The sequence below is a fragment of the Capnocytophaga granulosa ATCC 51502 genome (genome assembly GCF_000411115.1).
GTDB classification, from domain to species: Bacteria; Bacteroidota; Bacteroidia; order Flavobacteriales; family Flavobacteriaceae; genus Capnocytophaga; species Capnocytophaga granulosa.
The window spans coordinates 115,344-173,014 of record NZ_KE150256.1; the positions used below are offsets into that span (position 1 = coordinate 115,344).

At 42.2% G+C, this 57,671-nt stretch carries 51 protein-coding genes and 1 other RNA gene (2 of these 52 cut by a window edge); 32 read left to right on the forward strand and 20 right to left on the reverse strand.

The window, feature by feature from the left end; genetic code table 11:
* The 6 genes from HMPREF9331_RS09445 to HMPREF9331_RS09465 form a co-directional block, all read right to left on the reverse strand.
* On the reverse strand, positions 1 to 1,186 hold the start of the coding sequence (locus HMPREF9331_RS09445; RefSeq protein WP_016420735.1) for a SusC/RagA family TonB-linked outer membrane protein. Its footprint begins 1,898 nt before the window's first position; 1,186 of the gene's 3,084 nt are visible here — the first part of the coding sequence; its start codon is at positions 1,184 to 1,186; its stop codon lies beyond the left edge, outside the window.
* Between the two features lie 336 nt (positions 1,187 to 1,522).
* Entirely contained in the window at positions 1,523 to 2,953 is a 1,431-nt protein-coding gene (locus tag HMPREF9331_RS09450; RefSeq protein WP_016420736.1) for a RagB/SusD family nutrient uptake outer membrane protein, read from the reverse strand.
* A 12-nt stretch (positions 2,954 to 2,965) separates the two neighbouring features.
* Positions 2,966 to 3,622 (reverse strand): SusC/RagA family TonB-linked outer membrane protein, encoded by a 657-nt coding sequence (locus HMPREF9331_RS13365; RefSeq protein ID WP_244911724.1) that lies wholly within the window; start codon positions 3,620 to 3,622, stop codon positions 2,966 to 2,968.
* Positions 3,623 to 3,670: 48 nt separating this feature from the next.
* A complete protein-coding gene (locus HMPREF9331_RS09455) occupies positions 3,671 to 6,034 on the reverse strand; it encodes a SusC/RagA family TonB-linked outer membrane protein (RefSeq protein WP_016420738.1) in 2,364 nt (787 codons plus the stop codon).
* Positions 6,035 to 7,205: 1,171 nt separating this feature from the next.
* Positions 7,206 to 8,450, reverse strand: coding sequence for an ABC transporter permease (locus HMPREF9331_RS09460; RefSeq protein ID WP_016420739.1), 1,245 nt, complete (start codon positions 8,448 to 8,450; stop codon positions 7,206 to 7,208).
* An 83-nt stretch (positions 8,451 to 8,533) separates the two neighbouring features.
* Entirely contained in the window at positions 8,534 to 9,778 is a 1,245-nt protein-coding gene (locus HMPREF9331_RS09465; RefSeq protein ID WP_009642500.1) for an ABC transporter permease, read from the reverse strand.
* 307 nt (positions 9,779 to 10,085) lie between these two features.
* Between HMPREF9331_RS09465 and HMPREF9331_RS09470 the strand changes: the two genes are divergently transcribed.
* The 4 genes from HMPREF9331_RS09470 to HMPREF9331_RS09485 all read left to right on the forward strand — a co-directional run bounded on the left by HMPREF9331_RS09470 (position 10,086) and on the right by HMPREF9331_RS09485 (position 15,089).
* Positions 10,086 to 11,306 (forward strand): HD domain-containing protein, encoded by a 1,221-nt coding sequence (locus HMPREF9331_RS09470; protein WP_016420740.1) that lies wholly within the window; start codon positions 10,086 to 10,088, stop codon positions 11,304 to 11,306.
* A gap of 113 nt (positions 11,307 to 11,419) precedes the next feature.
* On the forward strand, positions 11,420 to 12,082 hold the full coding sequence (folE, locus tag HMPREF9331_RS09475; protein ID WP_009642501.1) for a GTP cyclohydrolase I FolE: 663 nt from the start codon (positions 11,420 to 11,422) through the stop codon (positions 12,080 to 12,082).
* Positions 12,083 to 12,168: 86 nt separating this feature from the next.
* Positions 12,169 to 14,487 (forward strand): ATP-dependent helicase, encoded by a 2,319-nt coding sequence (locus HMPREF9331_RS09480; RefSeq protein WP_016420741.1) that lies wholly within the window; start codon positions 12,169 to 12,171, stop codon positions 14,485 to 14,487.
* A 32-nt stretch (positions 14,488 to 14,519) separates the two neighbouring features.
* Positions 14,520 to 15,089, forward strand: coding sequence for a DUF4291 domain-containing protein (locus HMPREF9331_RS09485; RefSeq protein ID WP_016420742.1), 570 nt, complete (start codon positions 14,520 to 14,522; stop codon positions 15,087 to 15,089).
* A 70-nt stretch (positions 15,090 to 15,159) separates the two neighbouring features.
* On the opposite strand, the gene HMPREF9331_RS09490 is transcribed toward HMPREF9331_RS09485, so the two are convergent.
* The 3 genes from HMPREF9331_RS09490 to HMPREF9331_RS09500 form a co-directional block, all read right to left on the reverse strand.
* Positions 15,160 to 15,789 carry a murein L,D-transpeptidase catalytic domain-containing protein gene (locus HMPREF9331_RS09490; protein ID WP_040357430.1) on the reverse strand — a complete coding sequence of 210 codons (630 nt, stop codon included), beginning with the start codon at positions 15,787 to 15,789 and terminating at the stop codon, positions 15,160 to 15,162.
* 83 nt (positions 15,790 to 15,872) lie between these two features.
* The gene (locus HMPREF9331_RS09495; RefSeq protein ID WP_016420744.1) at positions 15,873 to 17,306 is read right to left on the reverse strand and encodes a TolC family protein; all 1,434 of its coding nucleotides are present in this window, start codon (positions 17,304 to 17,306) and stop codon (positions 15,873 to 15,875) included.
* Positions 17,307 to 17,419: 113 nt separating this feature from the next.
* On the reverse strand, positions 17,420 to 17,986 hold the full coding sequence (locus HMPREF9331_RS09500; RefSeq protein ID WP_016420745.1) for a Crp/Fnr family transcriptional regulator: 567 nt from the start codon (positions 17,984 to 17,986) through the stop codon (positions 17,420 to 17,422).
* A 93-nt stretch (positions 17,987 to 18,079) separates the two neighbouring features.
* On the opposite strand from HMPREF9331_RS09500, the gene HMPREF9331_RS09505 reads away from it, so the two are divergent.
* From HMPREF9331_RS09505 to msrB, 3 genes are all read left to right on the forward strand, one after another.
* Positions 18,080 to 18,901 (forward strand): 5'-nucleotidase, lipoprotein e(P4) family, encoded by an 822-nt coding sequence (locus HMPREF9331_RS09505; RefSeq protein ID WP_040357389.1) that lies wholly within the window; start codon positions 18,080 to 18,082, stop codon positions 18,899 to 18,901.
* Between the two features lie 223 nt (positions 18,902 to 19,124).
* Positions 19,125 to 20,015 (forward strand): 5'-nucleotidase, lipoprotein e(P4) family, encoded by an 891-nt coding sequence (locus HMPREF9331_RS09510; RefSeq protein ID WP_016420746.1) that lies wholly within the window; start codon positions 19,125 to 19,127, stop codon positions 20,013 to 20,015.
* 152 nt (positions 20,016 to 20,167) lie between these two features.
* Positions 20,168 to 21,223, forward strand: coding sequence for a peptide-methionine (R)-S-oxide reductase MsrB (gene msrB, locus HMPREF9331_RS09515; protein ID WP_016420747.1), 1,056 nt, complete (start codon positions 20,168 to 20,170; stop codon positions 21,221 to 21,223).
* Positions 21,224 to 21,258: 35 nt separating this feature from the next.
* Here the strand turns inward: msrB and HMPREF9331_RS09520 are convergent, their stop codons facing one another.
* The 3 genes from HMPREF9331_RS09520 to HMPREF9331_RS09530 form a co-directional block, all read right to left on the reverse strand.
* Positions 21,259 to 21,996, reverse strand: coding sequence for a shikimate dehydrogenase family protein (locus HMPREF9331_RS09520; protein WP_016420748.1), 738 nt, complete (start codon positions 21,994 to 21,996; stop codon positions 21,259 to 21,261).
* A gap of 44 nt (positions 21,997 to 22,040) precedes the next feature.
* Positions 22,041 to 22,973, reverse strand: a complete 933-nt coding sequence (rsgA, locus tag HMPREF9331_RS09525; protein ID WP_016420749.1) for a ribosome small subunit-dependent GTPase A — start codon at positions 22,971 to 22,973, stop codon at positions 22,041 to 22,043.
* A 134-nt stretch (positions 22,974 to 23,107) separates the two neighbouring features.
* On the reverse strand, positions 23,108 to 23,359 hold the full coding sequence (locus tag HMPREF9331_RS09530) for a hypothetical protein (protein ID WP_016420750.1): 252 nt from the start codon (positions 23,357 to 23,359) through the stop codon (positions 23,108 to 23,110).
* Between the two features lie 245 nt (positions 23,360 to 23,604).
* Here HMPREF9331_RS09530 and HMPREF9331_RS09535 point away from each other — a divergent pair, with 245 nt between their 5' ends.
* The 12 genes from HMPREF9331_RS09535 to HMPREF9331_RS09590 all read left to right on the forward strand — a co-directional run bounded on the left by HMPREF9331_RS09535 (position 23,605) and on the right by HMPREF9331_RS09590 (position 35,639).
* Positions 23,605 to 25,446, forward strand: coding sequence for a M1 family metallopeptidase (locus HMPREF9331_RS09535; RefSeq protein WP_016420751.1), 1,842 nt, complete (start codon positions 23,605 to 23,607; stop codon positions 25,444 to 25,446).
* A 107-nt stretch (positions 25,447 to 25,553) separates the two neighbouring features.
* A complete protein-coding gene (locus tag HMPREF9331_RS09540; RefSeq protein ID WP_016420752.1) occupies positions 25,554 to 25,976 on the forward strand; it encodes a SufE family protein in 423 nt (140 codons plus the stop codon).
* 3 nt (positions 25,977 to 25,979) lie between these two features.
* Entirely contained in the window at positions 25,980 to 26,312 is a 333-nt protein-coding gene (locus tag HMPREF9331_RS09545; RefSeq protein WP_009640708.1) for an iron-sulfur cluster assembly protein, read from the forward strand.
* Positions 26,313 to 26,322: 10 nt separating this feature from the next.
* Entirely contained in the window at positions 26,323 to 27,069 is a 747-nt protein-coding gene (gene kdsB / locus HMPREF9331_RS09550; RefSeq protein WP_016420753.1) for a 3-deoxy-manno-octulosonate cytidylyltransferase, read from the forward strand.
* A gap of 29 nt (positions 27,070 to 27,098) precedes the next feature.
* Positions 27,099 to 29,738 (forward strand): VPS10 domain-containing protein, encoded by a 2,640-nt coding sequence (locus tag HMPREF9331_RS09555; protein WP_016420754.1) that lies wholly within the window; start codon positions 27,099 to 27,101, stop codon positions 29,736 to 29,738.
* 113 nt (positions 29,739 to 29,851) lie between these two features.
* Positions 29,852 to 30,448: an NUDIX hydrolase gene (locus HMPREF9331_RS09560; RefSeq protein ID WP_009640693.1), complete on the forward strand. Its 597-nt coding sequence runs from the start codon at positions 29,852 to 29,854 to the stop codon at positions 30,446 to 30,448.
* 95 nt (positions 30,449 to 30,543) lie between these two features.
* The gene (locus HMPREF9331_RS09565; protein WP_002666276.1) at positions 30,544 to 30,765 is read left to right on the forward strand and encodes a DUF2795 domain-containing protein; all 222 of its coding nucleotides are present in this window, start codon (positions 30,544 to 30,546) and stop codon (positions 30,763 to 30,765) included.
* A gap of 12 nt (positions 30,766 to 30,777) precedes the next feature.
* Positions 30,778 to 31,332, forward strand: coding sequence for a CvpA family protein (locus HMPREF9331_RS09570; RefSeq protein ID WP_009640684.1), 555 nt, complete (start codon positions 30,778 to 30,780; stop codon positions 31,330 to 31,332).
* Positions 31,333 to 31,414: 82 nt separating this feature from the next.
* Positions 31,415 to 32,269 carry a hypothetical protein gene (locus HMPREF9331_RS09575; protein WP_016420755.1) on the forward strand — a complete coding sequence of 285 codons (855 nt, stop codon included), beginning with the start codon at positions 31,415 to 31,417 and terminating at the stop codon, positions 32,267 to 32,269.
* Complete coding sequence (locus HMPREF9331_RS09580) at positions 32,256 to 33,611, forward strand: peptidylprolyl isomerase (protein WP_040357391.1); 1,356 nt, start codon at positions 32,256 to 32,258, stop codon at positions 33,609 to 33,611. The genes HMPREF9331_RS09575 and HMPREF9331_RS09580 overlap by 14 nt, the downstream gene beginning before the upstream one ends.
* Positions 33,612 to 33,722: 111 nt before the next feature.
* Positions 33,723 to 34,655: a malate dehydrogenase gene (locus tag HMPREF9331_RS09585; protein ID WP_016420757.1), complete on the forward strand. Its 933-nt coding sequence runs from the start codon at positions 33,723 to 33,725 to the stop codon at positions 34,653 to 34,655.
* 249 nt (positions 34,656 to 34,904) lie between these two features.
* On the forward strand, positions 34,905 to 35,639 hold the full coding sequence (locus HMPREF9331_RS09590; RefSeq protein ID WP_016420758.1) for a hypothetical protein: 735 nt from the start codon (positions 34,905 to 34,907) through the stop codon (positions 35,637 to 35,639).
* A gap of 58 nt (positions 35,640 to 35,697) precedes the next feature.
* Here HMPREF9331_RS09590 and HMPREF9331_RS09595 read toward each other — a convergent pair whose 3' ends face one another.
* Together HMPREF9331_RS09595 and HMPREF9331_RS09600 are read right to left on the reverse strand one after the other, a co-directional pair.
* On the reverse strand, positions 35,698 to 37,239 hold the full coding sequence (locus tag HMPREF9331_RS09595; protein ID WP_009640722.1) for an Rne/Rng family ribonuclease: 1,542 nt from the start codon (positions 37,237 to 37,239) through the stop codon (positions 35,698 to 35,700).
* A gap of 211 nt (positions 37,240 to 37,450) precedes the next feature.
* On the reverse strand, positions 37,451 to 37,762 hold the full coding sequence (locus HMPREF9331_RS09600; RefSeq protein WP_009640668.1) for an HU family DNA-binding protein: 312 nt from the start codon (positions 37,760 to 37,762) through the stop codon (positions 37,451 to 37,453).
* A gap of 348 nt (positions 37,763 to 38,110) precedes the next feature.
* On the opposite strand from HMPREF9331_RS09600, the gene HMPREF9331_RS09605 reads away from it, so the two are divergent.
* The 8 genes from HMPREF9331_RS09605 to HMPREF9331_RS09640 all read left to right on the forward strand — a co-directional run bounded on the left by HMPREF9331_RS09605 (position 38,111) and on the right by HMPREF9331_RS09640 (position 46,138).
* Positions 38,111 to 38,605, forward strand: coding sequence for a lipocalin family protein (locus HMPREF9331_RS09605; RefSeq protein ID WP_009640667.1), 495 nt, complete (start codon positions 38,111 to 38,113; stop codon positions 38,603 to 38,605).
* Positions 38,606 to 38,615: 10 nt separating this feature from the next.
* Positions 38,616 to 39,311, forward strand: a complete 696-nt coding sequence (locus HMPREF9331_RS09610) for a YiaD family glycine zipper/OmpA-like lipoprotein (RefSeq protein ID WP_009640735.1) — start codon at positions 38,616 to 38,618, stop codon at positions 39,309 to 39,311.
* A 125-nt stretch (positions 39,312 to 39,436) separates the two neighbouring features.
* Entirely contained in the window at positions 39,437 to 40,390 is a 954-nt protein-coding gene (locus tag HMPREF9331_RS09615) for a phosphoribosylaminoimidazolesuccinocarboxamide synthase (protein WP_016420759.1), read from the forward strand.
* A gap of 25 nt (positions 40,391 to 40,415) precedes the next feature.
* Positions 40,416 to 41,687, forward strand: a complete 1,272-nt coding sequence (gene purD / locus HMPREF9331_RS09620; protein ID WP_016420760.1) for a phosphoribosylamine--glycine ligase — start codon at positions 40,416 to 40,418, stop codon at positions 41,685 to 41,687.
* Positions 41,688 to 41,854: 167 nt separating this feature from the next.
* Positions 41,855 to 44,251 (forward strand): TonB-dependent receptor, encoded by a 2,397-nt coding sequence (locus HMPREF9331_RS09625; RefSeq protein ID WP_016420761.1) that lies wholly within the window; start codon positions 41,855 to 41,857, stop codon positions 44,249 to 44,251.
* Positions 44,252 to 44,485: 234 nt separating this feature from the next.
* Positions 44,486 to 45,232: an RNA methyltransferase gene (locus HMPREF9331_RS09630; RefSeq protein ID WP_016420762.1), complete on the forward strand. Its 747-nt coding sequence runs from the start codon at positions 44,486 to 44,488 to the stop codon at positions 45,230 to 45,232.
* Positions 45,233 to 45,307: 75 nt separating this feature from the next.
* Positions 45,308 to 45,634 carry a hypothetical protein gene (locus HMPREF9331_RS09635; protein ID WP_016420763.1) on the forward strand — a complete coding sequence of 109 codons (327 nt, stop codon included), beginning with the start codon at positions 45,308 to 45,310 and terminating at the stop codon, positions 45,632 to 45,634.
* Between the two features lie 132 nt (positions 45,635 to 45,766).
* Complete coding sequence (locus HMPREF9331_RS09640; protein WP_234945875.1) at positions 45,767 to 46,138, forward strand: Imm1 family immunity protein; 372 nt, start codon at positions 45,767 to 45,769, stop codon at positions 46,136 to 46,138.
* A gap of 73 nt (positions 46,139 to 46,211) precedes the next feature.
* On the opposite strand, the gene rnpB is transcribed toward HMPREF9331_RS09640, so the two are convergent.
* Together rnpB and ypfJ are read right to left on the reverse strand one after the other, a co-directional pair.
* Positions 46,212 to 46,518, reverse strand: an RNA gene (gene rnpB / locus HMPREF9331_RS12635) — RNase P RNA component class A.
* Positions 46,519 to 46,575: 57 nt separating this feature from the next.
* A complete protein-coding gene (ypfJ, locus tag HMPREF9331_RS09645; RefSeq protein WP_016420765.1) occupies positions 46,576 to 47,436 on the reverse strand; it encodes a KPN_02809 family neutral zinc metallopeptidase in 861 nt (286 codons plus the stop codon).
* Positions 47,437 to 47,618: 182 nt separating this feature from the next.
* On the opposite strand from ypfJ, the gene gyrB reads away from it, so the two are divergent.
* Together gyrB and HMPREF9331_RS09655 are read left to right on the forward strand one after the other, a co-directional pair.
* Complete coding sequence (gene gyrB, locus HMPREF9331_RS09650; RefSeq protein WP_040357395.1) at positions 47,619 to 49,589, forward strand: DNA topoisomerase (ATP-hydrolyzing) subunit B; 1,971 nt, start codon at positions 47,619 to 47,621, stop codon at positions 49,587 to 49,589.
* The gene (locus tag HMPREF9331_RS09655) at positions 49,582 to 49,998 is read left to right on the forward strand and encodes a hotdog family protein (protein ID WP_016420767.1); all 417 of its coding nucleotides are present in this window, start codon (positions 49,582 to 49,584) and stop codon (positions 49,996 to 49,998) included. Before gyrB ends, HMPREF9331_RS09655 begins: the two co-directional genes overlap by 8 nt.
* Here the strand turns inward: HMPREF9331_RS09655 and HMPREF9331_RS09660 are convergent, their stop codons facing one another.
* From HMPREF9331_RS09660 to HMPREF9331_RS09670, 3 genes are all read right to left on the reverse strand, one after another.
* Positions 49,999 to 51,027, reverse strand: a complete 1,029-nt coding sequence (locus tag HMPREF9331_RS09660) for a cytochrome-c peroxidase (protein WP_016420768.1) — start codon at positions 51,025 to 51,027, stop codon at positions 49,999 to 50,001.
* A gap of 87 nt (positions 51,028 to 51,114) precedes the next feature.
* On the reverse strand, positions 51,115 to 52,131 hold the full coding sequence (locus HMPREF9331_RS09665; protein ID WP_016420769.1) for an MbnP family protein: 1,017 nt from the start codon (positions 52,129 to 52,131) through the stop codon (positions 51,115 to 51,117).
* Between the two features lie 363 nt (positions 52,132 to 52,494).
* Positions 52,495 to 52,857 (reverse strand): hypothetical protein, encoded by a 363-nt coding sequence (locus tag HMPREF9331_RS09670; RefSeq protein ID WP_009640674.1) that lies wholly within the window; start codon positions 52,855 to 52,857, stop codon positions 52,495 to 52,497.
* Between the two features lie 247 nt (positions 52,858 to 53,104).
* On the opposite strand from HMPREF9331_RS09670, the gene HMPREF9331_RS09675 reads away from it, so the two are divergent.
* From HMPREF9331_RS09675 to HMPREF9331_RS09685, 3 genes are all read left to right on the forward strand, one after another.
* On the forward strand, positions 53,105 to 53,515 hold the full coding sequence (locus HMPREF9331_RS09675; RefSeq protein WP_016420770.1) for a hypothetical protein: 411 nt from the start codon (positions 53,105 to 53,107) through the stop codon (positions 53,513 to 53,515).
* Between the two features lie 209 nt (positions 53,516 to 53,724).
* On the forward strand, positions 53,725 to 55,968 hold the full coding sequence (locus HMPREF9331_RS09680; protein WP_016420771.1) for a TonB-dependent receptor: 2,244 nt from the start codon (positions 53,725 to 53,727) through the stop codon (positions 55,966 to 55,968).
* 26 nt (positions 55,969 to 55,994) lie between these two features.
* Positions 55,995 to 56,363, forward strand: a complete 369-nt coding sequence (locus tag HMPREF9331_RS09685; RefSeq protein ID WP_016420772.1) for a heavy-metal-associated domain-containing protein — start codon at positions 55,995 to 55,997, stop codon at positions 56,361 to 56,363.
* Between the two features lie 72 nt (positions 56,364 to 56,435).
* On the opposite strand, the gene HMPREF9331_RS09690 is transcribed toward HMPREF9331_RS09685, so the two are convergent.
* Positions 56,436 to 57,671, reverse strand: the 3' portion of a protein-coding gene (locus HMPREF9331_RS09690; protein WP_016420773.1) for a suppressor of fused domain protein. 888 nt of this gene lie beyond the right edge of the window; the window shows 1,236 of its 2,124 coding nt (coding positions 889-2,124); the start codon falls outside the window, past its right edge — the gene reads right to left on this strand; the stop codon is at positions 56,436 to 56,438.

Below are 57,671 nucleotides of genomic sequence, written 5' to 3' on the forward strand. Positions count from 1 at the left end.
CGGTAGCCAACGTAAGGCGATCACTTGCTTTATAATTGATTCGGTTAGAGTTGGTTACACGGTGAAATCCTGTTGATTTCACGATACCATCTTGGTTATAATATCCTACAGAGGAGTAGTAGCTTAACTTTTCATTTCCTCCCGATACAGAAGCGTTGATCTTCTGCATAAGAGCAGCAGCATTTTCGGTGATTTTTCGCCAGTCAGTATTGATATGTCTGTTATTGTAAAGCTCTTGCAAGGACTCCCCTATATCTCCTGTCAGAGTACCTGCGTTAAGAGCAGCCAAGAGCGCTGTTTTGTCATTGTTGGGAAAAGCAGCCGCTCCTTCTTCAGAGTTAAGATAGGAATCATATAGGATACTAAGCCACTGGGTTGTGGTAAGGAGTTCTTCTCCTGCTGAAGCACGAGAGACCAGACCTACTTCACTGCTTAGATTGTACTTAGCATCACCTTTTTTACCTGATTTGGTAGTGATGATAATCACCCCTGTACCAGCATCCGCCCCATATACGGCTGTAGAAACGGCATCCTTGAGGACAGTTACACTCTCTATATCATCGTCGTTGAGGTTGGCTAGCACGTTGGTAGAGAAAGTATCTCCTTGGGTGTGATTTCCTTGGTTTACACGTACCCCGTCAATGATATAGATAGGGTTGTTACGCCCATTGACAGAGGCCTGCCCACGAATACGTAGGTTGGCATTACCCCCAGGTTGTCCAGAGGTAACCCCTCCTTGCACCCCTGCTACCTTACCCGAAAGGGCTTTATCTACAGAGGCTGCGGCACTGTTGGAGACATTATCCACTTTTCCTATGGAACCTGTGGCCTCCTTTACCGCTTGTTTCTGACCGAAACCGACGAAGACAAACTCGTCAATCTCTTCTACGTCCAAGAGTAAGGCCACATCCAATTTTCGGGTCTTAGCCGTTACCTTATGGTCTTGGGTCTTGTACCCGATGGAAGAGAACTCCAAAACTTCCCCCTCTTTTACCTTGAGGGAGTAAGTACCCTTCTCATCGGTAGAGACCCCTTTGGTAGTACCCTTAACGATAACAGAGGCACCGAATAGGGGTTCTTGATTTTCGTCCTTCACCACCCCAGAGACAGTACGCTCCTGAGCGAGGGACAACTGACATACTCCTAAGAATAAGAGCAGCAGATAAGCAACTTTTTTAATTCTCATATATCAACTATTTTAAAGACGCTGCAAAATTACAAAAAATATTCTAAACAGAATTATATTTTGCATTTATTTAAAAAAATAGATTTTTAATCTATCAATAATTACAAGGTAAAAAATAAAACACTACTCTCCTTTGCCTAACACTTAACTAACTGATTGTTAATCTCTTACACAAGAAAAAGCAGTTATTTTTAAATATAAAAACAATAATTTCTACAGGGTTAGTTATATGTAGAAAAAATATCTGATATTTAATACATATTAAAAAAACAAGAAAACTGTTCCATTGTATGGAACAGTTTCCCGAACTAAAGTATAAAGGGATTGCTTTTTCGTTTAGTATCCGTCATTTTGAGGGACATTGCTGTACTCACTATTGCGCTCTGCTTGAGGAATAGGGAAGGCAAAAGCCTTATTAGGTACCGTCCTATTCTTAGCAGGATTCACCGCTCCTGTGATTTCATATTGAGGTACAGCATCTCCCCAGCGGAGTAAGTCCCAATAGCGGAAGCCCTCGCCTAAGAGTTCTCTTAGTCTTTCTTTCTTGAGTTCCTCAAGGGTAAGAGAAGTAGCTGCTGCTGTAAATCCTCTTTGTGCTCTGAGCCTATTATAGTAGGTAAGCGCCTTAGTTTCATTACCTTTCTTTAGGTAGGCCTCGGCAGCATTGAGCAAAACTTCCTCATAACGTACCAACTTCACGTTGGCTTGGGATTGTAGGTCGGAGAACTTCCCATTCAAGAAATAACCAACTCTACTATTTCCTGCAAAGAGATTTCCTCTGGCATCTGCATCATCAAAAAGGCTTAGTGCATAATCGGTAGGTAAGAGCGTTCCATAGCCTCCACTATTGAATAAGTATCCATATCCTGAAGCACCGAGAGAGCCACTCACTCCAACAGCCAATTCAAAGATACTATTGCTGGTATTGGGTTTTACAAAGGAAGCTGATAGGTCAGCAGCTGGCATTACCTCATATTTGTGTGAGGCTATAATTTCCTTAGAAAGGGTAGCTACCTTATCCCAATCGCCTTTGTAGAGGTAAAAACGTGACTGGTAGGCCTTTACCGCCATAGGAGACAGTTTGGTCTTATCAGTGGTATTTACCAAGCCTGCAAGCGTTTTTCGCTGTGCGGTAGCAGCTTCTTGGAATAATTGTATAGCCATGTCAAAGTCTGCCTCTATTCGTTTTTCTGTATCCTCTATAGTAGGACGAGTGGTGTTAGCCAAAGCGTTGTACTGCAAGGGCAGTGGTACGCCGAGGGTACCCCCTGTATACTTCTGTCCATAGAGGCGAAGTAGGTCAAAGAACGCCATACCACGGATCGCATAAGCTTGTGCTTTTATAGCCTTAACTTCACTGGGATTAGCTGCCCCTCCTCCTGCTTTTTGAGAGGAGAGGTTGTCAGGTGCATTGATCACATTATTGATATTGGCAATCACTCCATAGATTGTTGTCCAAGTATCTCGTGCATTTCCGTTATTAGCATCCATGGTATAAAGGCTCTCTGCCCTAAAGCGGCCTACACTTGTATCATTATATATCTCATCGGAACGTACTTCGCCATAGGCCAAGTAATAAGCCCCTAAATACGACATTGCTCTCATCTGGGCATAGGTACCATTGACAAAGGAAGAGGCTTCCTCTACAGTTTTAAGGGGTTCTGCTTGTTTGGATTGGAAAAATTGGGTCTCTGTAAAGTCCTTACGGCATGAGGTAAGCAGCAAACCGCCTGTAAGAAAAAGAGAGGTATATATAATTTTTTTCATTTCTCTAGTATTTTATAGATTAACATTTACACCAAAGCTATAGGTTCTTAAGGTTGGAAGGGTAAAAGAGGTTTCTCCACCGATATTAAAATCTGGGTCTCCCTTATAGTTCTTGTCAAAATTATAAGTCCATACATTGTTACCTAACATATAGAATTCCAACCCTTTAAGATAAGTACCTTCCAAGAACTCTGGTTTCACTCTATAAGAGAATCTAACAGTCTGCAATCTTACGAAATCCCCCTTGTATTGGTAACGGGTAGAGAAGCTGGTACCATTCTTATTACCTTTACCCAATATAGGTTTAGGATCTCTTGCATTTTTGTTCTCAGGTGTCCAATAGTTACCTACTTGAGAAGCATTTCCTGGATAAGAACTCAATAAACCACCATCGCTATTAACATAGGAAGCAAAGCTATCTATGATTCTATTTCCTCCTGAATAGGTAAGATCAGCCGAAAGGGTAAAGTTCTTGTAAGAGAGCTTGGTATCCACCCCACCATAGTAGGTAGGCATAGCACTTCCCTGCAGGCCATATCCTGCCTTATTGTAATCATTGGTAGTTTCTCCGCCTTCACCATTGACATACCATAGCGGGTCTCCATTTTGAGGATCTACCCCAGCCCATTTCTTCAAATAGAAAGTTCTAGCGGCTTCTCCTTCACGCATGATACGGCTGCCTGAGATCACATCCTTACCGCCGTAAAGCTTGGTTACTTAGTTCTTTAGAGAAGTGAAGTTGGCACCTAAGTTCCATTTGAAGCCATCGCCTTCGTTATCTACAATTTTGGTATTGAAGGTTAGTTCCACCCCTTTGTTAACCATCTCTCCTATGTTCTTATACACACTGGTATTTCCTTGTGCTCTGGAGAGCGGCACGGCAAAGATCATATCGGAAGTTTTCTTATGGAAGTAAGCCACTGAGAAGGTGATACGATCCTTTAAGAAGCCCATATCCAAGCCTAAGTTAAAGGGAGAAAGGGTTTCCCAACGAAGATCCTTGTTATCTACTCCACTGATGTAGCCTCCTACTTGGTCATTGTAGTTTGAAAGATAAGCGTGGACTGCATAAGGGGATACGTCCACCATATTACCTACAGAACCATAGGAGGTAGAGAGTTTCAATTGAGATACTTTTTTCCACTTTTTAACCGCTTCCAAGCGAGCAAAGTCAAGCCCTACCCCTACAGAGCCAAAGTAGCCTGTCTTGTTGTCATCCCAAAAGTTAGAGATACGGTCTTGGCGCCCAGAGATATCAAAGAGGAAGAACTTATCATAGTCATAGTGGGCAGTTACTGCATATCCACCACGAGAGCTTACCACTCTAGACCCTGAAGTACTTACAGGCTTGATAAAGTTAGACAAGGTAGTCAGTCCACTAGGGCCTACATTATGTGCCTCAGCAGCAACTCTTCTATAATCTGACTTATAGGCTTCTTGGATTAGGTTTACATAGAAATTGTTCTTTTCCTTATACTTAAAGTCATAGGAGAGTATGTTCTGTACGTTAAAGTTAAAATAACGAGTAGCATACCATTCGCTAATTCCCCCATTACTATATCCATCTCCATGAAGTGGGTTATAGTATTTATCTTCCATGATATTGATAAACTCAGGAGCAAAGACAAATTTGTAAGTAAGGTTCTTTAGGATCTTATAATCTGCTTGAAAATTTCCAAATGCTCTAGCTGTCTGGGTTTCTATATAGTTCATCTGTTGGTTTGCCACACTATTCTGAAGCCCATTAGACATTTTTCTATTACTTCCTCCCAAATAAAGTGTCCCGTCAGGGTTGTAAGCACGGTCGGTAGGTTGTAGCAGATACTGTCCTAAGATAGAGTTACCAAATTTTCCCCCATCAGGCTGGGAAAGAGTTTGCCCATAGGAAAGCTGGAGATCAGTAGCCAAGGTAAGGCGATCATTGGCACGATAGGTGATCTTGTTACTATTGGTTACACGTTGGAACCCTGTTTGTTTTACGATCCCATCTTGTTTGTAATAGCCCAAAGATGAATAATAGTCGAACCTATCATTCCCTCCTGATACGGTACCATTTACTTTCTGAAGAAGCGCAAAGCTATTTTCTGTTTCCTTACGCCAGTCGGTACTTATATCTCTCTTATTGTACAATCCCTGAACAGTTTTACCCAATTTTGCAGTTGCCAATTGTCCAGCAGCAAGTTTAGCCAAGAGAGCTTCCTTATTATTATTAGGGAAGAGTGCAGCTCCTTCTTCTGAATTGAGATAGGCATCATAAATCATGTTAAGCCATTCGGCTGTAGTGAGGTTTTTCTCTCCTGTAAGAGCACGAGAGACCATACCCACTTCGCTATTGAAACTGTACTTGGCTTCTCCTTTTTTACCAGACTTGGTAGTGATGATAATCACCCCTGCTCCTGCATCGGCACCATAGGCGGCAGTAGAAACGGCATCCTTAAGAACAGTTACACTTTCTATATCCTCATCGTTGAGGTTGGCCAAGATGTTGGAAGAAGTAGCCGCAGAAGATAGTTGTCCTTGGCTGACACGTACCCCGTCTATGATATAGATAGGATTGGTACGTCCATTGATAGAGGCCAAACCACGGATACGAACATTGGCGGCACCTCCAGGTTGTCCTGTGGTCACCCCTCCTTGTACCCCTGCGATTTTCCCAGAAAGGGCTTTATCCACAGAGGCAGCCGCACTGTTGGAGACATTATCCACTTTTCCTATGGAACCTGTGGCCTCCTTTACGGCTTGTTTCTGTCCGAAACCAACGAATACGAACTCGTCAATTTCTTCTACATCCAAGAGCAAGGCCACATCTATCTTGCGGGTTTTCCCCGTTACTTTGTGGTCTTGCGTTTTGTACCCGACAGCCGTGAACTCCAACACATCCCCATCTTTTACTTTGAGGGAGTAGGCTCCGTTCTCATCGGTAGAAACCCCTTTGGTAGTACCTTTGACAATGACAGAGGCACCTAACATAGGTTCTAAGTTCTCGTCCTTCACCACTCCTGAGACTGTCTTCTCCTGAGCGAAGGACACTTGCAAAGCCCCTAAAAATAGGAGCAAAAGATACATCACTTTAGTTCTCATATATCAACTATTTTAACAAAGGACAAAATTACAAAAAACAAAGAGAACAAAAGAACTTTTTAAATTATATTTAACTACACAACCACAAATATACACTTTCATCAGTTTTTAAAGTTATTTTCTACTAACTTTACTTTTTTACTGTATTATCCTGTTTTTATACAGTTTCATAAATGCAAAAAAGTGATAAATACGAAAAAACAACTAACTTTCTTGAAAAATATCAAATATTTTTAGGGAATTAAACAACGATTACTCATCAGTAATTAACGTGAGTTCGATATAACGAAAGCTCCCACAGATTTTCACGGATTTCACAGATTTTCTATGTTTGTGTAATTGTGCTGTTGCGATTTACACAGATTTTTATAAGGCCAAAGGCCTTATTTATACGTGGAAATTAAGGAGTTATACTTAGTTGTTGTATCATTCTCTCCGTGAAAATCCGTGGAATCTGTGGGAGAAAAAATATAATTTTGCTTACGTCGAACTCGCGTTAATTAGCCATTCGAATTAATAGTTAAAATATTATTTACTAACTTTCTAAGACGCAATAAATTGCGTCTCTACCCTAACGCTGGCTAAGACAACTCCCGATGAGCGTAGCCATCTGTAGAGACGCAATTTATTGCGTCTTAACGAATTAGATTATACAGATATTTTTATAGTCAATCATATTTAGAATGCGAATAAATAAGGCAAGGGATTCATTCCTAATTTACTCTCTTTCAAGGGCTAATTGCCATTAGCCCCTACACCTGCTCATGCTATTTTTTCGCAAACTATTTCTGTTTGACTATAACTACTGACTTAAGTTTCGCAAGCTCTGTAATCAACTGATTCTCAAAACATCCCCCCTACCCCCCCTCAAGGGGGGAGTTAGTAAGTGATAGAGGTTCAATAAGTTATAAAAGGGAAATTTTCTAATTTAATAAACAAATTAGACCATTTCAACGCCCTTAAAGCTCCCCCTTTGGAGGGGGGTTGGGGGGAGGTTTTTACAAATAATTGTTTATCAGTTACTTGCAATTTCAATAGCAACCTAAAAACAACTTGCGAAACTTAAACTACTGATTTGCATTAGTCACTAGTCATTAGTCGTTAGTCACTAGTCGTTAGTCATTAGTCATTAGTCATTAGTCATTAGTCATTAGTCGTTAGTCACTAGTCATTACCCTCTGTTTTCATAGCGCATAGCGGCCACTGGTTCTATCTTAGCGGCTTTGCGGGCAGGGAAAGTACCTGCAAAAATACCTGAAAGCACCATGATAAAGACCGCCATGAGAGCTATACCCATATCTATTTCGGTTGTTTTGAGCAGACCCATGCCCCCTGAAGCCGCCAATACCATATTAACGAGCTTGAGTACCCCTACACCTAAGAACATACCCAACAAGCCCGACGCTAAGGTGATCATCAGCGCTTCCAAGAGCACTTGTATAGTAATATGGTAAGGAGTAGCCCCAATAGCCATACGCAAACCAAACTCATTGGTGCGCTCCTTGACTACGATAAAGAGGATATTGGTTACACTGACCATTCCACTAATCAAGAAACATAGTCCCACTATCCAAATAAACACACTGATACCTGTAAAAATACTATTAACACTAGATATTTCTTCCTCGAAAGCGCGTACATAGACCGCATTAGGATCACTTTCATCAAAACGCAGATTACGCGCCAAGTAACTGGTTATTTTCACCTTGAAATCAGGAACAGAGATTTGTGCATCATCTCTTAAATAGAGCGCAAAAGTAGACATATTGGGCGCATCTTCAATATTGCAAGTAAAGCTCGGAAAAGGCACAAATATATCTGATTCAACTCTTTGACTCACCATATCATCATTTTTCATCACCCCTATCACACGGTAATACACGCCCCCTACATCAATGAGCTTGTCCAAAGGATTGTCATTGAGGAAGAGCTTGGTCGCTACCTTTTTTCCTATAATAGCCACATTGCGCGCTTTTTTGTCGTCCATGAGATTAAAAGGGCGGCTGCCTTCTATCATCTTGAAGTTGGAGAAAGACCAATACTCATGGGTAAGCCCAGTAACAGTGGTATAGTAGTTCCTCTTTCCAAAAATAGCATTTTTAGAAACAGAAGTTCTTGGTGAAAGCCCCCCTATTTCGGGAAATCTTCGCTTGATATCTTCCAAGAGGTATTTATCGAAAAAAATACGTCGGCCCTCCTGCATGTTTTTATACTTCATAGAGGTCTCCCCTCCCCAAACGAAAATAGACTTAGAGGCAAAACTCTTCAGCAGGTCTTGTACTCCATACTCTACCCCCTTGCCTATCCCTAAGAGGAGTACTAAGATAAAGATCCCCCACATAATCCCAAAGCCCGACATAAAAGTACGTACTTTGTTTTGCTTAATGGAATGAATGATTTCTCGTAATGTTTCCATAAGTCATTAGTCATTAGTCATTAGTCACCAGTAACTAGTCATTAGTCGTTAGTCATTAGTCGTTAGTCATTAGTCATTAGTCTTTACCCTCTGTTTTCATAGCGCATAGCAGCCACTGGTTCTATCTTAGCGGCTTTGCGGGCAGGGAAAGTACCTGCAAAAATACCTGAAAGCACCATAATAAAGACCGCCAAGAGAGCTATACCCATATCTATTTCGGTTGTTTTGAGCAGTCCCATGCCCCCTGAAGCCGCCAATACCATATTAACGAGCTTGAGTACCCCTACACCTAAGAACATACCCAACAAGCCCGACGCTAAGGTGATAATCAGCGCTTCCAAGAGCACTTGTATGGTAATATGGTAAGGAGTAGCCCCAATGGCCATACGCAGACCAAACTCATTGGTGCGCTCTTTGACTACGATAAAGAGGATATTGGTTACACTGACCATTCCACTAATCAAGAAACAAGCCCCCACAATCCAAATAAAAACACTGATACCAGTGAAGATACTATTGATATCGGATATTTGTTCCTCTAAGGTTTGTATATAGACAGCATTGGGATCATTGGCATCAAAGCGCAGGCTGCGTGCTAAGTAATTGAATATTTTCGTCTTAAAATCAATCACCGAAATCTTAGCATCATCGCTTAGGTAGAAGCCAAAGACTGAAATATCGGGCGTATCCTGAATATTACGGGTAAAGCTCGGATAAGGTACAAAGATTTCTGACTCGGCCTGTTGGCTCACCATATCATCATTCTTCATCACCCCAATCACGCGGTAATACACGCCCCCTACATCGATGAGCTTGTCCAAAGGATTGTCGTTAAGAAAGAGCTTGGTCGCTACCTTCTTTCCTATAATAGCGACATTGCGCGCCTTTTTGTCATCCATAGGATTGAAAGGGCGGCTGCCCTCTATCATCTTGAAGTTGGAGAAAGACCAATACTCATGCGTAATCCCTGTAACAGTGGTATAGTAATTTTTCTTACCATAAATAGCATTCTTGGAGATAGTTGTCCTTGGAGAAAGTCCTTTGATTTCAGGGAACTTACGACGAATATCCTCTAAGAGGTATTTGTCAAAGAAAATCTGGCGTCCCTCCTGCATATTCTTATACTTCATAGAGGTCTCTCCTCCCCAAATGAAAATAGACTTAGAGGCAAAACTCTTCAGCAGGTCTTGTACCCCATACTCTACCCCCTTACCTACGCCTAAGAGCAGTACCAAGATAAAGATCCCCCACATGATCCCAAAGCCCGACATAAAAGTACGTACCTTGTTTTGCTTAATGGAATGAATGATTTCACGTAATGTTTCCATAATAGTATTTCTTTAGTTGTTTTAAAAAAAATCAAATTTCGCTATTAGAATAGGCAAATGTACGATTTTTCTGTAAGAAATAAGAGGAAAATCTAAAAAATTATACACTTATTAAAAATTAATTCCTTATCATTGTTATTCTTCTTTATTTTTTGTACATTTGCGGCAAAAAACAAGTTATACCTATCACAATCCCTCTTGACTCTAATGAAACAATAGAAAAATATCATCTCAACGATTAAAGGCAAATTGCCTTTAAAGGGCGAATGGCAATTTGCCCCTACAGAGTCCCTAACCCTAAAAAAACATGAAATTGCGTAATAAGCTCAAAATAGTAAATGACCCTGTATATGGGTTTATTCATATCCCGAATGCTTTTATCCTTGACCTGATAGAACACCCTTATTTTCAGCGGCTTTGCCGTATCTCACAAATGGGGCTCTCCTACCTCGTCTATCCTGGAGCAAGGCATACGCGCTTTCATCATGCCTTGGGCTGTATGTTTCTTATGCAACAGGCCATACAGACCCTCCGCTACAAGCAAATAGAGATTACCCCTGAGGAAGAAGAGGCCTTATATATCGCTATCTTGCTGCACGATATAGGTCATGGTCCTTTCTCTCATGCTATGGAACATAGTATTGTGGAGGGGATCTCCCACGAGGAAATCTCCTTGGCCTTTATGCAGGCACTCAATGAGCAGTTCGAGGGACGACTTAGCCTAGCTATAGAAATCTTCCAAAAGAAATACAAAAAGCAGTTCATGAACCAACTCATCTCCAGCCAGTTGGATATGGACAGACTAGACTACCTTAAGCGTGATAGCTTCTATTCGGGAGTGAGCGAAGGCAATATCAACTCCCAGCGTATCATCGCTATGCTCACTGTAAAGGACGATACCCTGATTGTAGAGGAAAAGGGCATCTACTCCATAGAGGAGTTCCTAGTGGCACGCCGCCTGATGTATTGGCAAGTCTATCTGCATAAGACAAGTATAGGAGCAGAATTCGTCTTGGTCAAGCTCCTAGCAAGGGTCAAAGAACTCACCCATCAGGGGAAAAAGCTCCCAATGACTACTGCTTTGCGCTTTTTTGTAGAAAACCATATCACCAAAGAGACTTTTGACAGTCATGCCTTAGAACTCTTTGCCCAGTTGGACGATTATGACATCATCTCAGGCCTTAAGGAATGGCAATATGGGGAGGATTGGGTCTTGGCCAAGCTCAGCCAGATGATTCTCAACCGCGATCTGCTCCGTGTAAGGCTCTACAGAAGCCCTGTAGAGAAAGAAAAGGTACAAGAACTCCTTAGAGAGGCGGCTGAGCAATTACAAATACCAGAGGAGCTGGCATCTTATTTTGTCTTTACCGGAGAGATTTCCAACACTGCCTACCGCAAGGACGAACAGAATATCCTTATCTATACCAAAAACAATAAGATCATAGATGTTACCAAGGCTTCTGACCAAATGAACCTAGATGCACTGGCTACTAAAGTAACCAAGTACTACCTATGCTCTCTTAAATAATGACTAGTGACTAGTGAGCAGTGACTAATAGTTTGCGAAAAAGATTTGTCGTTTGTCATTTGTCATTTGTCATTAATTTTGTATTTTTGTCCCCTTGAATAAATAAGAATCAAATGAATCCATCAGACGATTTTATAGGTGAAAATCACCTAAGTACGTCGGCTAAGACCCCTTTGCGAGCCGATGCTTTTTCTCTTTCCGATGAGGAAAAAATCGCTCGTATCCAAAAATCTATGGCTGATATTATGGAGACACTTGGGCTTGACCTTACCGATGATAGCCTCAAGGGCACTCCACTGAGAGTGGCCAAGGCCTATGTAAAAGAACTCTTTGGCGGTCTTGACCCCAAGCGCTGCCCCAGTTCTTCCACTTTTGAAAACAATTACCACTATGGGGAGATGCTCATAGAAAAAAATATCGTCCTCTACTCCACTTGCGAGCATCATTTCCTACCTATCGTAGGGCGTGCTCATGTGGGCTATATCTCCAATGGCCGCGTGCTGGGACTCTCCAAGATGAACCGCATTGTGGATTACTTTGCGCGTCGCCCTCAGGTACAGGAGCGCCTGACTATGCAGATTGTACAGGAGATGCAGCGCATCCTCGGTACGGAGGATGTGGCTTGTGTGATTGATGCCAAGCACCTCTGCGTGAACTCCCGCGGTATCCGAGATATAGAGAGCAGCACCGTAACGGCCGAATATGGCGGTAAGTTCCAAGACCCTATCGTAAGAAAAGAGTTCTTGGAGTATATCAAAATGGAAACAAAATATTAGTGGTTAGTGATTAGTAGTTAGTGGTTAGAACTAACTACTAATCACTAACAACTAACCACTAATCACTAACAACTAACAACTAAAATTTGAACTACTTAGACGAACTTAATGAGGCGCAGCGGGCGCCTGTGGTACATAAGGACGGGCCTGTGATGGTCATCGCTGGCGCAGGCTCTGGGAAGACTCGTGTGCTAACCTATCGCATCGCTTACCTTATGCAGCAGGGCGTAGACCCCTTCAACATCTTAGCCCTGACCTTTACCAACAAGGCCGCACGGGAGATGAAGGAGCGTATCGGGCGTATCGTAGGCCCCAGTGAAGCACGCAACTTGTGGATGGGTACCTTCCACTCTGTTTTTGCGCGTATCCTTAGGGAAGAAGCTAGCAAATTGGGCTTTCCGAGGGACTTTACCATCTATGACCAACAAGATTCGCACCGACTCATCTCGGCTATTATCAAGGAGATGGGACTGGATAAGGACGTCTATAAATATAAGCAAATCGCCTCTCGTATCTCCTCCTATAAGAACAACCTCATTACTGTAAAGGCCTACTATGAGAACCCTGAACTGCAGGAGGCCGATGCGATGGCCAAGCACCCTCGCTTGGGGGACATCTATCGCAATTATGTAGATCGTTGTTTCAAGGCTGGGGCTATGGACTTTGACGACCTACTACTGCGTACCAATGAGCTGCTGAATGTGTTCCCTGAAGTATTGGCCAAATACCAACACCGATTCCGCTATATCTTAGTAGATGAGTATCAGGACACGAACCATTCCCAGTACCTGATTGTCCGTGCCTTGGCCGATAGGTTTCAAAACATCTGTGTAGTGGGAGACGATGCCCAGAGTATCTACGCTTTCCGTGGGGCGAATATTGACAATATCTTCAACTTCCAAAAGGACTATCGCAATGTAGGTGTCTACCGATTGGAACAGAACTACCGCTCTACCCGCAATATCGTAGAGGCTGCCAACAATGTGATTGAGCACAACAAAGCCCGCTTGGAAAAAGTGGTATGGACAGCTAACGAAAGTGGAACCCTTATCAAGGTTCACCGCAGCCCTACCGATGCCGATGAAGGGCGCTTTGTAGCAGGAACTGTCTTTGAAGAGGCCATGCAGCACCAACTCTCCTATGGTGATTTTGCAGTACTCTATCGTACCAATATGCAATCCCGTGCTATAGAAGATGCCTTGCGTAAGCGGGATATTCCCTACCGTATCTATGGGGGGCTGTCCTTCTACCAGCGTAAGGAAATCAAAGACCTCTTGGCCTATTTCCGCTTGGCTATCAACGAAAATGACGAGGAAGCCCTCCATCGTATCATCAACTTCCCCGCTCGTGGGATAGGTGATACAACTATGGAGCGACTTACCCTCTGTGCCAATGAGTTTAAGCTACCTATCTTTACCATTATCAAGCAGTTAGACCTGATGGACTATGGTCTTAAAATCAATGGGCCTACCCGTATGCGCTTGCTGGAGTTTGCACATATGATTCAGAGTTTCCGTATCATGGTAGAAACACATGATGCTTTTACTCTGGCAGAGCATATTGCCAAGCGTACCGGTATCCTCAATGAGTTCAAGAAAGACGGTACCCCCGAAGGAATTGAGCGCCTACAGAATATAGAGGAACTCCTCAACGGTATTCGCGATTTCGTGGAAGGACAAAAAGAAATAGAAGAAGCCACTGGCTCCTTGGCCGAATTCTTGCAGGATGTCGCTCTTGCCACTGACCTTGACAAGGAAGTGGAGGACGATAATCGCGTATCGCTTATGACCATACACTTGGCTAAGGGCTTGGAGTTCCCCTATGTCTTTATCGTGGGTATGGAGGAAGACCTATTCCCTTCGGCACTGAGCCAAAATACCCGTACCGAAATGGAAGAAGAGCGCCGACTTTTCTATGTAGCACTTACCCGTGCTGAGAAGCAGGCCTACCTAACTTATACCGAAAGTCGCTATCGCTGGGGCAAGCTCATGGATGCCGAACCTAGCCGCTTTATAGAAGAAATAGACGAGCGCTACTTGGAGTACCTCACCCCCAAGGACAGCTATCGCTACCGACCGCTGATCAATATAGATGCTTTTGCCCCTGTGGATAAGAGCAAACTACGCCAGCAGAAGCCTACCAACAGCCCTCCTCCTGCCTATAAGAAGCCCAACGAAGAAGAGCTCAAGAAGCTCCGCCTACAGAAACCAGAACAGGCCAAAGCTGTAGCCACAGGCGATATCCCCGAAGTAGCAGTAGGCAACACCCTCCTACATGAACGCTTTGGCAAAGGAGTAGTTATAGATGTAGAAGGTAGTGGTGCTGACCGCAAGGCCAAAGTACGGTTTGAAAACGGCGGAGAGAAAACACTGATACTGAGGTTTGCCAAATTTAAAGTCCTTTAATCTTACCAATTTTTCTTGTAAAACAAAAAACTATGAAAGATATAGCCCAAGAAGAGAGAAAGATCTATGCCCTCTTTGATAATGAGACTATAAGAGTATACCAAGCATATAACGCAGAGATAGCGGAGGAAGCCCTAAAATTAGGAACCTTTGGATCACATTTTAGCTTAACGAGAATGACATGGATCAAGCCTTCTTTTCTATGGATGATGTACAGATGTGGATGGGCTACAAAAGAAAATCAAGAAAGAGTCTTAGCTATTGATATCAAAAGAGAAGCCTTTGATGAAATTGTTAGAAAATCAGTACTTTCTTCCTATAAAGCTGATTTGGGTATCACAGAAGAACAATGGAAAGAGGAAGTCAAAAATTCATTGGTAAGATGTCAATGGGATCCTGAAAGAGACATCTATGGAAAACCAATAGGTAGAAGGTCTATACAACTTGGTATCCGAGGAACCTTTGTAGAAAAATATGTAAATGAATGGATTGTAAAGATTACTGATATCACCGAGGAAGTCAAAAGAATAAAGCAACATATTGACAAAGGAACTTTTACTAAAGACCTCCTCCCTAAAGAACAAGAGTATATAGTCCAGTAAAATTCTTGAATCTGGCGAAAGTATTTTATCCATAATAATTAGAAGAGGATATTTTGCTTTTTTTAATTATCTAAAGAATCCATAACAATACTGGTTTCTTGCTTTGCTGAAGTAGAGGATCCAAAAGCTTCATGAAAGCATTGGAAACAGCAGGACATCCCCAACTTAAAGGACTATAATGAGGATAAATCTCACTATCGGATACTGCCTCCCAAGAATGTAATACAATCAGTCGTTTCTGAGCATTGCTATTACTGTCTTCCAACCCTTCCAACCAATATTTTACCTTAATCCCCCATGAGCTATAATCACGCTTCCCTATTTTATATTTCCCTTTGGCAGAACAATGACTATTGACTTGATTACTGTATTGGACTTTTTCAAATTTGTCAGGATTGGAGGAAAATACATCACAACTACCATGAGTAACTAATTTCTCGTACAGATTTTTTTTCTGCTTGAAGTCATATACGAAAAAACGATTTTTCCCCGAATGTAACCTCAAATCAATCAGGAAATAGAAATCTTCATTCATCTGATGAGCCTTACAATAGGCTAAGGCAATTGAGTGCTGAGTAGTATAATCCTTAGGTAATTCTTGTGCTCCTAGTTGTTTTCCTTGCTGACAAGCAATACAAAACAACAATCCTAAATAAAAGAAAAAGTTTCTATTTTTTACTTTTCCACTTTGTAAAAACATTTTTATCATTATACCTGATTTAGTAGCGTTATCTCAACCAAGTTTTTCAAAGAAGCTCGAACCCTTTTTATAGCAACCGCCCCCTACTTCTTCATATAATTAGCATATTCCCCGCTAAGCCCACAAGTCTCTAAAAGCTGGGCAAGTACCTTATCCATTTCGAAGAGGGCTTGGTAGCACTTGATCTCGATGGAGGCTAAGTATAGGTTGGCATCGGCTACATCGGTAGAGGAGGACAGTCCTTCGGAGAAGGCTTGGTTACGTACTCGTACCAATTCACGGGCAAACTCCAAACTCTCTTGTAAGCTTTGTAGCTGCTCACGCTGCTTTTCTATCTCGGTATAATGTTTCTTGACCAAGGTCTGTACATCCTTTTCCGCCTGAGCGGTAAGTAGTTCTACTCCTTCACGTTGTGCTTTGGCTTGGGCTATCTTGTTCTTATCAGAGAATCCATTGAAGATATTCCACTGGAGCCCTACCCCCACTACCCAGTTGTCGGGTTCGGTCAGGGGTAAGTTCTTACTCCAGAGATATTTCTTCCCTATGAGCGCCACATCAGGCAGGTAAGCGGCATATTGAGCCTTGAGATTCTGCTCGGTAAGTTCTTTCTTGAGATGCGCTTGTACTATAGCGGGGAAATTCTGTTTGGCCTGTCCTTGGTAATAGTCCAAAGAGCACAGAGGTGCTACCTCAAAAAGCGGTGAAGTAAGAGAAGAAAGTGCCATGACCTCCTCCCCTATCACTCCAAAGAGTGCTGTTTGTGCCAGCTCTATATCCTTCTGACAAGCGAGTACCTCTCGCTGGGCATCGGTAACTGCTTTCTTAGCTTGCATAGTCTCCACTGGGGCTACCATACCATTTTTCTCCAGCTTCTGCGCATTGGAATAATGTTGCTCGGCTGTTTGTAGGGCTTTCTGTCTTACTTGCAACGCCTGTTGGGCGAGTTGTACTTGGAAATAACGCTCGGCCAATTCGGAAATAAGCATATTTTCCGTTTTTTGGCTTTCTACCTTAGCTATTTCGTGATTGATTTGGCTTACTTTGTTCCCTACACGCACCTTTCCTCCTGCAAAGAGCACCCAACGAAGGTCAGCAGAGACCTTCCAAATATCTTGCTCCTGAAACTGATAACTCCAGTCTTGGGCAAAAAGGGGCTGTAGTTGCCCTACCATACCTGTAAATATAGGAGCCAACATAGGGCGCATAGGAGCGGGGATATTATTTGCTATTTGTCCCAAATGCGACTGTAGTTGCGCCTGTACTGGCTCTTTATACTTATTAAAGCTCAAGGAAAGCGGCTCACTGAGGTGTGCATAGCTGGCATTGAGACTTAGTTGAGGCAGGTACAAACCCTTATAATTCTTTTCTCCATAATAAGACGCCTCTGTTTGCTTTTCCATGCCTTTGAGTTTCTGGTTGGCTCCACGCATACGTTCCAAAGCCTCTGGGAAAGAGAGCGATTGAGCAAAAGAAAGACTACTTAAACAAAGAAAAACAGCGGTATAGATATGCTTCATTTTCAATAGGTTTTAGAGTAAATAATACGATTTAAGTTCCGTGTGCAAAATTATAACAGTTTCCCCAAAAAACACCCTTTTCTCAGCACTAAGTTTTTAAGATAGATTAAAAATTAGTTGCCCTTGCCTGCGCGAATCACACTAAGGGTTTGTTGGGTAATACCTAAGAAAGAGGCCACATGTCCCAGTGGTACTCTCAGTAGTATTTTGGGATAATTCTTCAAAAGGAAGTCATAACGCTCCTGTGCCGTCTGGAACTTAATGGAATAGATTCTGTCCGTCAGGTTTTTAAGAAAGGAAATGAGCAGCATACGCATAAAAAGTTCCAACTTAGGATGGCTGTTGATGAACGCTTCTACTTGGGCAAATTCGGCTACACGTACTTTACATGTTTCTAAAGCCTCCAAACCAAAAGGACTTGAGTTATGGAAATAAATAGGCTCTACGGACATATAGAAACTATTTTCCGCATGGAAAGCATGGGTAATATCCTTTTTATTCTTAGTATAGAACTGACGAACGATTCCTTCTTCTATATAAAATACCTCTTTGGAAGTGTTTCCCTCCTTGAGCAAGAGGCTATATTTCTTGTATTGCCTATGCTCAAAGAGTGTATCGAGGAGTTCGAGTGTTTGATTATCTATCTGGGTTTGCTCGTGTATATAATCTATCAGGTTCATAGTGCAAAGATACGAATTTATATTTGTCTTTTACTGATCCTCCTTTCAATAAAAAATAAAAAAAGTCTTATCTTTGCCATTCAATTTTTTTGTATGAGAAAGTTATTTTATAGCGGCATCTTTCTGCTTCTTGCCGCTTGCAACAGTGGAAAAGAAGCTATAATGACCTATTCCAGTATCAAAGAAAAGAGCAATGATTTTCTCTTAAGTGGGAAGCTCTTCTCTTGCCTATATCACCAGCAAGCTGCTGAGTATGATGCACTATGCTATCAGGCTTATAATTTGGCTCGCCTACGATTAGATGAAGCCCTTAGCAAAAAAGGGGATAAACCCTTAGCTATTATTAGTGATATAGATGAAACGTTCCTCAATACCTCTTATTATGTAGTAGGAATGACCGAAAAAGGCATAGACCATAGCAAAGAATCATGGGAAGAATGGACGGCCAAAGGTGAGGCGACCCCACTGGCTGGTGCTCTAGACTTCTTCCAATATGCAGATAGTAAAGGGGTTGCTATTTTCTATGTAACCAACCGTTATACTAATGAAAAGGAAGGTACCATAAAGAATCTAAAGGCTTATGGATTCCCTATTCAGGAGGCCAATCGGCTTGTCTTTCGCAGTGGTGAAAGAAGTAAAGAATCTCGTCGCCTAGAAATTGCTAAAAACTATGACATAGTCCTATTCCTAGGAGACAATTTAGCCGATTTTGATAAGGATTTTGATGTTCATTCTACTACAGAACGCGCAGAGGCGACTGCAAAAAACCAACAAAATTTCGGAAAGAAATACATTGTACTCCCTAATACCTTCTATGGTGAATGGGAAAATGTTCTTTATGACAACAAAAATCCATCCTTGAAAGAACGCAAGAATGCCATCTTGAAAAGACTTAAGAACAAACCCGCCCAATAGTTTTATTACTTTTCTCTCCTAAGAACCTTCTATCCTTATTTATTTATAGAAAAATAAGGATAGAGCTTTTATTGCCCATACCGTCCATATCACACAAGCTATTGTTAACACTTATTAACGTTATATTTTCGTGATTTTTAATTTTATTTTAACTTTCAATTAGTGATTATATTACATAGAAATATATACCTTTGCACTCCAAAAAAATCCGTTTTTTTTAAGAATGAAAAAGTATATTTTTTGCAGTTTATTCTTGTTCTTTGTTTCTTGTTATGCTCAAAAGTCTACCGCTGATGCACAGGAGCACTTTGTAAGTAACGGCAAGTTGTATGCTGCACTGTTTCAACAACAAGCTGCCGAATATGATGCCTTGTGCTATCAGGCTTACAACATAGCCCGCTTGAGATTGGACGAAGCCTTGACCAAGCCTTCAGATAAGCCCCTTGCTATCGTATCGGATATAGATGAGACCTTTATGAACACCTCCTACTATGCTGTGGAATGTGGCAGAAAAGGCACTGAGTTCGAGTATAAGACTTGGGAGGAATGGACCACCAAAGCCGAGGCTACTCCGCTGGCAGGTGCTGTGGAATTTTTCCAGTATGCAGCTCAAAAAGGTGTCCAAATCTTCTATGTAACCAACCGAAAAGAGTCCGAGCGCAAGGGTACCACACTGAATATCAAGCGCTACCACTTTCCTTTCCAAGGAGATGACCACCTGATATTCCGTACAGCGGAAAGGAGCAAAGAGAATCGCCGCCTGAATATCGCTAAGAACTACGATATTGTACTTTTTTTGGGAGACAACTTAGGAGACTTTGACAAAGACTTTGACGCTACCACCCCTGAGGGGCGCAGTCAAGCGGTAGAAAAGAACCATAAACAGTTTGGAACAAAGTATATTGTACTTCCCAACACCTCTTACGGAGACTGGGAGAACGCACTCTATGGGAGAAAATCCCCTCACCCTGAAAGAACGCAAAGAGCTAATCTTAAAAACGCTCAAGGAAAAGCCAACCAAGTAATTCATTTATCCCTATATTCTTCGAAGGTTTCTTCTTTTTATAAGAAGAAACCTTTACTTTTTTTGGGAAGCAGTAACCTATTGGTTTAACTTTTTATTTATCCATGTTCTACAGAAAAAAGTTCTTCTTATAGCCTATCTTGGTATGCTTTTTGCAGGGCTTAGTATTAGATTTCTTCCCACAAATAATTAATCGTTAAAGGCAATTTATCTCATTGACTTATCAGTTAATCAAGTTAATCATGAAAAAATATTTAATGCTGGCAGTGGCTTATCTCCTTATGGGGTTATATGCCTCTGCTGTAATCGCACAAACAAAAAAAATGAACACCAAAGAAATCTATTTTGCAGGAGGGTGCTTCTGGGGAACCGAGCACTTCCTCAAACAAATTCGTGGAGTTGTCTCCACCGAAGTAGGCTACGCCAATGGAAATGTGGCCAACCCTACCTACAAACTCGTTTGTCAAGGCAACACCCAGTTTGCCGAAACTGTCAAGGTTGTCTATAACCCTTCTGAGGTATCTCTGTCCTTTCTTATCGATCTATATCTCAAGACAATAGACCCTACCTCTCTAAACAAACAAGGCAACGACAAAGGCTCTCAGTACCGCACAGGGATTTACTATAAGGACAAAGCTGACGAACCTATCATAAGGCAACAACTTGCCGCCCTTGCCAAAGGATACAGCAAACCCATACTAGTGGAAAACCTACCGCTAAAGAATTTCTACGCAGCTGAGGACTACCACCAAGACTATTTGGATAAGAACCCACATGGTTATTGCCACCTCTCCCCTGCCCTATTTGAGATGGCACGCAAGGCCAACCCTAAGAAGGCTGCCCCAAAGACAAGCTACACCCTCAAGGATAAGGCTACCCTCAAGAAAGAACTAACTCCTATGCAGTATGAGGTTACCCAAAATAGTGCCACCGAGCCACCTTTCCGTAACGAGTATTGGAACGAAAAGCGTGAGGGTATCTATGTAGATATCACCACAGGGGAGCCTCTATTCTCCTCTGCTGACAAGTTTGAATCGGGTTGTGGCTGGCCGAGCTTTTCCAAGCCTATTGACAAGAAACTTATCCAAGAGCACCTTGACAAGTCGCACAATATGCTCCGTACCGAAGTCAGAAGTAAGCTCGGTAATGCTCACTTAGGCCACGTCTTCACCGATGGACCAAAGGATAAGGGAGGACTACGCTACTGCATCAATAGTGCGTCCCTACGCTTTATCCCTAAAGAAGAGATGGAGAAAGAAGGGTATAGCCTTAAACTATTAGTGAAAAGTGAACAGTGAAAAATGAAAAGTCATTTACCTCTTCTCACTATTCATTAATCATCTTTCCAGATTTTCCAAGCCGCTTCAGCTTGTAGGACGAGCATGAGATAGCCATTGAGAATAGTAGCCCCCTGTGCTTCTCCTTTAGCAAGAAAAGCCGTCTTTTCAGGGTTATAGATAAGGTCGTACAAGAGGTGTTCCCTTGTTATCCACTGATAGGGAATAAGCGGAAAAGCCTCTACATTAGGAGAGGTTCCCAAGGGAGTCGTATTAATGATAAGAGAATGATATGTAATGATTTCCTTGGTAAGCTCTGTGTAAGAAATAGCTGTAGAAGAAGCCTCACGGGAGACCAATTGGTAAGGAATACCCAACTGGCTTAGCGCAAAAGCCACCGCCTTACTAGCCCCTCCTGTACCGAGAATCAGTGCGCTATGATGATGAGGTTTTAAGTGAGGTACTAAGGAATCACGAAAGCCTATATAATCTGTATTATACCCCTTGAGCTTACCTGTGGAGAGTACCTTAATCGTATTGCAAGCCTTAATGGCTATAAGTGCCTCATCCTGCTGGTCTAACAAGGAAAGTACCGCCTCCTTATAAGGTATCGTTACATTCATTCCCACAAGAGTAGGTGTAGCAGCAATAAGTGCAGGAAGCTCCTCTATGGAAGGAATATCAAAGTTGATATACTCACAATTGGTAATTTGTTCTTTAGCAAATTTTTCTGCAAAATATCTGCGAGAGAAAGAGTAGGATATGTTGCGCCCTACTAAAGCAAAGGTCTTCATAGTTTTGAATTTTGAGATTTAAGTTATCCGTTTTTCACTATTCGCTATTCACTTTCCCGATAGGTGTCTTCCTCTCCTTCGAGGAGTTGCAGATAGCTTTTGTAACGGCTCCAGTGGAGTCTGTCCTCCTCAAGGGCTTGCTTAACGGCGCATTGAGGTTCGTTCAGGTGCAGACAGTTATGGAACTTACAGAGATGCTTAAGGGCAAAGAACTCAGGGAAGTAATCGGCCAACTCCTCTCGGTCAAAATCCACTACGCCTAAGCCCTTGATTCCTGGGGTATCTATGATGCGAGCATCAAATTCCAAATCATACATTTGGGCGAAGGTAGTGGTATGTTGTCCCTGTCCATGCAGCTCGGAGAGGGGTTGAGTCTTGAGCTGTAGAGAGGGCGAAAGAGCATTGATAAGTGTTGATTTTCCTGCGCCTGAATGGCCTAAGACCATGGCTGTTTTCCCCTGTAAGCGTGCTTTGACTTTGTCTATATTTTTGCCTGTTTGTGCTGAAATCCCCATACACTCATAGCCTACATCGCGGTACATATAAGCCAAGTACTTTACCTCGGCCAGCTCATCAGGGGTATAAGTATCCACCTTGTTAAAGAGCAATACGGCGGGAATGCTATAAGCCTCCGCTGTTACCAAAAAACGATCAATAAAGGCTGTATAGGTAGTGGGGTTATTGAGGGTTACCACAAGAAAAGCCACATCGATATTAGCGGCTAGGATATGTGTTTGCTTAGAGAGATTGACCGACTTGCGAATGATATAGTTCTCTCGTGGAGCAATCTCGGTAATGACCCCCTCCCCTTTGGTCTCTGCCTCATAAAACACGACCTTATCACCCACGGCTATAGGATTGGTATTCTTTATTTCCTTGAGGCGAAACCTACCCTTGAGGCGACACTCATAAAACTGCTGGTCTTCTCCCTTGACCACATACCAGCTTCCTGTGGATTTGTAGACGATTCCATTCATAAGAAGTGAATAGTAAATAGTGAATAGTGATGCGCTTTTCACTCTTCACTTTTCATTTTTAGAGTTGCAAAGGTACAAAAAAAAGCAATAAGTATCGCTACTTATTGCTTTTTAGGTCATGAAAAACCATTCACTTACGCTTCTGCGTCGGTTTCAGGAGCCCATTCGTTGCAGAGCATCCCTTTAGCGGCATGTGATAGGTTAGCACATGCTGGTGTGTTGTACTTAGCACATGAAAGGCAATCTACTTCACCTTGAAGACTTGGACGCATGTTAAAGCTGTCGCAAGTGTGTTTGGACTCTACTTTGGTTTGGTGAAGTTTGCATACATTCTCCGCTGTCAAATTTTCGCAATTTACACAGCCGTTTACTAGTCTAATAGCCATAATTTTTCTTTTTAGTGTTAATAATCTGTTGTTGTTTTCTGGGTGCAAAGTTATGGCAAGATGTCTTTAGAAACAAAATAAATAACTCATTTTCAGTAATATGTATTTTGAATAAGTAAAAATTAATGACTAGTGACTAGCGACTAATGACCAGTGATAAGATGACTCAAAATCCAAAACGCTTGACTGATAATTTTTTTCAAATATTATTCGTATTTTTGTCCCTCCTAAAACCCCAAACGCTCATGATAAGATCCTTTTTTCTATCTCTTGCCGCTATAGGCTTTAGTATAAGCGCCGCTGCTCAGTGGCAACAACACATTGACTACCAGATGGATATTCAGATGGACGTGAAGACTTTCCAGTACCAAGGAAAGCAAGTGGCCGTTTATGAAAACCATTCGCCTGATACGCTGCGTACCATGTTTTATCACTTGTATCTCAATGCTTTTCAGCCTAATAGCCAAATGGATAAGAACATGCAGCAGGTACCCGATATGCCTGCCCGCTTTATGCACAATGCAGGCACGGAGGCCGAACCTAAATATATCAGTAAGCTCTCCTTGCTCAAGGAAAGCGAACAGGGGTTTATCCGCCTGCACTCCCTTATGCAAAATGGCAAAGCGGCGTCCTACAAGGTAGTGGGTACCATTCTACAAGTAACCCTACCTGAACCGATTCTCCCTCAGGGCAAAGCAACCCTTACCATGGACTACACCGCTCAGATACCTACTATGGGACTGCGTATGGGACGCAATAGCTCCGATGGGGTAGCACTTTCGCTCTCCCAGTGGTATCCACGTATCTGCGCCTATGACAGCCAAGGCTGGCATCCGTACCAATATATATTCGGTGAGTTCTATGGAGATTGGGCAAACTTTGATGTGAAAATCACCCTTGACAAAAACTATATGGTAGCAGGTACCGGTACGCTACAGAATCCTGAGCAGATAGGCTTTGGCTACCAAAATATAAAGGAAGTAAAGACTCACCAAAAGACCCGTACTTGGCACTTCAAGGCTGAGCGGGTGATAGATTTCTCTTGGGCGGCCGACCCTGCTTATCAGCATGATGTGGTAAAGACTAAGGGAGGAGTGGAATTACACTTTTTCTATAAGAATTTCCCCGAAAGCTGGAAGCAATTACAACAAATCATGCCCGAAGTCTTGGATTTTTACGAGGCTAAAGTAGGCAAATATCCTTGGGATCATTATTCCTTTATCCAAGCAGGACAGGGAGCTATGGAGTATGCTATGTGTACCTTTATAGAGGGAGGCAAAGACCCTAAGACACTCATAAGAACGGCCTGCCATGAGCTAGCACACACTTGGTTTGAGCATATCTTTGCCATTGACGAACAGCAATATCCTTGGTTTGATGAGGGCTTTACTTGCTTTTTACAACTATGGGCTGATGCCGAAGTGGTACAGAAAGACCCAGTGGCCAACTTCTCCGACTCCCGCCGCAAGGCTTTCCTTGACTATATCCAAGACAACCAAGAGGAAGACCCCTCCATCCGTGCCGACTTCTTTGAGCGTACACGTTCCTATTTCAGTACTGCCTATGCCAAAGGGACTATGTTCGCCTCTCATTTGGACTACATTATCGGACGCCGAGCTATGGAACGTACCTTCAAACGTTTCTACAAGGAATATGCCTTTACTCACCCTACCCCTGAGAACTTTGTGCGCTGTGCTGAAAAGGAATCAGGCATGCAGCTCTTTTGGTTTCTCAATGAGTTCATGCACACCAATCACCATATCGGCTACTGCATAGAAAAGGTAGAAGCCAAAGGTGATAAAACCTTGGTTACTCTCAGCAAAAAAGGACGTATCCCCATGCCCCTAGACCTTATTGTTATTCCCAACGGACAAAAGCCTTTCTCTCTATACATTCCTATCGACCTTACTTTTGGAGAAAAGCCCAATCCGTTCATCAACATGGAACGCATCGTATTGCCTGTATGGAATTGGGCTGAAAACACTTACCAGTTCGAGTTAGATCTCCCCTTTACCAAAGTGAGAAACATCAGCATAGATCCACAGGAGTTTATGGCTGATCCGAATACGGAATGCCATAATTACTAGATAGTGACCAATGACGAGTGACTAATGACTAACGAAAAGTGAAAAAGATTTGTCACTTGTCATTTGTCATTTGTCATTAAATGTTGTATTTTTGCCCCCAAAAAAAGATGACCATCACTGAAATACAAAACGCTATTATTGAAGACTTTTCATTTTTAGAAAGTTGGGAAGACCGCTACGAATATATGATTGACTTAGGCAAGAGCCTACCGCTGATTGACCCTCAGTACAAAACAGACGAATACCTCATCAAGGGCTGCCAAAGTCAAGTATGGCTACATGCCGACAATCAGGGGGATATCATCCACTTTACAGCCGATAGTGATGCCATTATCACCAAAGGGATTATCGCTATTTTGATCAAAGCCCTCTCTGACCAAAAAGCAGCCGATATACTGGCGGCCGATATGAGCTTTATTGATAAAATAGGCCTCAAGGAACACCTCTCCCCTACCCGTGCCAATGGGCTGGTGAGTATGATTGAGCAAATGAAACTCTATGCCAAAGCTATAACCTTAAAAAATAATTAAATCATGTCTGAAGAAAAAACACCTATTGATACCGACCTCATTGGCGAGAAAATCGTCGAGGTACTCCATACTATTTATGACCCTGAAATCCCTGTGGATATATACGAACTGGGACTGATCTATGATGTGTTTATCAACGAAAACCACGATGTAAAGATCCTCATGACCCTCACCTCGCCCAACTGCCCTGTAGCGGAAGTACTCCCACAGGAAGTCTATGAGAAGATAGGCAGTATTGACGAGATTAATGAAGTGGAAGTAGAACTCACCTTTGACCCGCCTTGGGGACAGGAGATGATGAGCGAAGAAGCCAAACTGGAACTCGGTTTCCTTTAATCCTTTATCCATGAGAAAGATAGCTGTAATCCCTGCCCGTCTTGAGGCTACTCGCTTCCCTAAGAAACTCTTACAGGACTTAGGGGGTCGCTCTGTCATAGAACAAACCTACCTGGCTACGGTGCGTACCTCCCTCTTTGATGAGGTATGGGTAGCTACCGATAGTCAAGAAATTGAACAGAAAATCAAGGCGATAGATGGAAAGGTCTTCCTAAGCCAAATTGCGCACAGTTGTGGGAGCAATCGTATTGCTGAGGCAGTGGAGATGCTCTCTGCCGATATTATCGTCAATGTACAAGGGGACGAACCTTTTATCCAGAAAGAAAGTCTTGAACGTCTCTTGGAGGTTTTTGACCATGATCCCAAGCAGCAGATTGATTTGGCTTCACTAATGATGCCTCTAAAAGAATGGGAAGACATACAAAATCCTAATAATGTAAAGGTCGTGGTGGATAAGGAACAGTTTGCCCTTTATTTCTCCCGCAGCCCTATCCCTTTCAGAAGAGACGAGCAGGTCGCTTACACTTATCGCAAGCATATAGGGGTTTATGCTTTTCGCAAAGAAGCCCTGATGGCGTTCTATCGCCTTAGCCCTACTCCTTTGGAAGAGATTGAGAAGCTCGAACAGCTTCGCTACTTGGAGAATGGCAGGCGTATCAAAATGATACTGACAGAAGTAGAAAATGTAGGTATAGATACTCCCGAAGATTTAGAAAAGGCACGATTTTTGTGGAAGGACAGTGCTCCGACTTTTTAGCTTTTATTCATTAGTCTAATTTCTAAGAAATGAAACGTATTTTTTTGGCCGCTACCATGCTGCTTTCCTTTGCCAGCATAGCACAAGTACAAAACCGACAAGAGATGATTCGCTCTCAGAATCTGCAGAAATCTTGGGTTAAGAACATTCCTTTCCAAGCCCTCGAAATCAGTCGTGGGGCAGGGAAAATTATACAGGTAGAAAGAAACCCTAATAACCCTTATGAGCTGTATGTTGCCTTGGCCGAGTCGGGTGTATGGTATAGCGAAAACAATGGTGCGAGTTTCTCTCCTACCTTTGCTGACTTTATGACACCTCAAGCTGACGCTATGGCAGTAGATTGGGACAATCATACCCTATGGGTGGCCAATCATCAGGGGGTTTTCTTTAAAGAACAAGGCAAAGACTGGCAGGCTACTTCCCCTGTAGGCAATATTCTTGTACGCCAGATTACGCTGCTCTCCCCTACTAACCTCTGCCTGAGTGCTATGGGTGAAGGAGACTCTATCCAAGGGGTACTCTGTACTACCGACAAGGGAAAAAACTGGAACCAGACCTTTGGACAAGTAGGCGTTAATGAACTAAAAAAAGCACCATCGGCTCCCGAAACGCTCTTCCTTGCGGCTTGGGATTGCGCTTTCAGTCCTTCCAATATTACTGCTGCGGGTAAGCAGTCGGGTATCTATAAAAGTAATAACGCTGGGGCTACATGGGAACTCATCACGGGTGCAGGTTCCGGTTTCCCTCAAGGGAACATCGGGAAAATATCCTTAGCTGTATTCAGCCCAACCTCTCTCTATGCACTGGTGGATAACCGCGAACGAGCCAAAGAGGATCCCTCCAACCTTAACCTACAAAGCCTTTCTGCTAAGGACTTCCTCGCCCTTGACGATGAGAGAATTAGCCAATATATATACAACCATTCGCTAGAGAAGAAATATTCGGTGGACAACCTCCGCGAGGCGGTACGCTCAGGTGCGGTAAAGGTTTCGGACTTGACCCGCTTTACCGATGCACTCCCCGCTGTCATCGGGGCTGAGATCTACTACTCGGCCGATGGTGGAAAATCTTGGGTGAAAAAGAACAACAAACCCCTGACGAATGTCTTTTATAACAAGGGATATGAAGTAGGTGCCTTGGCCGTAAATCCTAAGCAGGAGAACGAATTGTACCTCTCTGGGGTGCCTCTGCTTCGCTCTAACAATGGAGGAATCACTTGGACACTGCTCAAGGACAATCCTAAGGAGCAGAAAGTACATCAGCTCTTTGCCGATGAGCATCAACTCATTTTGGTAACTGACCAAGGCATGTTCCAGTCTCTTGACCAGGGGCGTACTTGGGCTAAGCAACAGATGCCACAAACAGCCTCTGTCATTTCCCTATCGATAGGGAAACCCGAAAATGATACTTTCTATACCAGCATCCTCAACGAAGGTGTCTTCAAGCATACAACCAGTGGCTGGTCTTTCCTAAGCCCTGAAAAGGGCGCTCTGGTAGTCACTCCAGAGAATAAGTTCTTCCTTTCTCAGCCTTTGGGAAGTATCCTCCTGCTAAGACAGAACAAGGTTACCCTCCCTTATGACAAAAAGACCAAACAACGTTATCCTTTGCAAACAGCCTTAGCGCTCTCCCCTCAGAACAATACCATCCTCTATGCTGGGACTAACACCCTATTCCAGTCACTTAACGAAGGTAAACAGTGGAATACTATCTCCCCAGACCTTACCAATGGTGATAAGGGGGGTATACTTTCCTATGGTACTATTTCAGCTATCTGCGAATCACCATTCCAGTTTGGTTTGCTATACACAGGTAGTGATGATGGTATGATCTACACCTCACAGAACGGAGGGGTTTCTTGGCAGATGATTTATTCCTCTTTCCCTACCCCCAACCGTGTGGCTTGTCTGTTGGCTTCCAAGCATACACAAGAGCGTGTCTATGCCATTTTGCAGAACGACAATCACCAAGCACTGCTTTTCCGCAGCAACAATATGGGTAAAAGCTGGGACAACCTAAAGGCTAATCTGCCTGAAGAGACACTCAATGTCATCGTAGAGGATCCCGCCAATGAGCAAGTGCTCTATTTAGGTACTGAAAACGGCCTATATGTATCCTTCGACATGGGAGAAAAGTGGCACCCCTTCAAGGAAAACCTACCTCGTAGCTCGGTGAGTGCCATTGCTATCAACCCTCAGAACAATCAGTTATATGTAGGTACCAAAGGGCATGGATTCTTTACGGCCAATGTTACCTCCCTAAGAGAGCTGCGTGCGGCTGTACAAGCCCAACTATTCTACCCACTCAAGGAAACTTATACCATTGCCTACTCACCCAAGTGGGGGAATGCACCTAGTCCTTGGCAGGCACCTGAAGAACCTGTGCTATACTTAGAGTCCTTTGCCTCCAAAGATAATAATACGATCAAAATCAGTGTGGTTAAGAACAAAATCACCCTCGCCAAGTTCACTTATCAGACCAAGGTAGGGTTCAACTTTATTCCTTTTGACCTAACCTTTGTAGAAGATGGCCGTATTGCTTACGAAAAGAAACTCTTGACCACTTTCAAGAAAGCCGACAATGGAAAGTATTACCTACCCAAGGGTAACTACCAAATCATCTTTGAGAGCGATGGCTTTGAGGAAGAACGTACTTTAGTAATAGAATAAGATTTGTTTTTTACAAAGTGTGTTAAAAACAAGGAAATCCTTTTAGGAATCAAAAAAAAATTGTACCTTAGCTCTGTAAAAATAAAACTAATTTTCCCCTTTAAACAATAGTTATGTACACAGTTTTTTTTGATGACAAAAAGATATTGGTAACCAATACCTTAAAGAAAACTTATAAAAAGAAATATCGTATTTTCACCCTTAAGGATCTTTCTGTAGAGGCCTTTGTAAAAAAGATTGATGGATATAAATCAGGTAAATTCCTATTCTATATAGATAGCCATGACCCACTTAAGGAATTTGAAAAAGCCTTTACCCTGATACAAGCAGGAGGAGGAGTGGTTCGCAACCCTCAGGGACGTATCCTCTTTATCAAACGAAGAGGAAAGTGGGACTTGCCCAAAGGGAAATTAGAAACAGGGGAAGATATAAGCGAATGTGCCCAAAGGGAAGTAGAGGAAGAGACTGGAGTCAAAGGTCTGTTTGTCTTGGGTAAGCGAGTGATTACCTACCATATCTATAAGCAAGACCAACGTTGGTACCTGAAAGAAACCCATTGGTACAACATGTATAGTGATGGCCGAGAGGATCTCCGCCCCCAAAAAGAAGAAGATATAGAAGTATGTGCATGGAAAAAGCCTAAAAAACTCAAGAAGTTGCTAAAGAATTCTTTCTCCAGTCTCCGAGAAGTATTCAAAGGAGAATTTTGATAATTGTCAATTATTAATTATTAATGCTACTATAACTCTTAAATACTAACAACTAATCACTAATCACTAACAACTAAAAACTAAAAACTAAAAATATGTATTGGACATTAGAACTTGCCTCTTATCTCAGTGATGCGCCTTGGCCTGCTACCAAGGAAGAGATTATTGATTATGCGCTCCGTACAGGAGCTCCTATGGAAGTGGTGGAGAACCTCGAAGCCCTTGAGGACGAAGGAGAAATCTACGAGTCTATTGAGGAAATTTGGCCAGACTATCCTACTGAAGAGGATTATCTTTGGAACGAAGATGAATATTAATTTAATAAAGAGATGTGTATCATCTCTTTTTTTATCCTTATGAGCAACATTGATATTATATTGGGGATTCTCCTCTCCATTGGGATTGTACGCGGATTTATGAAGGGTTTTGTATGGGAAGTAGCCTCCCTATTGTCTGTATTCGTGGCATTATGGGTGGCTATACACTTCTCAGCTATGGCTGCGGGCTACCTCAGCGAGGTGTTTTCTCTTTCTATGAAGACCAATCAGGTGATTTCCTTCGTTATTGTCTTCCTTTTAACCTTTGTAATGGTAAGAACTACAGGAAAAATGCTTACCAAAATCCTGGAAAGTGTTTCCTTAGGGTTACCTAACCGTATCGCTGGGGCTGTCTTCGGTATGTTCAAGTGGTCACTTATCGTAGGTACCAGTCTTATGTACCTCAACCGAGGTGCCCTTGAGCTGATTCCCAAGGAAAGCAGCGACCATTCACTACTCTATGCCCCTATTATGGAGATGAATGACTGGATTCGTACCCATATCTTCCAGTACAAAGACCTCTTGCCTAAGATAGGTGAGCAGACCTCCCCTATGGTTCAAAGTTAAAAAAAAATTAATTGATTAGTTTTTCCCCACAATTTACTGTAACTTGCGTTGTTTTTGTATCACCTTATTAAGAATCGTTAAAATGAATTGGAAACCACTGCTTCTTTCTCTTATAGGCTGCCTTTCCCTAACGGCTTGCCAATGGCTAAGTTCTACGCCCAAGGACAGTAAGGTGGTTGCCAAGGTAGGCAATTACTACCTATATGAGGAGGATATCCAAAAACTACTCCCTAAGGAGCATACCCTTGAGGACAGCGTACGCATTGTTACCCCTTATATCAACAATTGGGCACTGCAAAAACTGCTTTTCCTCAAGGCCGAAACGAATATCCCCAATAGCAAAAAAGAAGAGTTCGAACAATTAGTCAGTGAGTATCGCAATGACCTATATACCCAGTTCTACTTAGACTTGCTCTCCCGCCAGGTGGACACCCTTATTAGCCGAAAGGAAAAAGAGGAATTCTATGAGAGAAACAAGGAGATCTTCAAGCTCACCGAGGATTTAGTACAACTTAGATTCATACAGCTCTCCCCCAAGGACTTAACCGCTAAGCTCTCTTCAGCTTTCAAGACTTATTCCGCAAAAGATAGGCAGTATATTGACTCTCTAAGCCCTCACTTTACCTCCTCCTTCCTCAACGATAGTATCTGGATCAGAGCCACAGAGGTAAAAGAAAAGATCCCTGCCCTGGCGACAAAAATCGGTAAAGGGGCTGCCCAGCAACTCATTGAACAAAGAGACTCCACATCCGTATATCTGCTCAAGGTCAATAAGTACTTAGACAATACCGACTACGCCCCTATGGAGTACGCCTATCCTACCCTGAAACAAATCATCTTGAACAAACGCAAAAACACCTATATCAACAACTTAGAAAAAGAAATTATCAATGACGCTATTGAGAACAAACAATTTGAACTCTATGAACAGAATTAGTATTACCTGCCTATTATTCCTGACAACCCTTTTTGCTATCAGCCCCTTACAAGCACAATCTCATAAAGAAAAGATAGATGGGGTGGCCTCCGTCGTAGGAGATTATCTCATTTTGGAAACGGATATTGACCGTGCTTTGATAGAACTCCGCTCCCAAAATGTAGATACCAAAGGGATAACCCGTTGCCAGCTCTTGGGAAAGCTCATGGAGGACAAGCTCTATGTAAGCCAAGCTATCCAGGATAGTATCAAGATTTCCGATACAGACATCTGCGATGGGGTAAACCGCCGTATTGAGTTCCTTGTGGAGCAGCTAGGAGATATCAAAAAAGTAGTGGAGTTCTATCACAAGGACGACGAGCAATCCCTACGCGACGAACTCTTTGAGATTCTACGCCAGAACGAACTCAGCTCCCGTATGAAAGCTAAAATCGTTGAGAATATAGAGGTTACTCCAGAGGAGGTAAAACAATTCTTCAACAAAATACCTAAGGACGAACTCCCTACCATAGGGACCGAACTAGAGATTGCCCAAATCGTTATAGAACCTAAAGCCCCACAGAGTGAGGTGGATAAGGTCATCTCTCAACTCAAGGAAATCAAAAAAGACATCGTAGAGAATGGAGCAAGTTTCTCTACCAAGGCGATCCTATATTCTGCTGACCGTGCCACGGGAGGTAAAGAGCTGACTTTCAACAGACGTTCGAGCTTTGCCAAGGAGTTCAAGGACGTGGCTTTCTCTCTACAAGAAGGGGAAATCTCCGACCCTTTCAAGACTGATTTTGGTTGGCATATCCTACAGGTGGTCAAGATCAGAGGAAAAGAAGTCTCTGTACGTCATATTCTTATGGTACCACAGATTCCTGATGCGTCCTTGGAAGAAGCTAAAAAGAAAATTAACGACATACGTGAGAAGATTATCAACAAGGAGTTTACCTTTGCCGAAGCGGCTAAAAACTTCTCCGACGAAAAAGAAACCAAAGAGGATGGCGGCCAGCTGCTCAACCCCGAAGACTATTCTACCAAGTTCGAACTCACCCGCATGGAACCTATGCTCTACTCTCAAGTCTCTTCTCTGAAAGACGACGAGGTCTCTTTCCCTATCGTAGATGAGGACAGAACAGGTAGAAAGATGTACAAGATCTATCGTGTAACCAATCGTATAGGCGAACATACTGCCGATTTTGTCAAGGACTATACCCGTATCCGCGAGTTGGCACTCAAAGAAAAACAACTCGAAGCCATACAAAAATGGATCAAGGAAGCCATCAAAAAGACTTTCGTTTCTGTAAAAGGAGAATATAGAAAATGTAACTTCTCCAATAACTGGCTCAAAAAGTAAGTACTAAACAGCGAATAAGACATAAAATATTTTAGACTCTTTATTGTGTATGTCATTTATTTTTCGTAATTTTGACATCATCAATCATAATCACCTAATAAAAATATTTTTATGAAAGTAACCGTAGTAGGTGCCGGTGCAGTCGGCGCTAGTTGTGCAGAGTATATTGCACTTAAGAATTTCGCATCAGAAGTTGTTCTGGTGGACATTAAGGAGGGTTTTGCTGAAGGTAAAGCCATGGACCTTATGCAAACTGCTTCTCTTAATGGTTTTGACACACGTATCAAGGGTGTTACAGGCGATTATTCCCAAACCGCTGGAAGCGATGTAGCTGTGATCACCTCTGGTATTCCTCGCAAGCCAGGTATGACCCGTGAGGAACTCATTGGTACCAATGCCAATATCGTAAAATCGGTAGTAGAACAATTGGTAAAATACTCTCCCAATGTAATTGTGATCATCGTAAGTAACCCTATGGATACTATGGCTTATTTGGTTCACAAAGCAACCAAATTACCTAAGAATCACATTATAGGTATGGGTGGTGCTTTGGATTCTGCTCGTTTCAGATATCGCTTAGCAGAAGCACTCAATGCGCCTATCTCCGATGTAGATGGTATGGTGATCGCTGCTCACAGCGATAGCGGTATGCTACCACTTACACGTTTGGCTACCTATCGTGGCGTACCTGTAAGTGAATTCCTATCTGAAGAACGTCTCGCTAAAGTAGCTGAAGATACCAAGGTAGGGGGTGCTACTCTTACCAAACTCTTAGGTACTTCCGCTTGGTATGCTCCAGGAGCCGCTGTTTCTGCCCTAGTACAAGCCATCGCCTGTGATCAGAAGAAACTCTTCCCTTGTTCTGTCCTTCTCGAAGGCGAATACGGACAGAAAGATGTCTCTGTTGGGGTACCTGTCATCATCGGCAAAGATGGTGTTGAAAAAATCGTAGAGATAGCACTCAACGATGCTGAAAAAGCTAAATTCAGCGAAAGTACTCAAGCCGTACGCGAAGTCAACAAAGCTCTAGATGGCGTGATTTAAAAGAGATAAAAAACTTATCTCATCTGCATAAATAGAGGTTAAACAGAGAGGGTGCTTTCTCAAAAGCACCCTCTCTATCTAGATAAGCCTTGTATTAACGTGAGTTCAATATAACGAAAGCTCCCACATACCCAGTCGAACTCACGTTAGAATACTATCAATATCTTCTATGGGATGGCTTGGATACAACTAATAAATATAGACACAAAAGTCCTTCTGAAAGAGATATAATACTCAAAACAGCAGAATATGAAAAGAATAAAAGAGGCAGTGGTTATTATTAGTTTATTCTGTATAACCATAATAAATGCACAAACAAATGAGAATATAGGTGTTAATAAGGAGATATTAGGTGTCTTAGGAGAGAATTATACAATAGAAAAATACAAAAGTCACCATAATAAAACCTATCTAACACTTCAGGTATTTATAGATAATATTCTTCAAAAAGATCTTTATATTGTTTCCATTAATGGAGATTCTTTTTGGATAAAGAAAAAAGAAAGTACCACTTTTATAGTCTCTCCGAAGCAATCCTATGAGGTAGGGGCTTCTGCATTTGTAACTGGGATATTAAAGATCCCCCATATTATTCCACGAAAAAGAGACTCTTTACTGATCAAGGCTTATCTAAAATCTCCGCCTAAGGTAGTACCCGCTCCCAAATATGGGAAAATAGCTATATTAGGAAAAGACTACTTTATAGATACTTACAAAAGTAAGGATAAGAAAACCTATTTGACCTTTCATGTCTTTGAATATAATACAATCGCAAATTCTTTTCATATAACTATCAATGATGAAGAGGCTGATTTCAAAGAAAGAAAAGAGAGTATCACCTATCTAGTTGAAGCTAAGAAAAATTATGATGTAGAATTTTCAAGTTTTAAAATGCAAGCCCTTAGAATACCTAAAATCCTTCCACAAGAGGGAGACTCTTTAGCTATTAAGACTTATCTAAGTGACCCCATAAAGTATTATTAACCTATAAAAACAGAAAAAAGCAGGCCTCCTAACCGAGTTAGGAGGTCTGCTTATAAAGTTACAGAGGAGTGCCTTCGTTAGTCTTGAAGCGGTATTCCAAATAAGAATAGGCATCTCTGGGGAGAATTTTAATCCATTTTCGGTATTTTAAAAACCATTTGAGGCGTATAGAGAAAAGCCCCTTGGTAAGATAGGCAGCTATAAATGGATGTATATTCAGTGTGATTCTTCCGTTGTAGTTGCTTTGAAAGATGATTTCTTCGAGATCAGTAGTAATGCGATCAATAAGCATAATAGGCGCATCTACCTCTCCTTGTTTGCTAGGATTTTCTTCCTTGGTTTTGATGTTGATTTCTGGGCGTACCCGCTGGCGAGTAATTTGTATCAGTCCGAACTTGCTGGGGGGTAATATCTTATGTTTGGCGCGGTCATCTTTCATCTCTTCTCTTAGGGCATCGAAGAGTTTTTGTCGGTTCTCTCCGCTGCTCATATCTATGAAATCTACCACGATGATACCTCCCATATCTCTCAGTCGCAATTGGCGTGCAATCTCGGTTGCGGCGATCAAATTCACCTCAAAGGCGGTTGTTTCTTGGTTTTCTGCTTTATTAGAATGGTTTCCACTATTGACATCTATCACATGTAGTGCCTCGGTATGTTCTATGACCAAGTAAGCCCCTTTGGTCATGGAAACAGTGCGTCCTAAGCCTGTTTTAATCTGCCTTTCTATATGGAATTTCTCAAAAATAGGGACAGAAGACTTATAGAGTTTTACGATATTGACTTGCTCAGGAGCAATCTCTTGCAGATAATCACGGATTTGTGTATAGAGAGCCTCATTATCTACATGGATACCAGTGAAAGTATTGTCGAACATATCCCTTAGTAGGGCACCTGTTCTATTCATTTCACTAAGAATTTTGGATGGAAAGGAGCCTTGTGGTATCTTCTTGCACATTTGTATCCAGCGTTCGTAGGAATTTTGCAAGTCCCTATCTAAGTCAGCTACCTTTTTATCCTGCGCTACAGTACGTATAATCACCCCAAAACCTTTGGGTTTAATACTCTGAACAATACGTCTTAGACGCTCTTTTTCGGCCTTGTTTTCTATTTTTTGAGAGATAGAAATCCGCTCGGAGAAGGGTACCAGCACTAAGTAACGCCCTGCTATGGAGAGTTCCGAGCTAATCCGTGGCCCCTTGGTGGAAATAGGTTCCTTAACTATTTGTACCAAGATAGGTTGTCCTGCTTTTAGTACCTCCGATATTGCCCCGTTCTTATTAATATCTGGCTCCAACTTGAAGTCCTTCAGTGAATAATCCTTGATCTTCCCTGAAGATACTTCCTTGATAAACTTAAGCAAGGACGAGAGTTGAGGCCCCAAGTCATGATAATGCAAGAAAGCATCCTTTTCGTATCCTACATTCACAAAAGCCGCATTCAGTCCCTGAATAGGCTTGTGAATCTTGGCAAGCATAATATCCCCTACCGAAAGGCGATTGGTATCTTCCTCCTTGTGGAGTTCTACCAAGCGACCATTCTTGAGTAAAGCAAAATCTACATCAGAAGCCCCAGAACGAATAATTAATTCTTTGGTCATTCTGTTATGATTTTAGTATTACAATTTCAGTTAAGATATAATAATATCTTTTTAAATGAACGAAAAAACGAGAAAAAGTAGTTATAAAACTACTTTTTCTTTTTGTGTCGGTTAGCTCTTGCTCTTTTTTTGCGTTTGTGCGTAGCCACTTTATGTCTTTTTCTTTTTTTTCCGCTTGGCATGTTGTTATAAATTAAAAATTAATACTCCGTTATTTCTTTTTGGTGGTTTTTTCTTTTACTTTTACCTTTGTTTTTATTGATTGCACAAATACTTTAGCTGGCTTAAAAGCAGGGATATTATGTGCTGGGATGGTAATGGTCGTGTTTTTAGAAATGTTACGTCCTGTTTTTTCAGCTCTAGCCTTAATAATGAAGCTACCAAAACCTCTGAGGTATACATTATCTCCACTCTCCAAAGATTCCTTTATCCCATCCATAAAGTGCTCTACAATATTCTGCACCTCTGTTTTCTCAACCCCCAATTTCTCAGAGATCTTCGCTACAATTTCTGCTTTTGTCATATTTTTCTTTATTTAAAAGTCAAATTATACAATATATATACCCATAGCTTCATTTGTTATTTGGTAGGTTAAGAAACTACTTAATTTATAGCTATCTTTGGGTTTGTTTTCGGAGTGCAAATATACGAATAAATTACAAACCAACAAGTTAATAAAAAAAATTTTTTTCTCCTGAGATGTATCGCATAGAACGAACAAAATATCATTTTATACAAACAATTGATTATCAGCTAATTGATTTTTATAAAATCATAAAGTACCCCCTAGAAAGTTAAATATCATAAAAAAATTGAAGATTGTATAAAAAAAGTAATACTTTTGCCCCCAGAACATATAATAAGATACATAATGAAAAAAGTATTTTTTTTGCTCATGCTTGCTTTGGGGGTAGTCTCTTGTAAGACACAAGGCACCATTGCCAAGAGTACCCAAGGTACCCGCCAGGCCAACAAAGTAATCAAAGGAGAATGGACACTCTCTTCTGTTACTTATAATGAAAAAGGTAAGTATGAAATCACCTTGCTCAATGATACTTCTAAAGAATGCTTTGAGGGAAGTTATTGGAAATTTGTTCCAAATAACTACCGAGGTATCTACGCTATTAACAAGGCTGGATGTGCAGGAGGCGATCGTCATTTTATCTTTACCGTACAGGAAATGGACAAATCTACTGGGTATTATGACTTTTTGCTCAAACCAACCAACGAAAAGTACCAATCCGATACCAATGCGGGCGTACGCCTACATTTGGCTTATCTCTCTGAAAATGAGATGCGCTGGGAACAAACCGTTCGTGTAGACGGCAAACCTTTCGTTATTACAATGAACTTTACAAAAAATTAAATAATTATCTATGACAAAAGTATTCAAACACATAACTTTATTCCTTGTAGCAGGCTTACTTTTTGTAGGCTGTGAAGCTATTAATAATTCCAATAAAACCCAGCGCGGAGCTGTGATTGGGGCTGCCAGTGGAGCAATTCTTGGGGCGATCCTTGGTAACAACGTAGGTAGTGGTGGCAATAGCGAACTCGGTGCTGTTATCGGTACAGCTGTAGGAGGTGCCGCAGGTGCCATTATCGGAAACCAAATGGACAGACAAGCCAAGAAAATAGAAGAAGAAATCCCTGGTGCTGAAGTAAAACGAGTAGATGATGGTATCGTGGTTACCTTTGATGAAAAAAGTGGGGTTACCTTTGCTTTCAATAAGGCAGACCTTACCGATGAGGCTAAAACCTTGCTCAACAAGATGGTAACTGTTCTTAAGGAATATCCTGATACCAACGTGATTGTAGCAGGACATACTGATAGCAAAGGAAAAGCAGCCTATAACATGGGACTTTCCGAAAGACGTGCCAAAGCAGTTACTAACTTCTTTACTTCTAATGGATTGAATGCTTCTCGCTTTACCACTAAGTGGTTCGGTGCTACCCAACCTGCTTATGACAACGCTACAGAAGAAGGACGCGCTAAGAACCGTCGTGTAAACATTGCTATCGTTCCTAATGAAAAGATGAAGGAAGATGCAAAAAAACAAGCTCAACAGTAAATTTTCATAGTTATTATTGTTTTAGTTATTCTATTTGAAGAGGTGCAGCAATGTACCTCTTTTTTTTGCTCCTAAGCGACTATTTATTAATTTTTATTCGTATATTTGCGCAAAAATACAAACATATGAACAGTATTACCTCAACTGATTTTACTTTTGAAAATCAAAAAGCTGTTTACAAAGGAAAGGTACGCGATGTATATACTATAGGAGACGACCTTCTGGTGATGGTGGCTACCGATAGGCTTTCCGCTTTTGATGTGATTCTGCCTAAGGGTATCCCCTACAAAGGACAGATCCTCAACCAGATAGCCAGTGAGAACTTGGAACTAACAAGGGATATTGTTCCCAATTGGCTGCTGGCAACCCCTGACCCCAATGTATCGGTAGGTCTCTGCTGCGAACCCCTAAAAGTGGAAATGGTCATTCGCGGCTACTTGGCTGGACATGCTGCCCGTGAGTATAAGGCTGGCAAACGCAGCCTCTGTGGCGTGGCTTTACCCGAAGGCTTAGTAGAGAATGCGCCCCTACCCTCCCCTATCATCACTCCTTCTACCAAGGCAGACAATGGCACCCACGACGAGGATATCTCCCGTGAGGACATTCTCAAAAGAGGAATCGTTTCGGCCGAGGACTATGAGCTTATGGAGCGCTATACGTACGCCCTCTTTAAGCGTGGTAGTGAACTAGCTCACAAGAGGGGCCTTATTTTGGTAGATACCAAGTATGAGTTTGGCAAGACCAAAGACGGAGTAGTAGTACTTATCGACGAGGTACATACCCCTGATTCCTCCCGCTATTTCTATGCCGAGGGATATGAAGAGCGCCTAAGAAAAGGGGAACCCCAAAGACAACTCTCCAAGGAGTTCGTTCGCCAATGGCTTATAGAAAATGGCTTCCAAGGTCGTGCAGGCGAGCAAGTGCCTGAAATGACCAATGCCCATGTAAAGGCTATCTCCGAACGCTATATAGAACTCTATGAGCACCTCTTAGGAAAGAAATTCGTTCCGTCCGATACCACGGATATACAAGAGCGCATCTATAAGAATGTAAGCGAGTATTTGCGTAGCTTACTATAATATTTTTACTTAATTTTCTTTTGAAATGAATATACTTCTGTTAGGTTCAGGAGGTAGGGAGCATGCTTTTGCCTACCTACTCTCTCGTAGCCCCCGCTGCAAGCAACTTTATATAGCCCCCGGTAATGCAGGTACTGCCCTTGAAGGAGAAAATGTAGCTATCTCAGCTACTGATTTTTCAAAGATTAAGGAATTCTGTTTAAGCAAACAGATTTCTTTGGTCGTAGTAGGCCCCGAAGAGCCTTTAGTGAAGGGGATTGTAGATTTCTTCGCACAAGATGCGGCACTTTCCAAAATACCCATTGTAGGTCCTTCCCAAAAGGGAGCTACCCTTGAAGGAAGTAAGGAGTTTGCCAAGGAATTCATGCAGCGCCATCATATCCCTACCGCCCGCTATGCGAGTTTTACCAAAGACACTATAGAAGAAGGGTTGCGCTTTTTGGAAAGCATGCAAGCTCCCTATGTTCTAAAAGCCGACGGACTGGCTGCCGGCAAAGGGGTAGTTATCTTGGACAACCTACAAGAAGCCCAGAGCGAGCTTAAGCGTATGCTATTGGAAGAGAAATTTGGCATAGCTAGCCAGAAAGTAGTTATTGAGGAGTTCCTCAAGGGAATAGAACTCAGCTGCTTTGTTCTGACCGATGGGCAGAGCTATAAGATTCTTCCAACCGCTAAGGACTATAAGCGTATAGGCGAAGGGGATACTGGACTCAATACAGGCGGTATGGGTGCGGTTTCTCCTGTACCTTTCGCCAACGAGGCCCTTATGCAAAAAATAGAAGAGCGTATCATAAAACCTACCATAGAAGGGCTTAAAAAGGAGCAAATCACCTATCGTGGTTTTGTCTTTATCGGCCTTATCAAGGTTGGAGATGATCCCTTTGTAATTGAGTACAATGTACGTATGGGTGATCCTGAAACTGAAGTAGTGCTCCCACGGTTACAAACCGACTTGGTTACACTCTTAGAAGCCACTGCCAAGGAACAGCTCAAGGATTGTCCACTCTCTATAGACCCCAGAAGTGCTACCACTGTAATGCTTGTCTCTGGTGGTTATCCAGAGGATTACCAAAAGGGCAAAGTTATCTCTGGTCTTGAAGTACAAAGCGAAAGCCTTATCTTCCATGCGGGTACTTGCTTGAAAGACGGCAAGGTACTTACCGCTGGAGGCCGTGTGCTTGCTGTTACTTCTTTGGCTGATAATTTTAAAGAGGCTCTAAAAAAATCTTACAGCCGAATCGAAAAAATATCTTTTGAAAACATGTATTACCGAAAGGATATCGGAATGGATTTGTAATTTCTTTTTCATAATTATAATATATATTGAAGACTGCCCCTAGAAAGGCAGTCTTTTTATTATTTAGAACCACTAAAAAATATTTCTTGTTTTTTATTTTCGTATGTGAAAAATATTTTTTACCTTTGCCTAAAATTTAAACACCTAATAAAACTAAAATTTTAGACATGAAAACTATTATTTTTCGCATGTTATTTTTCTTTATCCCTGTATTAGCCATAGCCCAACAAGCTACTTTCAAGGGAAAAATCACTGCCGAAGGAAAGCCTATCTTAGGTGCCGATGTAATCCTTCGCAAGGGTAGTGAAGTGAAAGGTACCAGTAGCAAGGCCTCTGGAGAATATTCAGTAAAAGTACCTGCTGGCGAATACAAACTTACGATCTCTTCAGTAGGGTTCAAAACTATCAATCAATCTCTTACACTTGCTGAAGGAGAGACTATCACACAAAATTTTGCCTTGCAAAGAGACTTATTGGAAATTGACCAAGTGGTAGTTACCGCTACGCGTAACATCATTCCTCAGTACAAATCACCTGTGGTAGTGAGCAAGGTTACAGGCCATATATTTGAAACCACTCAATCACTCAGCTTGGCCGAAGGGCTTAACTTTACCCCTGGATTGCGTACTGAAACGAACTGTCAGAATTGCGGTTTTAATCAGTTACGTATCAATGGTTTGGAAGGCTCTTACTCACAAATCTTGATCAATGGCCGTCCTGTATTCTCCTCCTTGGCTGGGGTCTATGGCCTGGAGATGATTCCTGCCAATATGATTGACCGTGTGGAAGTAGTCAGAGGGGCCGGCTCAGCACTCTATGGGGGTAATGCCATAGGAGGTACGGTAAATATCCTCACCAAAGACCCTACACATAATACCTTTATGATAGGCAATAGCCTCTCTCTAATGAAGGACGGAAGCCCTGATAATACACTCTTTGCCAATACTTCGGTTGTGGCTGAGGATTTTGACAAGGGACTAACCCTCTTTGCTTATCAGCGCAACCGAAAGCCTTACGATGCTAACGATGACGGCTATTCCGAAATCACTAAGCTACACAATACCACTTTCGGGGCTGATGCTTTTTGGAATCCTGCAGAAAATAGCAAGATAAAGCTCAACCTGAACAGTATCAACGAGTTTCGCCGTGGAGGAAACAAGTTCGACCTCTTGCCACACCAGTCTGATATTACCGAGCAATTACGCCATCGTATCATGGCTGGAGACCTCTCCTATGAACGATTCTCTGATGATCTTGCCCATAAGTTTTCCCTATACACTTCTGCCCAATATACCGACCGAGATGGCTACTATGGAGGCGGCTTAGGTTACGCAGTCAATAGCAAAGACGAATTTGACGCGCTAGGAGCGGAAGACAAAGAAGACTATTTCAAGGCTTTGGCCAAATATGGTCATACTACCGAGCTAGTGGGCGTAGGGGGCGTTCAATATGCCTACACATTTTCTCCTGAACTAAATCTTTCTTTAGGAAGCGAATATAAGTATGATAAGGTAAATGACAACTATGTAGGCCAAAACCGCGCAGTGGATCAGACTGTACGCACCTATGGCAACTACCTACAAGTGGAATGGAATCCTATAAAAAAGCTAACTCTACTGGGGGGGAGCCGCTATGACTATGTCGATATAAAGGGAGACTACCTTTTTGCTGGAGTAGATAAGAATTCTAATAAGCAGATAAGCAAATTCGTTCCTCGCCTTACTGCTATGTATGATCTAAGTGAAACCCTTAAGCTCCGCGGTTCCTTTGCCCAAGGCTATCGTGCTCCACAGGCTTTTGATGAAGATTTACATACTGAAGTATTGGACGGCGAACCTATCTTTGTAGAATTAGACAAAGACCTTAGCAGCGAAACCTCCAATAGTTATACCGCCTCACTGAACTATACCCAAAGAGAAGGTAATACACAAGCCAACCTGATCTTGGAAGGCTTCTACACCCGTATCAACGACCGTTTTATCAACCAAGATCTTACCGATATAGACAACATTAAGCACAAGCTAAAGACCAATGCCACTGACCAGCTCCATATCATAGGAGCTAATATAGAAGCTAACTTTGCCTTTGGCTCTCAATGGGTATGGCAGACAGGGTTTACCTATCAGCAATCTCGCTTTACCAAGGAACAGACCATTTGGGAGAATGAAGATGCAACTTCTCCTAAAAAAGTTACTTCCGACCGCGTGATGCGCTCCCCTGACCTATATGGTTACACTACTCTATCCTATAACCCTATCGCAGCACTTAAGCTCAGCTACAATGGTGTTTTCACAGGACAGATGTATGTGCCCCATGTAATTGACGCTGAATCTGGCGAGCAAATTCTCGTGAAATCACCCAATTTTTACGAACAAAACCTAAGGGCTGCTTATGCTTTCACGCTGAAAAACAATTACAAACTGGAAGTATTTGCAGGTGTGAAAAATATCTTTGACCAATACCAAAAAGATTTTGACAAGGGCAAAGACCGTGATGCTGACTATATCTACGGGCCACAACACCCACGAACTTTCTTTGTAGGGCTAACATTATCACTGGATTAATTGTCAATTGTTAATTGTCAATTGTCAGACAAACTGACTTCTGACCATTAACTACTGAAAAAGAAAGATTCTTTTACCCAAATATCATTTCTGTAGAAAAAGAGGCACCTTCGGGGTTGCCTCTTTTTTTGATGATTAGGGTGTCTATTCTACTTCTAAGTAATTTTTTCGTCTTTCACTTTTCATTTTTCCCTAAAATATGTATCTTTGCCTTACAATTATCCAGCACCTCCTATGCTAAGCAAAAACCAACTAAAACAAGTACAGAAGCTCTCCCTGAAAAAATACCGAAGTGAGACAGGTCTTTTCGTAGTGGAAGGTAAGAAAGGCATCTTAGAGTTCGTCCAAGCAGGTTATAAGGCCGAAGTTATCTATGCTACTCACACCTTTTCTCCTGCACTATCTAAGCAGCCACTAACCCTCGTAAGTCCAGAGGATCTCCAACGGCTCAGTGCGCTCAAGCACCCCGATGAGGGGGTTGCTATCTTCCACCAACCCAGGCGTAAGGGCATCTTGCAAGAGGGACTTATTTTGGCCTTAGACAATATCCAAGACCCAGGTAATTTAGGCACACTCATTCGCCTATGTGATTGGTTTGGGATAGAGACGCTCTTATGCAGTGAGCAGACAGTGGATTGCTATAACCCCAAGGTCGTACAAGCCTCTATGGGGTCACTCTCCCGGGTGCAGGTGTATTACCTGCCCTTGGCGGGTTTCTTGGTTACTTGTGACTTACCTGTATATGTGGCGACCTTGGAGGGGGAGAACCTCTATACGACTACTTTTCCAGAGGATTGTGTGATTGTCTTAGGCAACGAAGCCAATGGCATTAGCCCAGAGGTTGCTGCCTTGGCCAATGGAGCTATTACCATACCACGCTTTGGCAAGTTACAACAGGCAGAAAGCCTTAATGTCGCTATGGCAGGAGCGATTATAGTGAGTCAGGTAAAAGGTAAAAAGATAGAGAAAGCTATAGACTGACTTGTATATAAGCCTGATATAGAGGGGTTTGACACTAATTTAGTTTCTCAAGAAACACAAAAAAATATTAATAAAATGATACTATTCAAAAAACTCCTGCTCCACGCGCTTAAAATTTTTCCTTTCCTATATAAAATTCAAACAGAACCTCATTATAAAAAATGGAAATTTGTATTGGATTGGGGAGCTCCTTTACTTTTGATATCACTTGCGTTACTTATAGAGAGACCTACCCTCAAGGAGTATTTCTATGGGATGTTCCTCTTTTTAATCCTTTGGGGTTGGGTGTTGTATTTTATGCAGAAAGCAATGAATGAAAGAATCAAAAAAGGATATCAATACTACTTGAAAACGAAAGAGGATATAGAAAGGATAGAAGGAGATTGTCAAAAAAATAATTAGTAATGCGAATCAATAGTTAAAAGTGCTCGTATAATCTAATTCGTTAAGGTTCAATTTATTGTTTCTTAGAAAGTTAATGAATAATAATTTGCTTATGTCGAACTCACGTTAAAATATTGAAGATTAGTAAGAATGATGTACTTAGATGATTTTAGTCAAGAATACCTTGTGGATTCTCTTGAAGAATTAGAAATATTACTACGAAAGCGTTTTTTAGAGGAGGTCATTTTTTTTATTTTAACTTTTAAGGAAAATGGATTTCCTCAGTTATCCGCTTTTGTCAAAAGGAATAAGTGTGTTATTTACTATTTGGATAAAGAGGTACAATATATTAGCAAAGGAGATACTGAAGAAGGTATAGAAGTATTTGTTGAGGATATACATGGAACGGAGGTATTCCTTAGCAAAAACAAAGTGCTCCCTATTGATAAGTTTTACAAAGTAGCACAATCCTTCTTCGAGACACAGGAAAGACCTAATTCTATTGAATGGGAAAAGATATAAAAATTGTTGTAGTAAAAAATGCGAGATTTTTGTAAAATCTCGCATTTTTTATTTTTCACTATCCATTATAAAAAAGTTGGGCAAATCATAAGCCGGATTCTGTGCTTTCCTTTGGGGGAAAGTGCTTATCATTTATCTGGATGGGCTGTTGCCAGACCATTCTAACCGCCTACCCTCCGACATTGAGCGAGCCACTCTTAGTTGTCGGTTTACTTGGCGTTGCACCCTATAGAGTTTACCTGATTTCACTACAGCCGAACTGTACTTGCTTTCTGTTGCACTAGTCCTCGCCTTACGGCGGACGGGCGTTACCCGCTATAGCGCTCTGTGGTGTCCGGACTTTCCTCTACCCAAAGGGTAGCGATAAGCTGATTTACCCAACTTTATTAAGTGAAGAGTGGAAAGTGAAGAGCGAAAAGCTCTTCACTCTTCATTTTTCACTTTACACTATCAAAGGTATTTCCCTGATTGATATCTCCTGTATTATAGCCTTTCATGAACCATTCTACGCGTTGTTTAGAGGTGCCATGGGTGAAGGAATCGGGAACTACTTGCCCTTGCATACGCTTTTGGATGGCATCATCACCTACGGCATTGGCAGCGCTTATGGCCTCATCTATATCATCGGCGTCAAGGTATTGCTTGTCATAGTGTGCCCATACGCCTGCATAGAAATCGGCTTGGAGCTCAAGGGCTACTGAGAGTTTGTTGGCTTCCTTTTGGCTGAGTCCCTGTTGGGCTTGGTGTACTTTTTTGGAGGTACCCAAGAGCGTTTGAACATGGTGCCCTACCTCATGAGCCATAACATAAGCAATAGCGAAATCCCCCCCTTTGGCACCAAAGCGCGTGCGAAGTTCCTCGAAGAAACTCATATCCATATACAGTTTATGATCACCTGGGCAATAGAAAGGCCCTACGGCGCTACTGGCGTTTCCACAGGCAGTCTGTACCGCGTCGGTGAAAAGAACCAAGGTAGGTTTCTGATAAGTTCCTAAGTTATTTTCTGCAAATATTTTCTCCCAAACATCCTCTGTATCAGCCAATACGGTAGCAGTAAAGGCTTTAATTTCCTTTTGTTCTTCGGTAAGGTCAGCCTCATTGGCCACTTGGGTAGTTTGTCCTGCTTGGTTGAACTGTTCCAAGAGGGGAGCTACAGCTTGTCCTGTTTCTCCTCCAAAGAGCTGGAGTAGAACAATTACAATTCCTAATAGACCGCCACCAGCGGCTATTTTTCCTGTGGTACTCACCCCACGGCGGTCTTCCACGTTGTCACTTTGTCGTCTTCCTTGCCACTTCATAATGGTATTTTTTTGGGGGCAAAGATACAACTTTTAATGATTAATGACAAATGATTAATGACTAATGAGAAATATACTTATTAGTGGTTAGCCACGGGTCATTGTTCAAGATTTTCTAAGAAAACATTTGTAAATGACAAAAAAAGATTGTATCTTTGTCCGATTTTTTATTAGCAAAAGTAATGAGCGAACAATTAGACCCAAACAAATATTCGGCAGATAATATCCAGTCCTTAGAGGGGATGGAGCACGTACGCATGCGCCCTTCTATGTATATAGGCGATGTAGGCGTAAGAGGCTTACACCACTTAGTATATGAGGTGGTGGACAACTCCATAGATGAGGCTTTGGCTGGCTATTGCGACACTATATCGGTGATTATCAATCCTGATAATTCAGTAAGTGTAGAGGATAACGGGCGTGGCATCCCTGTGGATATACACAAGAAAGAAGGTGTCTCTGCCCTTGAAGTGGTAATGACCAAGATAGGGGCAGGAGGAAAGTTTGACAAGGGTTCTTACAAAGTATCTGGTGGTCTACATGGGGTTGGGGTATCCGTTGTGAATGCCCTTTCTACGCACTTGACTGCTACTGTATATCGTGATGGAAAGATATGGGAACAAGAATATGAGCGTGGAGTTGCTCTCTATCAGGTCAAAGAAAAAGGCGCTACCGATAAGCGCGGTACTAAAGTTACTTTTCTTCCTGATACGGAGATCTTCCAGCAGACTATAGAGTTCAGTTATGATATCTTGGCCAATCGTATGCGTGAATTGGCTTTCCTAAACAAGGGAATCCGCATCACCCTAACTGACTTGCGCAATAAGAACGAAAAAGGCGAACCCATAAGCCAAGTCTTCTATTCTGAAAAAGGTTTGGAAGAGTTTATCCAATACTTGGATGGCAATCGTACCCCTATCATCAAAAAAATCATTGCTATGGAAGGGGAAAAGAACGATATTCCTGTGGAAGTAGCTATGATCTATAATGATTCCTTCAATGAGAACCTCCATTCGTATGTCAATAATATCAATACACACGAGGGAGGAACCCACTTGCAGGGCTTCCGTATGGGGCTTACCCGTACGCTGAAGAACTATGCTGATAAGTCGGGTCTGCTTGAGAAAGCCAGCAAAGACAAAAAGAATCCTTTGGAAATCTCTGGTGACGACTTCCGCGAAGGGCTTACCGCAATTATCTCGGTGAAGGTAGCCGAACCTCAGTTTGAAGGACAAACTAAAACCAAGCTCGGTAACCGTGAGGTAACCGCAGCAGTGTCTCAGGCAGTATCCGATATGCTAGAGAGTTATCTAGAGGAAAACCCTGAAGATGCCAAAACGATTGTCAATAAAGTAATACTAGCCGCTCAAGCTCGCTTGGCTGCTAAGAAAGCCCGTGAAGCAGTGCAGCGCAAATCGCCTATGGGAGGGGCTGGATTGCCTAACAAATTGGCAGATTGCCAAGACAGAAATCCAGCCAACTGTGAGCTTTTCTTAGTCGAAGGGGATTCTGCGGGGGGTACTGCCAAGCAAGGACGTGATCAGAAGTTCCAAGCCATTTTACCACTAAGAGGTAAGATCCTCAATGTGGAAAAGGCAATGCAACACAGGGTATTTGATAACGAAGAGATTAAGAATATCTATACTGCCCTTGGGGTAACCATAGGTACTGAGGAGGATTCTAAAGCGCTCAATATAAGCAAACTCAGATATCACAAAGTAATTATTATGAGCGATGCCGACGTAGATGGTTCGCACATCGCCACCCTCATTCTTACTTTCTTCTTCCGCTATATGCGTGAGTTGATAGAGGAAGGGCATGTGTATATTGCCACTCCTCCCCTTTACCTACTCAAGCAAGGCAAAAAAGAACAATATGCTTGGTCGGACGAAGAACGCGATACCCTTACCAAGGAGTTCTACGAGCAAGCACAAACCAAAGTGACTGTACAGCGCTACAAAGGTTTGGGAGAGATGAATGCTGATCAGTTGGCTGATACCACTATGAACCCAGCTCACCGTACCCTAAGAAAGGTAAATATAGAAAATGCCGTAGAAGCGGATAGAATCTTCTCTATGCTCATGGGTGATGATGTACCGCCTCGCCGCGAGTTCATTGAGAAAAACGCCAAGTATGCCAATATAGATGCTTAATATACCACCTATTACTCAACTCATACCTCAGCGTGCCCCTATGGTCATGGTGGATACGCTATGGGAATATAGCCCTACCACAGCTGTGGTAGGGCTTACTATCTTGCAGGACAATATATTTGTTCACAAGGGCTGCCTTTCCGCCTCTGGCCTTATAGAACATATGGCACAGAGCACAGCCCTACATAAGGGATACGGCTATTATCTTAATCATCAGCCTGCTCCCATGGGCTATATAGGTGCCATCAAGCATATAGAAATACATAAGCTCCCACCGGTGGGAGCTTGTATAAAAACGTCTATAACAATTCTTCAAGAGTTTATGGATGTTACCTTGGTTCGTATAGAAACCTTCCTTGAGGAGGTATGTATTGCCCAAGGAGAGATGAAAACCGTCTTGGCCAAGTAACTACTCTAGGCCGATAAACTTGGGATCACTTAGGGTCTTCATAAAGGCAATGAGGGCTTCTTTTTCTTGTTCGGTAAGGGGGATTCTCCCGCCGTTATTCTTCAGTATAGGGTCTAAATTGGGATAATCCCTTACACCCCTATCAAAATAATCCAACACCTCTTTAAGCGTTGCAAACTGCCCAAAACTACCATAGGGGGCGGTATATGCTACATTGCGCAAGGAAGGTACCCGAAAGCGATAAAGATCATCTTCACTACCTGTAACACGGCCTCGCCCTGCCTCCTCTACTGTATCGGGGTGTTCAGGAAAGCCTATATTTCTAAAAGATTCATCGGTAAAGAGCGTTCCCTTGTGGCAGGAGGCACATTTGGCCTCAAAAAGGGTATATCCTTGTTGTTCCAAAGGAGTGAAAGTAGCGGTATGGTCACGGGTCACATGGTCATACTTGCTATTGGCCGAGATTAGGGTATACATGAATTGGGCAATACTTCCCAACACTCGCTCAGAGGTGATACGGCTATCCCCATAGGCCTTAGCAAAAGCCTCCTTGTAGTAAGCATCGTCCTTAAGCTTCTTGATAACTTCCAAGAGGGAGGAGTCCATCTCCTCATGGGTAACGATAGGGGTTACAGGTTGTTCTTTAAGATCAACTACCGCCCCATCCCACATATATTGGGTAAGGAAGGCCATATTCTGTATAGGAGGTGTATTGCGAAGGCCTATCCTGCCTGCCACACCCACAGCACGTGGATTTCTATCTCCGTAGGCTTGTCCTCGGATATGGCAGGTAGCACAGGAGATGGAGTTGTCCCGACTAAGGCGTACATCATGGAAGAGTTTGTCGCCTAAGGCTACGCCATACTGGGTAGGGTAAGCCGTCTCTATCAGCGGATTTAGCGGTGGAAAATTAGTAGGAATAGCCAGTGAAAGCCTCGGATTGGTGATTTGTTGAGCTTCTTCTTGGTTGTTTTTGTTGCAGGAAGCCAAGAGAGAGAGTAAAAATATGAAGATTAATATGTTTTTCATAGGAAAAATAAAGTTAGATTTTAAAAAGCCTGTACTCAACTATATTTTAAGTACAGGCTTTAAATAATTAGTATAGTATGAAAGCAATTATTCCACATTAAGAACGGAGAACATACCTGCTTTGTCTAAGGCAGAGCTTTCTGAATTGTCAAAGCCTTTTTGGGCTTTCTGAGGATCATTGATGTCCTTTACAATGATTTTCTTACCTTCAAGGTCTTGGTTACCTCCTATGTTATTAACGAAAGGGAACATATTATTAAGGCTATGCACTACAGGGATTTTTCCATTTAGGGAGATTTTGTTAGTACCATTGATCAGTTTATCAAAATCAGCCTTGATAGTTATCTTGGCAGGAGTTCCTTTTTTAACGGAAAGTGTTTTAAAGTCTAAGGAAACAAAGCGGAAAGCATCTCTATCAATATTAAGAGTTTCATTTTCAATTCCTTTTACTTTTTTGTCATCACCTATGACCTTAGTCCCTTTGAAAGCACTACCTATATGGATAGAGAGTTCTCCATCTGTGATAGCAGGGAGAGGGTTTCCTTCTTTGTCCTTTCCTGGAGTAGGATTGGAGTACCAGCCTTCAAGTTTTACAAAGCGGTAGCCATTAGCCCATTCCCAGTGCATGATTCCCGAATGCTTAAATTCTCCTGTAAGACGGTAGAAGTTAGGAAATTGGGTTTGGAGTTTTAGGTTGTTAAGTTCTTTCTTTACACCCAAGCCAAATTCTATACCTTTGTAGTCTCCCTCTGGAATATCATTAAGCACGGGAGCCAAGGAAGCTGCATCGGCTTGATTGATTAAGAAACCTCCTTTGTCCAAGTCTTCAGTGTGGTAAGGCACTTTAGTACCATCAGCCTTTACAAGGACTACATTGGTAATTACATACTTTACTTCAGAGAATTTGAGGGTTTGTCCGTTGGAAGTGTAGGCTTTGGCTCCTGCTACATCAGTTCCTAAGGTGAGTTTCTCTGCTCCTACATAGTGGTCAAACTGTAGGGTGACCTTTGCTGGAGTTGAATCGTTATTATTGTCTTCTTTACTACATGAAGAGAGTGCGGCCACTGTAGTGATAGCCATGAGGATCGTTTTGATTTTTCTCATTTTTATACGGATTAAATTTTTAAAAATTAAGGTACTTTCGGGGTATGGTCACGCAGCCCCAAAAGACATTAAGGGGAAACTATTAGGTGGTTAAAATGAGAATATAAAAAGAAATACTCATCTCTTATCTCTAAAAAATGAGTATTTCTTGAGAGATATCTTCTTAAATAAATTGTGATTATTTTTATACTAATGTTGGTAGATGGCCTCAGCGCATGACAAGGCTACGAACAAAGATGTGGAAAGGTTTTGTTCTGTGGAAATGTACCCTTATCTAAAGTATAGCAAGGGGCATCCTATTGGGAAACAACATTAGGATAATGCTCTTATGTGGATATAAGAGACTTATAGAAAATGAAGAAATTATGCGATAGGAGGGCGCATTTGCTTTTTTATCACTTTATGAAGAAGCAATTGTTCCTTGAAAAAGAAAGCAGGTAGCTCCTCTGCTACAGGCACTATAGAAGCCTCAAAAGAGAAAGGCTGTACCAATACTATATCTATATCCTTGAGGTTGAGGAGCTTATCGGAAGTCTTAGAGGTATCCTCTATGCTTTTTTTCAAATGACATTTTCCGTGGCAGTCCATTTCTTTCTTGTCTTTATTCACACAATAGGCTTTCTCGATAAAGTCGCGATTGATATGGTAATGCACAATAAGAAGCGTCTGCTGAAAGGCTATCAGCAGTATGAGTAAGGATAAGAAAAAACTTACAGTGCGCTTCACAACGGATTCTTTAGTCTATTATAAGATAGGGCAAAGATACGATTTTTTTTCGGATAAACAAGTCTTGATTTAATTTTTTTAGCAATTAGTTTTTTTAGCTCTTATCAAATGATTATCAATCACTTGTAAACAAAATCTATTCCTCTCAATTACTATTTCTAAAAAAATATTTGTTTTTTCAGCCAAAAGCTGTACCTTTGCCCCGAAAAATTACTTCTATATTCTTTAATACAGCATGAAAACTGTAATGGCAAAAATAGTAGCTTTTGTGATGGCTCTTTGCTTGTTGGCCTTACCGCTAACAAGTGAGGCGGCACCTCATGCTTGCCAAAAACAGTCTCATATGACCCATTGCAAAGCTTCCAAGGCTTGCCATAAGGAGGATGTCCCTGACTGCTGTAAAAAGAAAAATGGAGCAGCCCCTAAGCATGCTTGCTGCCAAGCAGTGCCTATGGCGTCCTATGCAAGATTGGAGAAGACAGAAGTAATCTCTACCTATCAGCTTGTTAAAAAACAAGTACTTCCTACTATTGTTTCACCTTGGGCTGTGGCGCTTGTAGATTTTCCTACAGAAAGAGCGCTTACGTCCTCTTATAACACTACTACGCTACTGCTGGTGAGGAATATCCCTATCCTCTTTCAGCAATTTCTTTGTTAGCTTATCTAAAGATTTTACTTCTTTCAGGTATTGTGGTTTGCTGTCGCTATAATAGGCATGATTAATTGTATCTGCCTAAGAGACTGTAACCTATATGTCTAAGAGGCTATAATCTATGTATTTGTCTAAGACCTAATACCTATGTATTTGTCTAAGACGCAATAAATTGCGTCTCTACCATAGTATTAAAAATCAAAAGAAAACTAACAATGAAAAAATATATATACTTAGCATTCCTTATGCTACCTTTCTCCCTATTGGCACAAACCATGGTGCAAGGGAAAATCTCACTAAAAGACGCCACTAATACCTTTGCCGAAGCGGGGGTGAGTATCTATTGGGAAGATTCTACCATTGGTACTACTACCGATGAGAATGGTCACTTCAAACTATTGTATAAGCCCGAACTCAAGAAATTGGTTATCAGCTATGTAGGTTTTAAAACCAAGGTACTGACCATTACCGATCCAGTGAAATTTGTTACCACTACTCTTTTGGAGGATACCAAAGAGTTGGATGCAGTAGAGGTAACTGCCGCCAAGCGCAAACCTACCGAACGCCTACAACTGAGCACTGTAGGTATGGTCAATATCAACTCAGGTGAACTGCTCAAGGCGGCTTGCTGCAACCTCTCCGATAGCTTTGAGACCAGCTCCAATACAGAAGTAGCTGTAGCCGATGCTGTTACAGGTACTAAGCAAATAAAGATGCTTGGCTTGGCCAGTCCTTATCTGTCTCTTACTCAGGAGAATGTACCTAGCATACGCGGCGCTTCACAGGTGTATGGTATGACCTTTATCCCTGGCTCTTGGGTAGATAACATTCAGATTATCAAGGGAGCAGGGAGTGTCATCAATGGCTACGAAAGCATCGCAGGACAGATAAACACCGAATTGGTCAAACCAATACTCGATACACCTATCTACCTAAATGTATATGGCAGTGATGACGGCCGTTTTGAGCTTAACAATCACCTCAATACTAAGGTGAGTGATCATTGGCACACAGGCCTTTACATACATGGTAATGCCCGCAATATGCAGATGGACAACAATGGCGATGGCTTTATGGACATACCCACAGGCAGCCAAATCAACCTGATGAACCGTTGGCAGTATGCCAATCCCAATACAGGCTGGATGTCCAACCTCTCCCTACATTACCTCTATGATGATCGCAAGGCTGGACAACTCAGCAGCATAACTACCCCTTCCCTTTGGCAGAGTACCAATAAGATTCACCAACTCAACGCCTCTGCTAAGCTCGGTTATATATGGGAGGATATGCCTTACCAGAGTTTGGGCTTTCAGGCCGACTATAAACAGTATGACCAAGATAGTCATTTCGGGCTTAACCAATATGATATCTCCCAGAAGACCATCTATGTAAATGCACTCTTTAAGTCTATCATCTCCAATACCAATCATACCTTTACCACTGGAGTTAATAGTATTACTGATGTGATAGAAGAACGCTTAGGTACCGCTTCTCTTTCTGGGGATTATAACCGTACAGACTTCTCCGCAGGAGCTTTCTTCGAGTATAGTCTTTCGGCAGGAGACAGCTTCGGGCTTACCGCAGGGGCAAGGGCTGACTACCACAATCGTATGGGCGCCTTCATCACCCCTCGTTTCCACTTGCGCTATATGCCTTGGAAGAAGGGAACTCTACGTCTTGCAGTAGGTCGTGGAGAGCGCTTGGCGAGTATATTTTCAGAAAATCAAAAACTCTTCTCTACCGCCAGAGCTATACGCCTTATGGGCACTGACGCTAATAAGACCTATGGACTTTCCCCTGAGATTGCTTGGAACTATGGGCTTTCCTTTACCCAATACTTACCCTTGGGAGGTAGAGACTTAGAGCTAGTGGGCGACCTATATTATACCAATTTTACCAATCAGGTAGTGGTAGATTGGGACAACCCTAGAGAGGTGTCTTTCTATAATCTTGCGGGTAAGAGCTTTTCTACCAATTTCCAAGTAGAAGCCAACTATGAAATCCTTAAGCGTACCCACCTAAAGGTAGCCTATAAGTGGTTTGATGTGCAAACAGACTACAGCAGTGGCCGACGTACTCAGCCCCTCCAACCCAAAGAGCGCTGGATGGTCAATCTCTCTTATGAAACCACACCACATGAGGGACGCCAATGGAAGTTTGATACTACTTTCAACGCCATAGGTAGCCAACGCCTACCCGATACCTCTGCCAATCCATTGGCTTATCAAATGGGAGATACCGCGCCTAGTTATACCTCTACCCAAGCACAGCTCACCCGTGTCTTTTCCCCTATGATAGAGGCCTATGTAGGAGCAGAAAACCTATTTAATTACTATCAAAAACACGCTATCATAGCCGCTGATGCACCTTTTGGCACTTATTTTGATGCTTCTATGGTCTATGCACCTGTGCAAGGACGTATGATCTATGCAGGATTGCGCTTTAAACTGAAATAAAACAACTTAATATATTTATATTTATCATGAAAAGATTTATACTTTTGGCTCTCTTAGCCCTTGCTTTGCCTGTAGTAGCGCAGCGTAAAAATGCAAAAGCACAACTCAATGTAGAAGGTATCTGTAATTCCTGTAAGGCTCGTATAGAAAAAGCAGCCTTGGGAGTAAAGGGTGTCAAGTACGCCCAGTGGAATGTAGATACACACCAGCTATCCCTTGTCCTAGACGAGAGCAAGGCCTCTACCCAACAGGTACAGGAGGCCATTGCCAAGGTCGGCCACTCCAATAGCCTTCCCGATGGTTCTAGTAAGGTAGAAGCCACCGAAGAAGACTATAACAAGGTAAGCGACTGCTGCAAGTACCGCGATGAAGAGGTAGTGAAGAGTCATCACTAAACCTATAGGCATAAGAAAAAAGGCTGTTCCCACTTGGAGACAGCCTTTTTCCATTATTTAAAAATCAATCTATTAAGAGCCACAATTAATAAAGAGCACTGGTGTACCATCTTCCTCATAGCCTTCTATATCAAAACCTTCAAAGAAGATATGATCTCCTAAATCCTTATTGGCTAAGGTGTTATGTATCAGCCAAAGCAGCTCTAAAGCACCAAAGGACGCGCCATCTCCTGAAAAGAGTTCAGAGACGATAAGAGCTTGGTAGAGACCATTGGCATCGGGTTCGCCTTCTAAGAGATGCTCGTTGGCAAGTATCTCAAAATCATGGAGTTCGCGCTTGCTCTTGATCCATGCCTCATACATGATCTTCACCTTAGGCGTTTTGAATATGGTACCAAAAGGATTGAAGTTGTTTAGACTATTTTCCATATCAGAATTATAGTCCTTGACAGCCTCCCAGAAAATCATCAGCCCTGGGAAGTGTTCTTGGGTAAATGCCCAATACACTTGGTCTAAAAGGCTTGTATTCTGCATAGGAGCATAGTCCTGGCATACATTAGGACGATTGACATCTACCACAGGAGGGTAAGGGATATCCTTCTCAGAGAAAAGTTCCAAGAGGGCAGAGCTATCATTCTCAAGCTTGTACAACATCTCTTGCTCGTATAGGGGCACTATGGTGTAGAAATTTACCTCTTTGCCTGTAGGGAGTTTCGCTATAGCTTCCTCCCCTTGCTTGTCATCAGTACCGATAAGAAGCATACAGGTAAACTTTGTCCCTTCCAAAGGCTCTCCCGTAGGTACGGTATGCCCCCAAGCCAAGAAAGTATCTTGTTCTATAGGTAGGCGAGAGAGGATTTTAAGCCAACGTATAGGCCAATAATCTTTCTCCTCTTCACTCTTGATGTTCCAAGTGGCTGGTAGGTGAATGACCATTTCTGCAAAAGGACTGCCTGAGAAGTCTTCAGGGATATTCATATGATAAGCCCCCATACCTCCTGTAACCAAAGTGTAGTAATTACGCTCTGGAGTAGGTTTTACAATATAGATATCACAGTGAATATCAGGGGAGACCAACTCGTGGAATACCTCGTCAAACTCACCTATATTTTCCTTGATATAAGTCTCCAAGGCCTCACGTTCCTGCTCGTCATAGTAAGCTGGTTCAAAGTTGCTAGAGAGGAACTCTATGGCATCCTTCTGCTCTGAGTAGGCCATACGTCCTGTTTCTATACCTTCTATAGTGGCCGATAGCCATTGGAAAAGTCCTGCAAAAACAAAAGACACATCGTACTCCTCTAAATTCTC

What these genes read in the sequence shown, in the direction of transcription:
- HMPREF9331_RS09450 (WP_016420736.1), bottom strand. Translation starts at nt 2,953, where the DNA reads ATGAAAAAAATTATATATACCTCTCTTTTTCTTACAGGCGGTTTGCTG.
- HMPREF9331_RS13365 (WP_244911724.1), bottom strand. Translation starts at nt 3,622, where the DNA reads ATGCGTGAAGGAGAAGCCGCTAGAACTTTCTATTTGAAGAAATGGGCT.
- HMPREF9331_RS09455 (WP_016420738.1), bottom strand. Translation starts at nt 6,034, where the DNA reads ATGAGAACTAAAGTGATGTATCTTTTGCTCCTATTTTTAGGGGCTTTG.
- HMPREF9331_RS09460 (WP_016420739.1), bottom strand. Translation starts at nt 8,450, where the DNA reads ATGGAAACATTACGAGAAATCATTCATTCCATTAAGCAAAACAAAGTA.
- HMPREF9331_RS09465 (WP_009642500.1), bottom strand. Translation starts at nt 9,778, where the DNA reads ATGGAAACATTACGTGAAATCATTCATTCCATTAAGCAAAACAAGGTA.
- HMPREF9331_RS09470 (WP_016420740.1), top strand. Translation starts at nt 10,086, where the DNA reads ATGAAATTGCGTAATAAGCTCAAAATAGTAAATGACCCTGTATATGGG.
- folE (WP_009642501.1), top strand. Translation starts at nt 11,420, where the DNA reads ATGAATCCATCAGACGATTTTATAGGTGAAAATCACCTAAGTACGTCG.
- HMPREF9331_RS09485 (WP_016420742.1), top strand. Translation starts at nt 14,520, where the DNA reads ATGAAAGATATAGCCCAAGAAGAGAGAAAGATCTATGCCCTCTTTGAT.
- HMPREF9331_RS09490 (WP_040357430.1), bottom strand. Translation starts at nt 15,789, where the DNA reads ATGTTTTTACAAAGTGGAAAAGTAAAAAATAGAAACTTTTTCTTTTAT.
- HMPREF9331_RS09495 (WP_016420744.1), bottom strand. Translation starts at nt 17,306, where the DNA reads ATGAAGCATATCTATACCGCTGTTTTTCTTTGTTTAAGTAGTCTTTCT.
- HMPREF9331_RS09500 (WP_016420745.1), bottom strand. Translation starts at nt 17,986, where the DNA reads ATGAACCTGATAGATTATATACACGAGCAAACCCAGATAGATAATCAA.
- HMPREF9331_RS09505 (WP_040357389.1), top strand. Translation starts at nt 18,080, where the DNA reads ATGAGAAAGTTATTTTATAGCGGCATCTTTCTGCTTCTTGCCGCTTGC.
- HMPREF9331_RS09510 (WP_016420746.1), top strand. Translation starts at nt 19,125, where the DNA reads ATGAAAAAGTATATTTTTTGCAGTTTATTCTTGTTCTTTGTTTCTTGT.
- msrB (WP_016420747.1), top strand. Translation starts at nt 20,168, where the DNA reads ATGAAAAAATATTTAATGCTGGCAGTGGCTTATCTCCTTATGGGGTTA.
- HMPREF9331_RS09520 (WP_016420748.1), bottom strand. Translation starts at nt 21,996, where the DNA reads ATGAAGACCTTTGCTTTAGTAGGGCGCAACATATCCTACTCTTTCTCT.
- rsgA (WP_016420749.1), bottom strand. Translation starts at nt 22,973, where the DNA reads ATGAATGGAATCGTCTACAAATCCACAGGAAGCTGGTATGTGGTCAAG.
- HMPREF9331_RS09530 (WP_016420750.1), bottom strand. Translation starts at nt 23,359, where the DNA reads ATGGCTATTAGACTAGTAAACGGCTGTGTAAATTGCGAAAATTTGACA.
- HMPREF9331_RS09535 (WP_016420751.1), top strand. Translation starts at nt 23,605, where the DNA reads ATGATAAGATCCTTTTTTCTATCTCTTGCCGCTATAGGCTTTAGTATA.
- HMPREF9331_RS09540 (WP_016420752.1), top strand. Translation starts at nt 25,554, where the DNA reads ATGACCATCACTGAAATACAAAACGCTATTATTGAAGACTTTTCATTT.
- HMPREF9331_RS09545 (WP_009640708.1), top strand. Translation starts at nt 25,980, where the DNA reads ATGTCTGAAGAAAAAACACCTATTGATACCGACCTCATTGGCGAGAAA.
- kdsB (WP_016420753.1), top strand. Translation starts at nt 26,323, where the DNA reads ATGAGAAAGATAGCTGTAATCCCTGCCCGTCTTGAGGCTACTCGCTTC.
- HMPREF9331_RS09555 (WP_016420754.1), top strand. Translation starts at nt 27,099, where the DNA reads ATGAAACGTATTTTTTTGGCCGCTACCATGCTGCTTTCCTTTGCCAGC.
- HMPREF9331_RS09560 (WP_009640693.1), top strand. Translation starts at nt 29,852, where the DNA reads ATGTACACAGTTTTTTTTGATGACAAAAAGATATTGGTAACCAATACC.
- HMPREF9331_RS09565 (WP_002666276.1), top strand. Translation starts at nt 30,544, where the DNA reads ATGTATTGGACATTAGAACTTGCCTCTTATCTCAGTGATGCGCCTTGG.
- HMPREF9331_RS09570 (WP_009640684.1), top strand. Translation starts at nt 30,778, where the DNA reads ATGTGTATCATCTCTTTTTTTATCCTTATGAGCAACATTGATATTATA.
- HMPREF9331_RS09575 (WP_016420755.1), top strand. Translation starts at nt 31,415, where the DNA reads ATGAATTGGAAACCACTGCTTCTTTCTCTTATAGGCTGCCTTTCCCTA.
- HMPREF9331_RS09580 (WP_040357391.1), top strand. Translation starts at nt 32,256, where the DNA reads ATGAACAGAATTAGTATTACCTGCCTATTATTCCTGACAACCCTTTTT.
- HMPREF9331_RS09585 (WP_016420757.1), top strand. Translation starts at nt 33,723, where the DNA reads ATGAAAGTAACCGTAGTAGGTGCCGGTGCAGTCGGCGCTAGTTGTGCA.
- HMPREF9331_RS09590 (WP_016420758.1), top strand. Translation starts at nt 34,905, where the DNA reads ATGAAAAGAATAAAAGAGGCAGTGGTTATTATTAGTTTATTCTGTATA.
- HMPREF9331_RS09595 (WP_009640722.1), bottom strand. Translation starts at nt 37,239, where the DNA reads ATGACCAAAGAATTAATTATTCGTTCTGGGGCTTCTGATGTAGATTTT.
- HMPREF9331_RS09600 (WP_009640668.1), bottom strand. Translation starts at nt 37,762, where the DNA reads ATGACAAAAGCAGAAATTGTAGCGAAGATCTCTGAGAAATTGGGGGTT.
- HMPREF9331_RS09605 (WP_009640667.1), top strand. Translation starts at nt 38,111, where the DNA reads ATGAAAAAAGTATTTTTTTTGCTCATGCTTGCTTTGGGGGTAGTCTCT.
- HMPREF9331_RS09610 (WP_009640735.1), top strand. Translation starts at nt 38,616, where the DNA reads ATGACAAAAGTATTCAAACACATAACTTTATTCCTTGTAGCAGGCTTA.
- HMPREF9331_RS09615 (WP_016420759.1), top strand. Translation starts at nt 39,437, where the DNA reads ATGAACAGTATTACCTCAACTGATTTTACTTTTGAAAATCAAAAAGCT.
- purD (WP_016420760.1), top strand. Translation starts at nt 40,416, where the DNA reads ATGAATATACTTCTGTTAGGTTCAGGAGGTAGGGAGCATGCTTTTGCC.
- HMPREF9331_RS09625 (WP_016420761.1), top strand. Translation starts at nt 41,855, where the DNA reads ATGAAAACTATTATTTTTCGCATGTTATTTTTCTTTATCCCTGTATTA.
- HMPREF9331_RS09630 (WP_016420762.1), top strand. Translation starts at nt 44,486, where the DNA reads ATGCTAAGCAAAAACCAACTAAAACAAGTACAGAAGCTCTCCCTGAAA.
- HMPREF9331_RS09635 (WP_016420763.1), top strand. Translation starts at nt 45,308, where the DNA reads ATGATACTATTCAAAAAACTCCTGCTCCACGCGCTTAAAATTTTTCCT.
- HMPREF9331_RS09640 (WP_234945875.1), top strand. Translation starts at nt 45,767, where the DNA reads ATGATGTACTTAGATGATTTTAGTCAAGAATACCTTGTGGATTCTCTT.
- ypfJ (WP_016420765.1), bottom strand. Translation starts at nt 47,436, where the DNA reads ATGAAGTGGCAAGGAAGACGACAAAGTGACAACGTGGAAGACCGCCGT.
- gyrB (WP_040357395.1), top strand. Translation starts at nt 47,619, where the DNA reads ATGAGCGAACAATTAGACCCAAACAAATATTCGGCAGATAATATCCAG.
- HMPREF9331_RS09655 (WP_016420767.1), top strand. Translation starts at nt 49,582, where the DNA reads ATGCTTAATATACCACCTATTACTCAACTCATACCTCAGCGTGCCCCT.
- HMPREF9331_RS09660 (WP_016420768.1), bottom strand. Translation starts at nt 51,027, where the DNA reads ATGAAAAACATATTAATCTTCATATTTTTACTCTCTCTCTTGGCTTCC.
- HMPREF9331_RS09665 (WP_016420769.1), bottom strand. Translation starts at nt 52,131, where the DNA reads ATGAGAAAAATCAAAACGATCCTCATGGCTATCACTACAGTGGCCGCA.
- HMPREF9331_RS09675 (WP_016420770.1), top strand. Translation starts at nt 53,105, where the DNA reads ATGGCAAAAATAGTAGCTTTTGTGATGGCTCTTTGCTTGTTGGCCTTA.
- HMPREF9331_RS09680 (WP_016420771.1), top strand. Translation starts at nt 53,725, where the DNA reads ATGAAAAAATATATATACTTAGCATTCCTTATGCTACCTTTCTCCCTA.
- HMPREF9331_RS09685 (WP_016420772.1), top strand. Translation starts at nt 55,995, where the DNA reads ATGAAAAGATTTATACTTTTGGCTCTCTTAGCCCTTGCTTTGCCTGTA.